The sequence below is a fragment of the Pseudomonas sp. BAV 4579 genome (assembly GCF_009765395.1).
In the GTDB taxonomy this organism is placed as follows: Bacteria; Pseudomonadota; Gammaproteobacteria; order Pseudomonadales; family Pseudomonadaceae; genus Chryseomonas; species Chryseomonas aestiva.
This window is the reverse complement of the sequence record NZ_WHOV01000050.1, coordinates 1-52,742: the sequence shown is the minus strand read 5'-3', so window position 1 is coordinate 52,742 and position 52,742 is coordinate 1. Positions and strand designations below refer to the sequence as shown.

Here is a 52,742-nt window from a genome sequence, read left to right as displayed (position 1 = left end):
CTGGCAGTGCGGCCTGGGCCTGCTGCAGGGCATCGTATTCGCGGCTGTAGCGATCGCGGATCCAGCGATAGAAACCGTCATGGTGGCCAGTCAGGGCCCGCAGGGTGGACAGGGCGTGCGTGCGCTCGCCGTCCTGGGCGCTGGACAGGTAATGCGCCTCGTCCGGGATGACCAGGTCCCAATCGCGCTTGGCCAACGCCCGGTTGGCGCCGAAGTTGGCGTAGGTGGTGACGATGGGGCCGGATCCGCCGTTGTCGTCGGTGCTGGCCAGCTGGGTCAGGTCCATGCCGAGCATGGCGCCGAACTTCACCCAATCGCTGGCGATCTTGTCCGAGGGGACGACCACCAGGATGTTGTCGCGGCCGGCATTGGCGAAGCGCTTGGCCACGCCCAGGCCGGACGCGGTCTTGCCGGTACCGGTGCCGTTGGTGAACAGCATCCCGTTGCCGTTCTGGAAACGGGTCTCGGCCTTGAGCACGTCGTCGCGCTGGGGCTCGAGCAGCAGGGGGAGGGCGCGGGCGATCTCGTCCGGATCGGCCTGGCGGGTGGTGGGGACGCTATCGTTGGCCTTGCGCTGGGCGGCCTTGCGGCGCTCTAGCTCGGCTCGAGCGGTGTCAGCATCTTGAGCAAGAGCTCGCTCTCGCTGTCGTTCAACGGGCGATCCTGCTGGGCGATCGCTACGGCTTCCTGCGCCGTCAGCACCTCGGGCAGTGCCTGGCGTAGGCTCGAGCTTCCCGTCTCGTTGATGAACCGGCTTATCGCTTCGTGCTCGGCCAGCAGCGGCGCCATCGTCATGTAGCTGGTTATCACGCTGTCTGGCACGCCGTTCGCCTCGAGCGCCTGCTCCATGCTCTGCATCTGCTTCAGCATTTCCGCCCGGGGCATCCGGAGCAGCATCGCCAGCGACGGGTTCAGCAGCTTCTGACCGCTGGCTATCTTGTTCCAGAGTTCGGGACTTACCTGGTACATCTACGCCCCCTGTTTCAGCTGCTGGGCGAGCTTGGCCAGGCTCGGATCCTTGTCGCGCGTCGCCGCGCGTGCGGACACCGCCGCCAACGCCAGAAGAACCGAAGAGTCCGCCTTGCTGGCCGGCTTGCTGTTCGCTGCGCTGTTCGTCTCGTTGGACCTTGTCACGGGTGGCTCCTGCTACCTGGGCGCCGGTGGGTTCCGGATCGCCGAACATGTTGTCGCCCGGCTGGGCGGCGCGTGCGGTGGTGACGTAGTCACGGAGTATATCCGCCACCTTGTCCCGGCCGCGCGCACGATTGAGGTTGTCGCCCCGATAGAACCAGCTGACCACCGTTTGAGTGATCGGATCCAGGTCGCCGGCGAAAATGTCGTTCTGGTTGACCAGCTCGGCGATCGGCCGACCGCTGGCGCGCGCCTTGCGTACCAGGTTGACCGCCTCGAGCACGTTGGGGGTGATGTCCATGCCGGCGGGGATCTGGCCGGCGCGGGCTTCCTGGCGCATCTGCGCCCAGCTGCCCGACACGTCCAGCAGCGCGCCGCCGATGGAGCGGATGTCGTTGTCGCTGTTCTCGAACAACTCGGCGACCACGCCCGGATCCTGGTAGGCGGCAGCCATCAGCGCGGCCTCCATGCGCCGGCGACCTTCCTGGGACAGCAGGCCATCGGCGTCCATCATGGCGCCCTGGTCGGCCTTGGCCACCACGTCGCGCATGAAGGCCCGGACGAAGCCCTGATTCTGCGCGGCGCCCACGTCACCGCCGCGGTACTGGTCAATGATGCCGTCCAGCTCGCGGGCGTCCTGCAGAGCGCGCTCGCTGGCCGATTGGGTCAGGGTGGTGCGCTCGTTGGCCTCGACCGTGAAGGCGCGGCGCTGCTCGTCGTCCAGCGGGGTGACGCGCTCGCGCACCAGCACCGGGGCGGTCATGCCGTCCACCTGGTGGCCCTGCTCCTTGAGCCAAGCGCGATACTCGGTGGCGCTCGGCAGGTTGCGGGCATAGGCGCGGCGGATCGCCATGGTGCGGCCGTTGCCCGATTCGACTACAGAATCGGGCCCTACGATGGGCGCGCCGTCGGTGGCGCTCGAGGTCATGCCCAGCAGGCGTGGATTCATGTTCGCGGCCAGGTCGTTGACCTGCATTTCGCTGGACGCGCGGGTGCGGTCGCGCGGCTGCAGATGCTGGGGATAGGCGGGATTGACCGCCCCGCCATCGTCGTTGCTGGCGACCAGGTCGGTGGCCTCGACCACCTTCGGCCGAACCAGGAGCTCGCGGCCGGCAGGGGTGACGATGGCCTGGGTGGCACCGATCGGCGCGGGCTCGTTGGTCAGCTTGGCCAGCTCGGCGCGGACCTGGTCCGGACTGTCCATGCCCTCGATCGACTCGCCGTGGTCCTCGAGCATGTCCCGGGCGCTGTTGTACCAGGAACGCAGGAACGGCCGGACCTTGTCCAGCGGCATGTCCAGGTCCTGGGCCATGGTGCGGGCGAAGGCGGCGAACGTGCGAACGCCCGCCTCGATGTGGAACACGGCCAGCTCGGCGCCGAGGGACAGAATCTCAGGATCCAGGCCGCTGTTCAGCTGCGAGCCATTGAGCTTGGCTTTCAGCTTCGCACGGATCTCGGCGGCGCGGTCCTTGCTCACCAGGCGGTTCGATTCGCCGTAGGCGGCCCCTGTGGGCTCGCTGGTGGGCTTTTCGACCGCGGGGCGGGTCTCGGCCTGGCTTTTGCCCTTGTCGGCCTCTACGGGGCTCAGCTTGTCGACGGTGGCGCCGTCGCGCAGGGCGGTGGTCAGCTCGAACCGGGACAGGGTGGTGCGCCCGTGCTCGGAGCGCACATGAGCGGTACCGCCGGTATCAATCTGCTCGATGGTGTAGGTGCGGCCGGCGCTGACATAGCCGATGTCCTTGGACACGGTGAAGCGATCGCCGACCTGGCCCAGCTGCTGGACGGTGCGCTGGATCCTTCCGCCCTGCTGCTGTGCCCGGACCTTCTCCCGGGTTGTGGTAGCGGCTGTGGGCTTATCGGTGTCGAGCTTGAGCAGTCGCTCGGCGTCGTCCGGGTGCAACTGCTTGAGGTCGTCCCGCTTCTGCTGGATCAGCTTTCCCTGGCCTGGCAGGCCGGCGCGGGTGTGCAGCCAGGCAATTTTGCGATCTTCCAGTTGATCCAGGGCCTGGTCGATCTTGGCGTGGCGCGCTTGCAGGCGCTGCTGCTCGTCTTCCGGCTTCGCCTCGGGCACCAGCGGCTTGAGCAAGGGCCGCGGCTGCGGTGCGATCGGCGAGGTACCAAACAGGTATTCCTCGGCAGAGTCCTTGTCGGCCTGCTGCGGCTTGTCCAGGTTCTGCTCAAACTGGCGCCGGGCGAAGTCGTCGCCCCGGGCCGCGGCCTCGTCGTGGGCGTTCTGCATCAGCCACCGGTCGACCGCCTTGCCGGTATTGATCGCCTTGCGCTTGGTATCCCACTTGAGAGCCGGGAACGGCGTGGTGCTGCGGCCAGTGGCGGTCGTGACCACTTCGCCGGCGGCGAGCTTGCCCCCGACTTCGCCGCGGCGGGGCGCAGCCGTAAGCTCTGCGGGCTTGGCCTGGCGCTTCTCGGCGCGCTTCTGCGAGATCCCCTCGCGGATCTCGCCCTTGGCCTTGGCCAGGCGGTCGTCGAAGGTGTCGGCGAACAGGCGGGCGACGGGCTCCTTGACCAGGTCGTCGTAGGCCGCCATGTGCTTGTCCCAATAGTCCGGCGAAACCGGGCTGTCTTCCCAGCGGGAACGGCCGGCTTTCACCTCCGCCTCATGGGCGCTGGTAGCGTCCACGATGCTCTGCAGATCGGCCTCGTTGGCCTGCAGGCCGCGGAGTTCGTCAGGGGTCACGTCGAGGCGGAAAGCTGGGTTGCCTTCTCCCCTCATTCCGGTGGTTACATAGGCCTGCAGGTTGCCCTGGCCGTCCTGCCGCAGGTGGACCTGGGGACGCGCGCCCTTTTCGATCCTCTTGCGGAATTGTGCCAGCTTGGCGCGGTTGGTCTGCGGATCCAGCACGTTCAGCGGAGCCAGTGGCGGGCGCTCGGTGGCCGCCGGCGTCGCCTCGGGTGCGGGCTTGGCCTCTTTCGTCTCGGGACCGGTGAGATAGCCACGGACGCGGGCGCGCTCGCGCAGCTCGGCCTGGTAGTCGATCGGCTCGGCCTCGTCCTGGATCTTCTCGCCACGCAGGGTAACGCTCTGATCGGGCACCTGGGCGGCCGGGTACAGATCCGCCGGGCGCTCGAAGTACTGGCCGACGCGGCCCATATCGCCCTGGGGCGTCTGGCGTTCCATGCCCTGGCCACCCAGCGGCCGAACCTGGTTCTGCGGATCCACCCATGTCTGGCCCTGGACGGACGGCTGCACGGTGCCGTCGACGTTGATGTTTGGGCCGACGGTCGAAGTTACGCCATCCGCGCCCGTGTAGAGGGTGTCGGGGGAGGGCAGTGCCAGGCGATCGGGAGCGGGCAGGGCGGCCGGCGCCGGCGCGACCTGAGCGGCCACGCGCGCCAGGGGGCCGTCCGGTACCGGCTCACGCACTCCGGCGATACGGGTGTAGCCGTGGCCGATCGTGTGCGCAGCACCACCGCCCAGGGCGCCGATGATGCCGGCGTCTACCATCTGGTGCAGGTTGTCGCCTTCGAACGCACGCTGATTGGGGGCCACGTCCTGGACGGCCAGGTTCTCCAGGGCGGTCTGGCCAACCTCGGTCGAGCCCTCGAGCGCCATCTGCTTGGCCAGGCCTGGCAAGAAACGCTCAGTCGCCTCGCCGGCGCCGCGGTTGAGCACCTTGCCGGCAAGGCGCAGCTCGGGCGCCACGTCGAGCAAACCAGCGCCCGCGCCGTACAGGGCGGCGGTGCCCGGGGCGTACTCGCCCGTCTTGTCGTGGATGTCGCCGTAGATGCTGCCTTGCTCGGTACCGATCGAGTTGGCCAGCGCCCCGACCTTGGCGCCGGTGGCAGCGGATGGCAGGCGGCCAGCGGCCGCGGCGACGCCCTGGGCAAGGCGCGATTCAGCGAAACGCTCAGCGGCCTTGCGTGCGCCGACCTTGGCGCCAGCAACCACCAGACCGCCGGTGCCACCACTGACCACCGAGGTAGCGGCGAAGGGCACCAGCGAACCCAGGCCACCGGCGGCGTACAGGCCGGCATCGTAGGGGCCTTTCACGTCGCGGTAGCTACCCACGGCCGGAGCGTTCTCAGCGGCTTCTTCCTGATTGCGCTTGTAGCCCGCCAGGCCCCAATCGCGGACGCTGTCCAGGCCCAGGGCATCGCCTGCCAGGCCTGCGAGTCCGTAGGCGGCGCCCTGGGCGGAATCGACGCCGGCGGACACGCCCTTGCCGAACTCGCGGGTAATGCTGTCCTGCTGGGCGGTGCTAGGATCGAACGTCTTGCCCGCCGGCGCAGCGGGGTCGGTGGGCTCGAGGGTTGCGGAGGTTGGATCGAATGCCATTACAGAGTCACCCATTGGCCATTGACGTAGCGCGCACGGTTTCCATCCTTGTCGGTGTAGGTCGCGCCTTCCTGGTACTGCTGAGCGGGTGCGGCTGGAGCGCCTGACGTGACGTCCTGGTCGACATAGCGGCCGGTGCGGGTGTCGAAGACCTTGCGCAGCACGATCGTTTTGCCGGTGCCTTCGTCGACGCCGCCGGTCACCTCCATCGACTGGTACCGGTCCTTGTCGCGGCCCTGCAGGTCGTTCAGGGACTGGATGGCCTGCTGGCGCTGCTCAGGGGTCGCGTTGGGATCCGCGGCCTGGCGCTGGAGCGTTGCCAGGCGCTGCGACTGCTCGAGCTGGAGGGCGCCCGCCTGGACGTCCAGCTGGCCCCGTTGCAGGGCGAGTCGATCGGCCGCGGCCTTGTTCGGGTCGAAGGCCTGGACCTGCTGCAGGCCTCGAGGCTGACCACCAGGTGCGGCGCTCGCCTGGCGCTGGGCATCCTCATCGCGCCGCGCCTCGCGCAGGGAGCGGGAGCGTTGCGCAGCCAGCGAGCCCTGAGTGCCATCGGCGACCACCGTGAGGCCGCCGCCGGCGTTCTCCGCGCGGGACTGCTGCATGATCTGGACGGCGCGCAGGTTGCGCTCCATGCCTTCCTGTCCGCCGCTGATGACGCTGAAACTGCCGCCGTTGCCGCCCACTGGCGCGGATCCACGAGAGCCGGCCACGGTGGCATCGTCATTGGTAAAGGACATCCGGCCACTGGCATCGCGGCGGCCGACGATCTTGCCGCCCTTGCCATCGCCCAGGCCGGTATCGGCATAGCCGTTGGCGGGCAGCTGGGGCGTAGGCTGGAAGTCGGGCACGGGTACCGGATCCACGCCCGGGGCGCGCGCTGGGGCAATCTGGATAGCCGCCAGCTGGGAATTGATAGGTTGGCCAGGGGCGGACGCCGGCGTTGCGGATCCTGCTGCAGGCGCGGCAGGCTGAGCGCCCAGGGCCTTTAAGGTGAGATCCGCGACCGATGGGCCGGACGTGCCCGGGGCCACCTCGGGCAGGCGCTTGGCGGCAGCGCCAGGACCGCCGGGAAGGGTGTTCACGTCACCGCCGGCCTTGCTGGTCAGCCACTCGCGGCCCAAGTCGTAGAGGCCTGCAGCGCGTGCCTCGCCGGAGTCCTGCATGAACCTGGAACCAACATGGGGCGATGTGGCAGGCGCCACGCCGGCGAGGCCGGCGCCGGCAGCAGGGAGATTGCCACCGGTTACAGGTTGGGCGAATTGGTCCGCCATGCGTTGCGCGCGGGCGGCGTCACCGCCCAGCTGTTGGCTTTTACGGCGCGCCAGCTCTACGTCGCTGGCACTGAGATCGGTGTTTGCCATGAGGCCCCCGGGTATGAGTTCGGGGGCGAGGGTATGAGGCTGGGTTAGGTCGTCAATGGGGCCCAACCCAGACAGGTGTTAGGTCGGAATGGTGACAGAAATGTCGTCGAAGAATGTGTTGCCGCCGGTGAAGGTAAAGGTCAGCCGGGTGAAGCCACCCACGATGTTCTCCAGCGCCTCGAAGTTGCCGTCGGCTGTGCCGCTCGCCGTCATCATCACGCCGCCCTTCTCGTCGGTTACCGTCATCACGCTGGAGCTGTCGCCCTGCGCCACGGGCACGCGCAGGGTGTAGATGAGGCTGGCGTCGAAGGTGGCATCCAGTTCGAAGCTGAGCGCGTTGCCGTTGGGCATGGCCAGTACGCAGACGCTGCCGTTGAACGACGTGCTGCCGGTCAGCAGGAAGGCGCTGGCGTCGGATAGGTTGACGACCTGGTCCACCCAGCTGCTGTCCTCGACCGTCAAGGTGAAGTTGGTCACCACCTCGCTCGAGTCGCCGCCGCCGCTAGTTTCACCGCCGCTCGATGTGCCCAGGGTCCCCCGGGTCTCGAAGGCGTAGACGAAGCCGGTCCAGAATGCCGGCGCGACGTTGGAGGCCGCGCCTAGGGCTTTGAATTGCAGCGCGCGCAGGGTATCCAGGCCGTCGTAGGTCCACGGCCAGGGCACGTCGGACCACGTCCCGGTCGTCAGGTCCAGCAGCTTACCGTCGTAGACCAGTGTGTTGGCCTCGAGCACGAAGTCCGGGTCGCCCCCCCAGTTGGAAGACCACATGCCGATGTGCGAGGACAGCTTGTAGGTCTCAAGATCCAGTGTCCAGATCGTCAGGTCGGACGTGATGTAGACCATCTGACTGCGATCGGCGGACAGGCGCGCGTAGTTTCCGCCGCCATTGAACGACTCGAGGGTCGCCTGCGAGGCAATGAGGTTACCACTGTAGTCGACCACGGTAAGGTAGCCGGCGCTGTCGATGTAGCCCAGGCGCTCGGTGTCGATGATGGTGAAGGGGGCAATGATCGAGTTCAACTGCACGACCAGCTCGGGTTCACCCGTGGTCAAGTCGACCTTCCACAAGCCGTTGCCGGAGCTCATGTACAAGGTCGAGTCAACGATGGTACCCATGGTGCCGGTGTAATCCTGGGCGATACCGAAGTCCCCCAGCCCGGTGGACGTCTGCTTGGTGAAGGCCAAGGTCGACGGGTCGAGCAGCGCGGTGCAGAACCCCAGCTGGTTATAGTCCGCATCCACCGGGATCCAGTAGATGTAGAGCTCATCGCCCTGGTTGAACTGCACGGCGGGTCCATTGAGGGCGTGGCTGACCTGCACGCGCGCGTCGCTCGCCACGTCGATCAGGTGGATGTCCTTGTTCCCCAGCGCGACGATCTTGGCACCTGTAGGACTGACCAGGCACTGGAAGCTGCCGCTGCCGAGTGTGTGGGTACCGTAGAGCGTGCCGTCCGAGCGCCCGTAGTAGAGGGTCGTAATTCTTGCCCCGGCGGTGGCGTCGTAGGCATTTCGGGTCCAGACAACAATTCTCACGATGGACCTCCTTACAGCGACTGAATTTGAGCGGTCAGGGTGCCGGCGGCGCTAGCTGCACTGGACGCGATTTGGGCGAAGCCCTGAACGGCAGCTCCCAGGCTCGAATTGCCCGACTGCAGGCCAGCATTCGCCACGCGATTGCGGTTGATTGCCACGCTGTTGTCCGCCCGGGCCTCAGCGGCGCGCAGCCGGACCTGCTCGATGCCGAGTTCGACGTTCCAATAGCTCGACATCGCGCCCATGTACGACCCGTAGGCACTGGCGCGCGCGCGGTCGCGCTCGATATCCGTGTTGTATAGGGCGTAGTAGGCGCGAAACATGTCGGCCGAGGCGGAGAGAATTCCCAGGCGTAGCTGAGCGGCCTGCTGTACGGCGAATTTCAGCAGCTCAAGCTTGATATCGGCGTCTTTGATCGTCTGCTCGCGATTCACGTCCAGGACGGCTGCCTGGCCACGCTGTTCGCTTTCGAGCAGAGCGGCCACCAGGGTGCCATCAGGCAGGGAGAAACCGCGCTTAGAACAGTTCGCCTCGAGCGTACGGCGATCGCTGTCTACGGTTCGGGCGGCGCGATCACGCGCCTGCTGCCAGACCAAGTCAAAAACGGTCGAGTCGATACCGAAAGGCCTAGTACCCGCGACAATGCCGGCGATCCAGTCCTCTGGTATACCCGCCAGGGTGCTAGAAATGTTTGGGAATTGGCTGTCGAGCCAGGCCTGTACCTGGCTGTTGAGCGCGGTGATGTCGCTATCCGCCTGGGCAACCCCGAATAGCTCACTGAAAGAAGGCGGTGCCTCCAGGGTGATGGCGCTGTCGCTGAAGCTGAAGCTTTTTTCGAGCAACGATGCATAGGTTCCGGACGGGATCCGGCCAGCAGCGCTCAGGGCATTGCTCTGGGCCTCGGAAACCACATCGAGCAGCTTCGCTGTGGATGCGTCATAACTGGAATCTGCCATGGGAATCTCCTGGACTTAAGAGAACTGAGTGCCCAGAAATGGGCGGGTGGCAAGTTGGTTGCCGGTGTAATACAGCCCGACGCCACTGCCGTAGTCGGCCATGACGTTCCAGGTCGCACCGGAGTCGTGGCTGATCCAGGTGGTACCGGTGGAGCCAGCGAACGCGGTGTCTTCTGGGACGGCCACGGAGCCATCGCTGTTGTAGACGCTAGCCCGGTAGCCGACCCCGCCGCGGGAGAGCACCAGTACGGCGTGCCGCGTGATGGTGCCGTCTGCGTCGCCCGCCTGGGTAACCAAGACGTCGAGGTTGCCCAGCGAATACACACCGTAGGCGTAGCCGTTGGCGCTCTCGCGGGTGCTGGTGGGCAGAAACGTCGCATCGACGATCCCGGTCTGCGTAAGCTCACCGGTGGCCTTGTCGAAGGTGTAGCAGCGCAGATCGCGCGCCCGTTGCACGGAGGTACTGCCGCTGATGGCGACGACCGTTCCGGAAGCAGCGATGATCACGAACTTGCCGTTGCCGATGTAGCGCACATGGCGCTCGCCGGCGCCGGTCGTAGGATCCTGCCCGGTGGCGAGGTAGGCGCCCTTGTGCGTAGTCACCTGGGTGGCGCTGCCGGTCTTGTCGAAGGCGTAGATCGCCAGCACCGCTTCGTCGTAAAGCACCTCCCCGCGCTGGGCTAGGTAGCCGCCGGCGCTGGATACCGCGGCGATGCCGTAGTCCTCGCCGTTGGTGTCCAGCCCCAGGGGATAGGCGAAGAGCTCATAGAGCGCGTAGAAGTCACCGGCGTTGTAGTCCACCGGCGTCTGCAACCATTCCCGGCTCACCTGGCCGATGGCGTTGAAGCACGACAGCAGGCAACCCAAGTGGTACTGGTAGGTCTGGTTGCCGTCGACGACCTCACCCGGGCGGTTGCGCTGGTACCGGCTGATGGCGACCGTCGTGCCGTCGTCGAAGCTGGCCATCTTGTTGACCAGCATCCGGTTGAGCATATAGACCGGCTGCGTCGACTGGCTGCTGTCGAGGTAGGGGGCGTAATCGCCCAGGGCGCTCGACAGCAACGCGGCGCTGTCGACGATGCTGACCGAGTCGGCGTACAGGCGCAGGCGCACGAACGCCAGGTTGTGCTGCGCGTAGCGATCGTAGATGTTCTGTTGATGGGTGTAGAAGCTCCAGGCGAGCACCACGTCCAGATAGGCACCGGTGTCGTCGGTCCCGCGCGGGCCGGCCACGCACTGCACACGCGGGATGTTGGAGACGGCGTAGGTGGTGTCCTCCCAGTAGCCCTCGTAGGCGACGCCCGACTGGCGAGTGACCGACAGGGCGGTGCTGTCGAAGGTCCGCAGGAAGCTTTCGCCGAGTAGCACGCGCCGGGCGCTGAGGCGGGCCTGATCGGAACCCTTCACCTCCGAGGTACCGTCGGTTGCGTAGGTAATCCGCGACACCAGCGGGTTGACGAGGTTGAGTTCGACGTCGCACGGCATCGCCGCGGTGACCTTGGTCCAGGGCGCCATGGTATCGCCCACCGCGCACTTCATGCTCACGGACAGCACGCCCAGGTTGGCAATGAAATCCGCCGACGAGAACGGAGTCACCGTACTCGAGTCGGCGATGGCCGCGTTATAGAGCGCGGTCTGGGTCAGCTGATTGATGAAGGTCCGGTCCGCCGGCAACGCAGCCAGGCGGCCACCGTCCACAAAATACTGCGCCGACAGCAAGGTGTCGCGCAGCGGCGCGGTGAGCACCAGCGAAGGCGACAAGGTTGAAAGGCCCAGGGCGCGGTACTGGTATCCGAGCAGTAGGATGCTTCCGGGGACATCGATCGCCTGCGCCAGGTAGGTACCGCTGGCCAGGGCCTGCGCCTGCAGGATGTACCCGTCGTAGACGCTTCGGCGCGCCCCTAGCGTGAACCCCAGCAGCATTGCTTGCAGGCGCTTTCGGAGGTGCTGGCCGGCGCCGGAGGCGATCCGGTAGACGACATTCATCGACGGGTTGTCCGTCGCGTACTGACGGGAGCGGTCCACTCGACACTTTCGAGATCAACGCCGGTGGCCTCGCTCACCTGCAGGCGCAGGTGCCAGAGCCGGGACTGTAGGCCGCGCCCCACTGGCGCTCGCATCGTCGGGGCATCGCCTTCCACCTGGTAGACATGCTCGCGACCCTCGTCATCCGTCAGTCGCAGCAGTACTACGCCATCGGTGGCCATCCCTAGATAGAACGTATCGAGGCGCTTGAGGGCGCTGGTACCAAAATCTTCGGCTGCGAAGTCGACTAGCGCGGCCAGGGTTTCGCCGTCGTCATTCTCTGCGCCGAGTTGGTAAAGCCCATCAGCCTTATACGCATAGCTGATCAGATCAACCTGAGCAAATCCAAGGAAGTCGAACCCCTCGTATCGCGTGACACCACCGGTGGCAAGGTTGGTGGCGTACTGCAGCGCCTGGCTTCGCGCATGGGTGGCATTGTCACTGAAACTCAACCTCTGCCGCAGTAGCGCCTGGAGCACCATGGTGGCCGTCGGCCTATCCTGCACCAGCAGGGTGTCGAATACGCTGGCGCTCACCACCACCATCAGGTCGAACGTATCGCCCAGGGCGAGTGTTTCCTGCAGGGTTGCGAATAGCACCGGATCGAAATGGCAGCTGTCGACTACACCGACCAGCTCGCCATAGAGGCCGACGAGCTCGCGCTCGGCGCCGTAGGACCAGGCGCTCATCTGCAGGGCCGGCAGGGTGCCGGCCAGCGCGGCGTAGGGCGCCATGGCGGCCAGCATCTGCAGCTGCAGGTTGCCAGCGATGTCGCCCTGGCGCACACGCTTGCCCTGGAGCGCGCCGTAGAGCTGGACCACCCCATTGATGCTGCTGGTCGCAACGCTGGGGGGCGTAGTGCTGGCGTTGCTGATCTTGCCGTAGGCACTACCAGCCAGGGCCAGGCGACCGGAGGCCTGGGCCACGGCGGCTTCCACGCCCAACAGGACGCCGCCCAGGGCCAGGCGGGGGTCAGCCAAGGTACCCTTCACCAGCGCGCCGATCGTGGGATTCTCGACGTAGTCGCCGCCGGCGTAGAGCGAAGCGGCCAGCACCTTGCTGCCGATGCTAGGGCGGTTGCTGTCATAGGTCTCGCTGTCTACCAGGTAGGTCACCTGGTTGCCTTCGCGCTGGATGCGCAGGTCGGGGGACTCGCTACCGCGAGCGGCGAAGGTATGGGCCAGCACGCCGGACTCGTAGGCCTTGACGTAGCTGCCGTCGCAATACAACCCGTGCTCAATGCCCGCGAAGGAGCCAACCGTCACCGTGGCCGGGGCCAGGCCACAGAGCACCGCAGCAGCGGGCGCCGCGGCGAAGTCGAAAGTGCAGGCGGCATCGTCCGGGATGGAATCCAGGCTCAGGGCGCCGGCGTTCCAGCCGGTCAGCAGGTCGACGGTAACCGAGGCCGCGCGGCCAGCGACGGCGGCGACGGCGGGGTAGCAGACCACCTTGGTGGTCGTGACCTTGACATACTCGCCGCTGACCCAGGTGGTACCCGAGCTGTAGCTGAGGGTGCTCACATCCACCAGGGCGTTGTCGTTGCTCGAGCTACTGGACACCGCGACGACGCCGTTGATGCGGTACTGGTACGAGGTCACCTGCTGCTCGGTGCAGTAGGCAGCCTGGGCCGCGACCGCCTGGACTGCCGGTGTGTAACTGACAACGGACTGTTTCGTCAGGCGGTTATGCACGGTCGTTCCCTAGCCAGCCACGAAGCCGAGCACACAGCTGTTAATCTTGAACTCTTCGCCGGACACCAGAGTGATGCTCGAGGCGTTCAGGTCGGCGCTGAGCAGTGCCACCGAACCCTGCAGCCGGATCAGGGCGGTGCTCGCCTCTCCGGTGTCGCTCGTACCGTGCAGGCGGAAGAACGTCGCCGTGCCGCTGGCGATGTTGGTACCCTTCCAAGTCTCGCTCGAGGACTTGCTGAGGGTGCCGCCGGACACGTCGCTGTCGAAGCTCATACCGGTGCCTGCGGCATCGACGGATACCAGGCACAGTGCGACGTTGGACGAGCTCAGGGCCGCGTCGGCGCTCGAGGGCGCGGTGCCGCTGTATAGGGTGCAGATCAAACCGGACAGGCCCGCTTTAAGCGAGCCGGTGCCCAGCAAATGCGCCACAAGGGCGGTGGAAATCTTCATCAGGCACCTCCTACGGTGAGTTCGCCTGCGGGGATAGTGAACACCCCATTGGCGGAGACGGATTGGCTGCTGGCCATGGGCAAGTACGCCACCAGGTTGCCGCCGAACTGCGCATCCCAGACGCCGACGTAGCTGACGGTGTAGCCACTGACGGCGGCTGACCAGTTCAGCGCCGCGCTGGTAGTGGCCAAGCCCGTAGACTGCTCCAGGGAGAAGGTGGCCGCCTGACGCGCATAGGCGCTGTCGGTCACCTCGTTTGCGCCGCTGTTGCCCGGAACGCCGCTGTGCAGGGAGACATAGCGCGTATCACTCAGGCCCAGGGCGGCCAGCACCAGGTTGCGGCCGGTGAGCGTCAAGGTCGTGGACATGGCGGCTCCTTACGAAGTGGCCAGGGTGATGCCAACACCCAGTTTGAAGGTCGAGCCGGCGGGGACGGTGTAGGGGGAGCTGAAACGGGCGATCGAAAGCAGTGTGCCGGCCGCGCTCCCTTTCTGGCTTTCAGATACCAGGAAGGCACCATATACCTTCACATCGGCCGTTAGCGTGCTTGGGAAAGCGAATTGGGCGTAGCTGTCCAGGTTGTCGATCGAGCTAGTACCGTCCCACTCACCGACCCATTGCGGCCGCGTTGTGGCGCTATAGCTGGCACCCTCGATGCTGGGCAGATTGGCCGCCTTATAGGTTTTGTCAGGTACCACATTGCTGACGATCAGGCCCAGGTACCAATTGCTTACCAGCGGGGTGGTGCCGATGAAGGCGGTACCGGCGATGTGTGCAAAGCCTACGATCGGGATCAGGTTGTGATCGCTGCGAGCCTCAAGGACCTGGCCGTCCGGACCGATCAATTCGCCAGCGTATTGGAAACCGAGTTTCTCGAGGCACTCGCGGGCCTCGGACTGCTGTTCACGCATCATTGGGGGTTATCTCCGCTCGGTAGTAATCGCGGGCGCAGAGCGGGTTATCCCTCGCGGCGCCGGCCATGGTGGTGACGATGAAGTGATTGCCGTCGCGCTCGAGCACGCCGCCGGCGCCGTGGCTGGCCAGGTCGGGGGCGAAGCGATCGGCGCTCAGCAGCTGGACCTGGCCGTCAGCGGTACCGACGATCTGGCCGTAATGGGTCATCCAGGTAACGCGCCCGTCCGGCAGGCGCTGCGCAGTGCCAGGAACGGCGCCGTAAGGAAGCACCTCGCGCTGGCTGTTCTGGTCCTCGAGGTCAGTCACGAAGTAGGTCTTGTCGGCGGCCACGAAAACGCCGGATACCGCGCCATCGTCGCCACTTTGGCCGGCGACGATGGCCATGCCGATGGTGTCGGCGTACTGGATGAAGCCCCGGGCCGCGTCACGCAGGTGCGGCCGCAGGGGCAGGGTTGACCAGAGCACATTGCCCACGGCGGTGAGCAGCACGCCGTTGTAGGCCAGCACCTGGCCGCCGCTGACCGGCTCGCGTAGCCGCTCGGTACCCATGCGGGCGCCGTCATCCGCCAGGCGAGACAGGGAAAGCGGGCCGATGCCGGCCGCCTGGTGATACAACACGTCGCCGCCGGCGGTGCTGACGTACAGATGCGCAGTACCGCCCTCGGGCGGGGCAGGCATCGTCAGCGCCAGGCTGGCGCCGTCCTGGTCGATGTTGAAGCGCAGGGGCAGGGTAGTGCCGCCTTCCTCGCCGTGGGCGTTCTCGAAGGTGACAGCCAGCTGGTACGCGCCAGCAGGGATGCCGCCGCCCTGGGCGATCGTGGGCACCGGCTGGGCCCCGCAATGGGTCACGCCCCATTTGCGCAGGCTGGTGCCGTCATAGCGCAGCGCCTCGGTGGCGGTGCAGATGAAGAGTTCGCCGTTGAAGACCGCGCCCGCGAAGGTGCCGGCGCTATCAATCTGGCCGATTACCTGGGCCGAACTGGTGTCGATGCTGTAGGCGACCAGGTCGGGCCCATCAGCCAGCAGCAGCTGGCGACCCAGGGCGAGCAAGCCACGCACCGACGTGCCCTGGTAGAGGCGGGTGAAGCCGGCGCGCAGCTTGAGCGTACCGTCGCTATGCGGATCCAAGTTGACCAGGTCGCGCACGGCGCCGTGCTGCTGCTTGCCGGCGACCACGCCGCCCCGGGGCAGGCGGCGGCCGTCGGCCTGGTTGTTGATGCCAAGGGACCAGTCATTGCGCAGGGTTGGCGTCATGGATCAGTCCCGGTACCGGATTCGGCCGGTGTTCACGCGACGCCGTGCCAGGTTGCGCTGGTAGACCTCGGCGCAACCGGCCAGGAATCGGGCCTCACCATCGGCGGACTTCTGCGGATTGATCGTCTCCGCGTCCTGGACGGCGTAGGCCTTGAAATTGAGGTAGTGGTGCAGCAGGTCGATGTCCTCGAGCGCGACATCACACAGCTCGCCGGCGAGATCCAGCGGTTTCAGCGGCAGGCGCACCACCAGCAGCTGCAGGACGGTGTCCATGGCCGGGGCGGGGTACAGCCGGATCTCGTTCGCATCGCTATTCACTTCCAGCTTGCAGGGGTGGCCAAGCACCTGCCGGCCCAGGATAGGCAGCGCACCAGCGCCCAGCAGCTCGAGGCGATCGGTGTGCGGGGTGCTGGCCTGCAGCACCTGGAGCACCCGCTTATCCAGCGGCAGGCGATCGACACCAGCCTCGAGGTTGTAGGTCGTGAAGGGCGCCGAGCTATCCAGCAGGTGCTGACCCTTGATCGCATACTGCCGGTAGGCCTCATTGAGCCAGCGCAGCAGCTGGCGATCGGACCAGAAGTAGGGCGCGCGGTCGTCTTTCTCGTCCTCACGCCAGTTGCGGATCAGCTCGGCGACCAGCACTTACTCGTTGCCTTCGTCGGCTTCGAACTCGACCCAGGCAGCGTCGTATTCGGTCTTGCTGACGTTGAAGCCGGCGTGCTTGCGGATGGCTTCGATCTTCGGGCGGCCGTTGCCGGTCAAGTCGTCCGGCTGATCGGCCAGGATGATGGCCTCGATGGCGGCGATGATCTGCGCCTGCTTGTCCAGGGTGCTATCGACCGGCTGCTCGTCTTCTTCCATGCCGGCGATCTCGCAACCGGCGACGACTGCGGCCTTGCGGTAGCGCTGGTGCAGCGGGGTACCGCGAAGGCCGTCGGTGGGATGCACCAGGTAGACGATGGCGGAATGGCCGCTATCCAGGCCAATGTGCTGTTCGCTTTTGCCGGCGGGCGGCAGGAATCGCATTTCTACGGTGGACATGGGTAGCCCCTATTCAATGGTGATGGTGGGCGGCCCGTCCCTGGGCCAGGTGGATCAGCCTTGTACGGACGTGCCGTAGCCGTTGATGGCGTACTGCAGCACCAGGCGCGCAGCGCCAGCGGTAGGCTTGACGTCCAGGGTCGCGACCAGCTTCTGGATCTGGTCCAGCTCAAGGCCGGTGCCGGTGATCGCCTTGAGGCCGGTGGTGGACAGGTCCAGGGCTACCGGGGTGTAGCGGTCGGTATCGGCGGCATCGCCCAGGATCAGGGTCTTGGCGCCGGCGAAGGCGGTCGTGACCAGGACGTGGCCGCTCAACACGATGGCGCCGCCGGGCAGCTCGGCGATGGCCTGGACCAGGCCGTCAGCGAAGTGCGCAGCGTTGAAGCTCTGGATCAGCGCCAGAGGGGAATGGCGGTCGGGGTTCAGTGGGATGCTCATGGCAGTACTCCAGTGCGCCCGCCAGCGGTGAGGCCGGCGGGCGGGCGATTAGCCGAGGTAGTGGTCGATGGCCAACACGCCGAAGTCCTCAACGGATTCGTCGTAGTTGCTGTAGAACTGCGGCTTGAGCAAACCGAACAGCTTGTCGATGTTGATGCCCTGGCGGCTCGAGTAGTTGAATTTCTTCTCGTCCCACTCGGGCGCGCCCAGGTCGGCGAAGCCCAGCGCCTGAGCGCCACAGATGAGGGTGCGGGTGCCATCCACGTTGCCGTCAGCGCCCCACTTCTGGTCCGCGGCGGCCTTCTTGGTGGAGTAGACGGTGCGCAGCTCATGCAGCACCAGGCCATCGACGGTCACGGTACCGCCGGTGAAGAACGGCGAGTTCTGGCCTTCCTTCGCGGCTACGCCGGTGATCGCACGCAGGAAATCCTGGTCCTTCTTGAGTTGGCCCAGGGCGCCCGGCTTGAGCAGCACGATGTAATACTCTTTGCCGCCCACGCGCAGCGGGGTGATGTAGTGGTCTTTCGCGTAGACACCCGCATCCACCAGCATGGAATAGCTGAGGGTGCAGTCCTTGGTGATGATGGAGGTGTCCGGCGCCACCAGCTCGGAGCCGTTCCACACGCGATGCCGCTTGGCGGTCGGCGCGCGCACGTCGGCGGCGAAAGACAGTTGCGGGAAGGCCGATTTGGAGTCACGGCGGGCGCCGTCCAGGGTGTAGCTGTAGCTGATGCCCGACAGGGTGAGCATCATCAGCTCGTCGATACGCGACGCCAGCCAATAGGACAGCTTGTCCCGGGCCTGCTCGCGGAAGTTGATGACGGTCTTCTGATCCGCCAGCTTGCCCTTGTTGATGACGCCGTGGGAAATCTGGTCGATCTGGATCTCGATGCTATAGGACTGCATCGATTCCTCGAAGCCTTCCCGCTCGTTATCGCCAATCACGCCATCGCCGGTCAGGTCGGCGACCAGCTGCATGATGACCTTTTCGCCCTTCTCGGTTTTGGTCAGCTCGGTGATCCGCTGGATCATGGCCGACTGGCCTTTGCCGAGGAACTTGTTCAGGGTCAGCTGGTTACGGGCGGCAATCCACAGTTCCCGGGACCAGACGACTTTGGCCTTGCCGGCGAGAGCGGCAAAGTTGGTTGCGGCCATGGGGCGCACTCCTAAGTCAATTGAGGTTGTGTCGGTTCGGGATGTGTCGCCAACCCAGAGCGGAAACGGCCTTTTGGCGTAGCCGGAACGCTGTAGAGCGGGGTCTTGCTGGGTGCCTTTAACGCCAGCGCTGGCGAAGCCGCCGACTCGGCGAGCGAGCAACCCGGGGGCTGCGAAGTAGGCGCGCACTCTGCGATGTAGCGAGGGGGAGGAGGTGCGCTTGGCCGGCAGGGTATGAGGCTCGACCCGTTCGTCAATGGGTCGCAGGCATAAAAAAACCGCCCGGTGAGGGGCGGTCTTTGCGATTCCGGTTCGAAGGGGAGCGCGGCGGCCGGCTAGGGCTTCTTGCCGGCGCCGAGCGCGCCACCCAGCGGGTTGTACAGCGCATTGCACGCCATCCGGATCATGCCCGCCCCGTTGCCGCTCAGGGTGTCCTTGGATTTCGCCAGAGCGCACTCGGCGCCGGAGTCGTAGCCCCACAGGCCGCGGCCTTCGCCCTGATTCACGCCCCGGTACCGCTCGGGGTACTGGGCATTGCACACCTGGAAGGCAGCGGCGGCGGCGCTGTCGTTCTGCACGCCGGGCATCTTGTCCAGGATGCACTCGGCGAAGTTGCCGGCGAATGCGGTGGCGGGCAGGGCGAGCAGGATGGGCAGGATCGACTTCATGGCAGCGGGGCAATGTGGACAGAGACGGCCGGAAGGTACCAGATAACCGCCCGGTGAGGGGCGGCTCTTCGGTACCGATCTGCCGTTACACGGAGTCGCCGCGCAGACGCCGGCGCTCGGCCTCGGGCAGGGCCTCGAACTCATCGTCGGACAGGCGCGAGACATCGACCTTGACGCGCTGGCCAGTGCCCTCAGTGGGCAGCGGCGGCTGGCGATTGGCACGGTCCAGGTTGCGCTGGATCTGCTCGCGGGTCATTTCGCCGGGCTTGCGAGGGGCGGTTGCCGGCTCAGCTGCCGCTGGCATGACCGCGCTGGCGGCCTTCTGCAAGGCCTCGGATCGGGTCATGCCACGACCGACGTAGACCTGGGTGAGGCCGACGACCTGGTCCAGGGCATCCTCGTCGAAGCCGGCGCCGTTGGCGTTGAGCTTGGGATACTTGCTCTCGATCTCGGCACACGTCGCCTGGTACTGCTGGGCCTCGGTCTGGCGGGTCTGCTCCAGCTGCTGTTGCTGCTGCTGGTTCTCCCAATCGCGACGGGCCTCGACGATACGGCGATCCATGTCAGCCTGGCGCGCTTGCTCGATCTCGTCACGCACGGCCAGGGCGCCGTCCTCATCGCCTTCCAGGAACAGGGCCTGGTAGCGGCGTTCGGCATCGCGGTAGTCAAACGCCTTCGGCGGCTCGGGCGGCGTCTCTGGTGCAGCTGCAGGACCCTGCTGGGCGGCGGCGGTCCCGCGTAGGCGGGCGTTCTCTTCTTCCAGCTCGAGCATACGGGCGCGAGCCACCTTGTAGTCGTTATTGACCTGGGCGAAGCGCGGGTAGGGAATGCGGCGGTCGGCGCCGGCGGCGGGGTCTTCCTCGGGATCGGCCTCTGGATCTTGCTCGGGCTCGGCCGCGGGCTCTTTAGGATCCGGGGTTGGCTGCTCGATCTCGTCGTCATCGTCCGGGGTGGGGGTGAAGTCGTCGCCGCGATCGGCGTCATCCACCTCGATCAAATCGGGGTCGGTTTCGATCTTGGTGCCGACATCATCGCCATCCAGCTCGGGTTCAATGTATTCGATGTCCAGTGCGTTGCTCATGGGTATACCTATCGGGGGCTAGGTTGGGATTGGGTTACAGGCGTTGAGCCAGGTCGGCGACACTCGCGGCCGGCAGGGCGGCCACAGTGCAGAGTTCAATCACGGCGTCTTCGTCTTCCTCGCCATCGGCGGTCAGCGCCGGCAGCTCGACCTGGTTCTGGAACAGCCACTGATCGCCCTCGGGCAGGCGCACCAGGTTGGCCGTGTCGGCGTTCAGCTCCAGGACATTGCCGTCCTGCAGCAGCACCTCATAGAAATGGGATCTCATCGGGCGGGGGCTCCTTCGATACGCGGGGTTTCAATGCCCGCGTTCAGGCCAACATCGGCATGAGCGGGGGTCAGGGGGTTGGTGTTGTGTGGCAGGGCGCCCTGGGCCGGGTTGGCGCCCGGTACCGGCGCACCTGGTTCGGGCAGCGGGGCGGCGTCCTGGTCGTCGAACCCTGCCGACTTGAGGATGGTGTCCGCCAGGGGCGCGACCGTGGGCATGGTGGCCACGGTGGCACCGGCCTGGATGGCGCTGTACTGCTGTTCCACGGCCTTGGCGGTGGCTTCGTTGCGGGTCTTCTGCGTCTGCGCCTCGGTGAGCGCGACCTTGGCCTGGGTGAGCGGGTCGACCTGCTGCTGGCCCTGCTGGTTGAGATCCTCGAGCACGGCCTGTTTGTCGGCCAGGTTGCTGTAGCGGATCAGGTACTTTGCCAGGCCCGGAACGCCTGCCTTGGTCATTTCCAGGACCTGCTGGAACTGGCTGTTCTGGAACGTCACCTGCATCGGTACCTCGGTGATCGCCACGTCGTACTTGCCGATCGTGAGGTCATTGAGCACCTTGCCGGTACCGTCGTCCCAATTCAGGTGCATCGGTACCGAGGTCTCTTGTCCGATGGGATCCGTCTCGGTGATCCGGATCAGGCGCGGCTCATCGTAGAAGGCTTGCACCAGCTCGAGGATCCGCGTCGCCAGCAGATTGCGGGAGTACTGCAGGTTGTCCAGCGGCACCGCCAAGGCCTGCTGGCCAGCGAACTGGACGGACTGGATGGCCACGCCGCTGACTTCGCGCTCGGTATCGCCCTGCATGGCGCCATGGATACCGGTGGTGTCGTCGATCAGCTGGCCAGAGCGCTCAACGATCCGATCCAGCCCGGGCGGTACCGGGTTGGGGGTGATCTTCTGCGGCCGCTCTTCCACCTTGGTCCCGGCCTTCAACTCGATGTGCAGGCCAGCCTCTGAACCACGTTCCTCCAGCTCGTTCGGCGCCATGTTGTTGATGGTGCCGGCGGTGGTGATCCATCCGCTGTTGGCGATGGTGTTGGTGACGTGCAGCATCTGCGACATCGTCTTGTTGAACAGCCGCTGCGGATCCACCGCGGCGTCGACCAGGCCTCGGGTGATGCCGCGCCGGAAGAACGGGAAGTAGGGCACCACGGTGAAGTGCTTGTAGATGCTCCAGTCGTCATAGAGCACCACGTCCTCGCTCGAGACCGTCCACCGCACTTTCTTCATGCGCCGCTCTGCCAGCACCACGCCGGTCAGCGCGTTCTGGTGCTCAGGCGTCAGGCTCGACACGTCGTAAATGTCGCCGGTCATGGTGATGGCCACGGTGCAGTCGGTCATCTGCCAATACTGGCGATCCACGATGCGATAGCGCCGGGTGGACTCGTCGCCCTCATCCAGGGCGGAGGTGGCATAGCCGCCCATGCTGTCATCGTTGCCGAAGCGATTGCGGGGGACGTTGTAGGTGTCGTACCCGAAATCCTCATCACCCCAGCCGCGCAGGTTCTTTAGCTTGGCCAGCGCCGCGCGGCCGTACTGCTGCTCGACATCCGCGCCGGTCATCCAGCGCATCACGGTGACGTCGGCCCAATCGTCCGGATCTGGCGACTTGGCATCGGGATCCGGTATCACGTCCATCGGATCGAGGACGGTGATGGCCACCTCGCCCAGCATCGAATTGGCGTAGCTGATACGGACGTCGTAATACCCGCGCTGCTGAATCACGCCGTCGGCGAAGACGTTCGTTTCCTTCCAGTGCAGCATCTGCTGGCCAGAGATCTGCATGACCAGCTTGGACAGGGTCGTGGCGGTGTCCTCATCGGCTGCGCCGCCCTGGGGCTTGTACTGGATGTCCATGCGGTTATGGATCTGGTGGGCGAGCGCCACGTTGATCTTGGGCAGCACCTGGTTGAACTCCAGCGCCGGGCGGCCCTGGCTTTCAACGTAGTCGCGATCCTCTTCGGACCACTGCAGGCCACCGCCCACATAGAAGCCCTCGAGCACCTTGGCGCGCTGGCAGTACTCGTCGTGGCCGCGCAGCATTCCGTAGAGGTAGCGACCCCAATTGGCACGGGCCGCCTGCAGCTGGTCGGCGCCCAGGAAGTCTTCCGGCTCATCCGCCGGCAGGGTGTTGTCGGTCGGCATGTCAGCCTCTCATTCCGGATTTGTTGCGGGCGCGGGCCAGGAGCTTGTCCCGGCGCCAGTTAGCGATATAGGCGTCATCGGCAGCGACCGGCTCGGCGAAGGTCAGCGCCAGGGCGTCGCCGGAGTCGGGAGACTTGCCGGTGTCTTTCTTGATCTTGTCCTTGGGGTCCAGCTGGATCTGGCCATTGCTGGTGTGGCTGTAGCTGGGCGCGGTGAGGTCGCCGTGCAGCAGTTCGTCATCCGGGATCAGCGGGGTGATCTCGTCGTGGATCCAGTCGGCCATCTCGCCCCACATCTCGGAGCGCTTGTTCTTGTACTTGCGGTCATCGCGTGGGCGGCTACCGAAGTTCACGGCGGTGACGCGATCGCCATAGCCCAGCTCTACCAGGCGGTCATAGACGCCGGCGCCGAGGCCGCCGATGTCGATGAACATGCGGCGGATGGTCGGATCGTCCACCAGCAGGCGCACGCACTCGCCCGTCACCTGCATGGTGTCGTAGCCGTGGATCCGATTGAGGCCCCAAGCGACTCGGCCATGGCGATGGATGAAGGCCGTGGAGTCATCGCCGAAGCGCGCAGGGTCCACGCCGACAACGTGGGCGCCGATGCGCTCGCGCTGCTCGATGATGCCGCGACGTGCTCGAGCAACGGCAAGGGTGTTGATGAGCGCCCGGTGGCCGACCTTGAGGAACGCCAGGTCCGGGGTGGCGGGGTACTCCTGGTTGAACCAGTCGACGTTGCCGGCGAACTCGCCATTGACCTTGGCCTGGCGCCAGGCCATTTGCTCCATGTCCAGGTCGAACGTATCCATGTACTCGACCTCATCCTCGCTCAGCTCGAAGCCGATCGGGACGGGGCGTCGGTACTCTTCCTGGACGAACCACGGAATGAAGATGGCCGCGAAGTCGGACTTGCCGGCGACGGCGAGGGTCCACATCCGGTGGAACAGGTTGTTGAGGCCGTTGGCGGTGGTCTCCAGGATCATTTCCGAGCCCGGGAGCAGCGGTACGGTCTGGCCTAGGCCCGCCATGATCTGCTCGGCGTTTGGCCAGAACGCGGCCTCGGAGCCGTGCAGAAACTGGATGGTGTCGCCCCGGCCGGCGTTCTTGGAGCCGGCGGTGGCCACCTTGTAGCCGCTGCGCATTTCGGCGAACGCCAGTTCATTGGCGTTGTTGGCGCGAATCCGCGGCGTCAGGATCGGGTCCGACAGCTCGTAATAGGTCTTGGCCATCCCGAACAGGTTCTGCGTGGCCACGTCCAGGTGCGTCAGGATCATGGTGCGCTTGCCGCTCTGGGTGGTGGTCTTCTTGAAGAACCGAGCGCCTACCCAGGTGCTGCAACCCTGCTGGCGGCCCTTGAGCACCAGGGCACGAACCCAGCCGCTGTGACTCAGCTGCGCCTCGACCTGCTGGTGCAGGATTCGCTGGGCGTTGTTCCAGATGAAGGGGCGGATAGAGCCGTTCTTGTCCCGGATCTTGAGGTTGCGCGCGCAGTACAGCTCGTCATCGGCGAGCAGCGAGCGAAACATCTGGTCGGGGGTCAGCTGGGACATGCGGGCCGGGCAGTGGGGTAAAGTGGCCCGGAGGGTATGAGGCTCGGTCGAATCGTCAAGCCTGCGGAATGGTGTCTATTGGGCGTCATATTGATTGCAATTTGATACCTAATCGCATGCAACACGACACCAATTAAGCCCTAGAACAGCATGATCCGGCCATCGTTGAGGGTAGCGACACCGAGCAAGCCCGTCAGCTCGCCCGATTGGGCCTTGGCCAGCAGGTTCTCCAGGGTACGGATCAGGTCGGGATTCGGTTTCAGCGGGACCGGACGCAGCGCGGTTACATTCATGCCACCGCCCCCCAGGTGCCGAGCATTTCCGGGGAGATCGTCAGCCGGCTGACCTCGCCATGCTCTGCGCTGTAGGTGATGACCTTGGCGTCGCGGCCAGACTGGTACCCGCCGCGGCTGGCATGGGCATCGGCGGCCGCCAGAGTGCGGTGCTGCTCGAGCGTCATCAGGTTGGTCTCCTTGGTCTCGTTGTGGTGCAGGTGGCCGGTGTGGGCGTAGCTGTGACGGGTGCGGCCGTAGACCGCGCGGAATTTGGCGGCGAACACATCATCCAGCTGCCCCATGCGGCGCTTGTGGCCATGGTGGAAGAACAGCGACGTGCGGCCGTGCTCGACGCAGTAGTAGGGGTCTGCGCTGGTGTCCACGGTGATGCGCGGCTCGTTCTCGTATAGGGCGGCGAGCCACTCGCGCAGCCAGACCGAGCTGGCTAGGTCGTGATTGCCCTCGGCCATCAGCAGGTGGACCCGGGCGTGCTTGGCCAGCAGCATGTCGACGATGCGGCGAATGACCCGGATGGCCACGCGCACCAGACGCTGAAAGCGGGTGTCGGCGTCCAGGACGTGCTTACTGGTGGGCGTGACCGCGTCCAGGCCATCCCAATGCAGGAAGTCGCCCAGCTGCGCGAATACCGCCTGCTCGGCGTCAGGTGCCAGGGCGATGGCCGTGGCGAACCAGGCCACCAGCTGGTTCTCGGCAATCTTCACGTCATAGGACGCGCCCCGGGTTTCCTCGCCCCAGGCCAACATGCCCAGGTGGTAGTCGGTGATGATGTAGGTGGCCAGCAGGTCGGGACGCGACATGGCCAGCGGCGCCGGCAGCGCCTCGAGGCGGGGGATGGTGTCGCACATGCCATCCAGGGCGGCCTGCATCAGCTCGGCCCAGCGCTCCCGATCGATGTCGCTCTTGACCCACTGCGCGGCGATCTCGCCCTTGCTGTTGTAGAGGGTGGACACGCCGCGGACCTTGTAGCCGTCTGGCACGGTACGGGTCATATCATGGTCTGGACTGAATCCCTTCTTGGCCAGTGTCTTCTTGCGGTAGAGGATCGCGCGCTGGGTGATGCCCAGGGCCTTGGCTGCCTTGCGGGTACTGCCGTGCTCCTTGAGCGCGGCTATCAGGTCGTCATCGCTGACTTTCTTGGCCATCAGTGGGTGTCTCCCAGGCGTAGCCAGGCGCGCACGCCGGGGAATGGGCGCTGCAGCAGGGCCTTGTGAGCTCTCACGCCGTAGCGGGCCATGTAGGACTGGCCAAGCTTGGTGATCAGGATGCGATCCAGGACCGCCAGGGCGAGCAGCACAGCGGCCCATAGGATCAGCACCAGGCCAATCAGCTGCAGGGTGAAGGTGAGCGGTGTGCAGCTCATGCGAAGAACCTCGGGCTATGGGCACGGGCCTGCAGCCGGCGGAAGCGCAGCCGTCGGGCCGCTCTGCGCACCAGGTAGGCCTGGAAGGGCGTCAGCTGTTGGCGCAGCGGAATGCCCGGGATGAAAGCCAGGATCGCCGCCGGCAGGAGCAGCAGCAGGATCAGGCCGATGGGGGGTAGGTGGTGCATAGCGGTGTCACTCGATAGGGATCATCTGCAGCGCCTGGCGCTCGCGCTGCTCGATCTGGTCGGCCTCGTGCTCGAGGCGAAGGGCGCCGGCGGTGAGGTCGCTGTTCTCTCTGCGCAGAGCGGCCAGCTGGTGCTCGAGGCGGACGATGCGCTCGCCCATCTGGTTGCTGGCGCTGGCCAGGCTCTTGGCTTCCTTGCGCAGCACGTCCGCCGGCGAGGGGATGAGGATGGGCACAGCGGCTGCTGTCATCGGGCGTTGTCCTGGAAAGCGCGGCGCTGCAGGGTGCGCAGGCGCAGCTTGCGCTGTGCTTTGCGGCCTGCCTTGGCGTTGGCGGCCTGGGCAGCGCGCACCAAGACAATAATGGAATCGGCGTCCAGGGGGCGTTTAAGGCTCATGCTTCGGTCTCCAGTCGGGTGAGGCGGTTGTGGTACTCGGTACGCTTGGCGCGGATCCGCTCGAGCAGGTCGGCCAGCTGCAGGCGCAGGTGCTGGGGTGTCTCGGCTACCTCGAGCAGCGGCGCGCGGTCGACCAAGTCCTGGTCCAGCTGCTCAATGGTTCGGCGCAGGTGCTGGATCTGATTGGCCAGCACGAAAGCGGCATCGCGCACCAGGTCGATACGCATACCGAAGATCCGGCCGTGGGGGTCGGCCACCGGGTCGCAGAAACCGCGCACCATCACGCTTCCCAGCTCCGCGACCAGGGCGTCATAGGCCTGGGCGGTCATCCGGATAAGCGTCGGGGTGCGACCGGTGTCCAGCAGCTGCTCGTCGCGATAGGCCTGGCAGGCAAGGGATACCTCGGCCGTGGCTGAAATGTGGGCGTCCTGGTGCTGGTGGATCGACTGGATTGAACGTACCGCTGCGCTGGCTGCGCGACTTCCGGTATTCATGGGGCTGGGTCTCCGTTGAACAGGCGGGTAATGCGTTCCTCGAACGTCTCCGTGGTGCTCACGTCGTCCAGGCTGAATGCCTGGCGCTCGAGGGGAATCAGGTTCTTGAGGGCGGTGGATAGGTCGCGCAGCACGGTGGCGTGCCCGGGCAGGGAGACGGCCTTGAGCATCTTCTGCCGGCGCTGCCCGTTCTCGTCGTCCTTGGTCTCTTCCTCGATGAGGTTCTCGATGTCCTCGCGGTCGCGGGCGGCCTCGCCCAGCTGCTGGAACAGGATCCCCACCAGGCCGCGGCCGGCGGCGATGTCGCGGCGGTGGCCGTGGATGATGGTCAGGTTGGTGGAAACAGCGGTGTCGATGTCTGCGCGCGTGGGGGCGTTTCCTTCGATGGAAACAGTGTTTCCACTGGCCGTTTCCGTGGGCTCTGGCGTGGTCAGCAGCGCGGCCCGGGTGCGCTCCCGCACCTCCTGGCTGGCGTCCTGTACCCAGGCCTTGGCCTTGGCCTTCTTGCTAATCGCCCCGGGCGACACCTGGTGCTTGGTGGCCAGGGCCCGCAGGGACATCTGACCGACGCGATAGTCTCGCTCGATCGCATCCCAATCGATCGTCTGCTTGGTGCTCATGTGCTGCTATTGCTCGCGGACGGGATAAGGGACAATTGGCGTCCCCCCAACACTGAGGCGCCAAAAATGTCCCAAGAAAACGAATTCGGTCTCCCTGACCAGGTGGTCAAGGATCTGTATCTGTCGATGGAAAACATCGGTCTGATCCAGGAGCAGCACGGCCAGGACGGCCTAGTGGTGCTCAACTTTTCAACCAATGGCCTGATCGCGGCCAGCGCCGGCGGCGTCATCACCAGCGAGCGTCTGGACACCATGGCCGCCCTGGTCGAGGATCTGCGCAGCCGGCTGACCGCCAGCAACGAGCACAACTCTGAGAGCCTGCTGGTGGCCCGCTTCGACGGCCAGACGGTGGATCCCAAGGCGCCCATGGTCGTCACCCACTAAGCCAGCAACACAGCCGGTCGCTGGGTCTTCCAGGTAGAACTCAGCGACCGCGCGTCCTGCTTGACCTTCGGGGCGAGCGCCTCCCTCCAGTTCTTCCCGCGATACCGGCGATTCCGCACGGTGTTCCATTTCAGCTTGCGCACCACTGCCCACTCCCAGGCGGTGCGAGTTACGCCGTCCAGGGTTACGAGCAGGTCCGGTGATACAACGATGGTAGTCGCCACAATGATTCCTCCCCAGGCAATCACGAATGCAGGCGGCCGCGCTTACTTCACGTCGCGATAGAAGCGGTGCGCGCCGATTTGAACGGTGAACTTGGCGCCAGCCACCCAGGCCGGGGCCTTGGGCATGGTTGTCGCGTAGTAGTGAGTAGCGCCGCCGGTAGGGTCCGGTACCTCGCCCCGGATGACGGTCATGGCCACCGCCTTGAGGCTGTTGAACAGGCGTTCGCCGATCGCCTTGGCGCCGGACAGGAACGGGAAGTTCGGGTCGTTGCGGTTCCAGCAACTGAACTGGTAGGCCTTGCGGCACACGTCGCTGTAACCCTCGCCCCACCAGTTCGGTTTGCCGTCGGTGCGCAGCTGGGCGTCGACGCGGTTGCGGATCACCCAGGCAACGGCCTGTTGGCCTTGAACGGTTTCGCCGCGTGCTTCGCCGAACAGCGTGCGCGCGACCACATCAACATCGGTTTCAAGCGACATCAGCGGGCTCCAGGTTCAGTTTTTTCATAGCGATACGGCGCAGCTGCATCACGCCGATGAAGCCGATAGCGCCACCTACCATCGTGGGCAGGGCCTCGGCTGGGACTTCTGCAGTCGGCGCCAGCCAGTGGATTGCCCAGGCGGTACCGGCAGTAGCGGGAGAGGTGAGGGCGCCGCACAGCAGGCCCTCGAGAGTGACGCGCAGTACGCGGCGCTCGCCGTCGTACAGGGAGCGCAGCACACCGGTGATGATTGCGGCCAGCACGCCCTGGGCGGTGCTGGTGCCGAACTGCGCATTGAGGGACTGCGCCAGCACTACGAGAGCGCCCCAACTGCTGGGGTCTTTGTCCATGGGGTGCTTTCCTGCAGGCAAAAAAAAACCCGCCGAGAGGGCGGGTTCAATGGTCATTCGAGGGTCGCTTGCTACCAGCTGGAGGCGGGGAACGCTGCGGGCGTGGTACCGAACGATGGCGAGATACTACGGCCAGCCGGACATAAGGGCAAGTGAAAACTGTATAGAGATACAGCAATCAGCTAGACGCTATTTTGCAATCAATTTGCACTCACCATCGCAGGTCCGGCTATTCGCTTCCAGCAGCGCCAGGCACAGCGCATAGGCCGTAGCATGGTTGATCGGGTCGTAGTGCTTCGCCGGCGCTCCGGGGCGGGTGACGCGGATCCGACCCTCGGTGCGCTCGATCGACCAGCCCGGGAGCAGTGAGCCGATTGGCGAGGCTATTCGGTTCATGCCGTGGGCCGATCCTGTTTGCCCTTGGCGCGCAAAACGACAACATTTCGGCGCACCGGCATCTCCTACGACCACGCCCGCTCACGGATAGCCAGGGCCATCAGGTCGTCAGTGGCTTGGTCATAGGCCTGCTCGGTATCCCGCGGCCTGGCCTGGATCACGTCGACCTCGCCATAGAATTGCTCGAGGCGCGCCACCAGGTCGGGCCGCACGGCGAACGCTCGGGTGAAACGCCACCGGGCGGCATCCACTGCGTCGTGCTTCGCGGCATTGGCCTCGCCCACCAGCATAGAGAACGTCGCCTCGGTGAGTTGCGCCAGCGGACCCTGGGCGCCGTGGTCGGCCCATTCGCCCTCGGCGATCATGCCGCACATGCGCTTGATGCTTTCCAGCTCCTGGAGCTTTTCCTGCAGGTGCCTGGCCAGAACAAGCGCCAGGACGCCGTCCAGCCGCTGGGTGAGGCTCTTGGGGCCCTGGTTCGTCGCGGTTGCGCGCTGGGTGGCCTCGGTAATCAGGTCGTCCAGGTCGCGGTTGAGGATCTCGATGGGTTCGTTGGTCATTTACACATTCTCGGGGGGAGGGTGTCAGGGAATAGATCGGTAGATAAAGGGGTGGTATTAACCCGGGCCAGGCTCAGTTGCTCGCCCAACCACTCGATGATCCGCGCTCGCTCATCCGAGGTTGCTCGGCGGGCCGCATGAACCATGTCGACCACGGCGTTCTCGAGCGCCGCAAGGCGGGTAGCTGCAGCAGGCCGATCGAATCGGGCATAGGGCCGCGAGCCCTCTCCGGATCCGTTGCGCGAGTTCAGGCAGTGGGACCACATCCCCCTGCCGTCCACGTCCTGAGCGACGTGCAGCTCCGCCAACGCCAGCTGACCGTCCACCTTGTTGGCGAATCGGTGGTAGCGCATGAGCACCAGCGAGTTGGGTTGAGCAGGATAGGCTGCGAACATATCGAGCTGGATGCCAGAGCGACGTGGTTGCATGGTGGCGCCCTCCTGGTCTTACAGCTGGATCAGCCACGGGTTAGCGATGTGCTCGGCGGTGCTCATCGCAGAATCGTCAGCATCCCAACAATCGTTGTCGGTGTCCCAGGCGCTGCGATCGAAGTCGAACCTGGTGTCCAGGTCCACGCGCAGGCCTTCGGCGGTCTCAGAGGCGGACGCACCAACCAGGTTGCCGTCCTGCAGCAGGGCGACGGAACCATCACCGATCACCAGGGCCTTGCCGGGGTTGGCTTCCAGGATCCGGCGGTATTCGGCCAGGGTGCCCTCATAGCCACGGACGCCAGACGGTTCGATGCAGGGTGCGACCAGGCGAACCCAGCGCGCCCGGCTGTTGCCCTGGACGTGGTAGTGCAGCCCCGCGGGTAGGAGGTCATCGGGCCGGTTACCGTAGAGACAGTCGACGTGGAAGACGAACGTGTCCTCACCAAGGAAGTGCTCAGCCGGGTAGACGCGCCGGGTGGTGAGGCGCAGCAGCCAGCCGTGGACGCTGACCAGGTCGCCGCTGGCCAGTTGGTCGGTGCTGACCCATTCGCTGTTGGCGTGCTCTAGAACGTGGCGACGGGCCCAGGTGGCGACGGGCAGGCTGTTGGCGTCAGCCAGGTTCATCGCCATGAGCACCTGGTCCACGGTCAAACCGGCATCCGCCAGCAGCGTGACGATGTCAGCGCCATCTTGTGGTTGATGCAGCTCGCCGTGCTCGACGGTGACCGCGATCGGCCAGGTATGGGCCAGGCCTACGACGGCCTCACTTACGATCAGCAGACGATCGCCCTTGCGTATGGACTCGTCGCATTGGATGGCGTCATAGGCTTCGCCGGTGGTGTCGAAGGCGTGAGCGCCGGTTTCAGGGTGTTGAAGCATCGGGGGCTACTCCAAAGGCCCGGCGGGGTGCCGGGTGAGGCCTGAATATACAAACTTAGTTTGCCATGAGCAATACTTTGTTTGTTTTTAGGCCGTCATGGCGCCCAATCTAGACGCAACCGGCGCCAGGGCCTCGGCATCCAGGTCGGCGCAGACATCCATGCAGGCCTGCAGGAAGGGCGCCCACTCTCGCGTCCATTGCATCGACTCGAGGCAGACGCCGCGCGTGGCCAGGATCCAGGCGCGCAGCGCTTCCGGGTTCGGCATTGGGTCGATGCCGGCGCCCTGGCCGCCCTGGTGCATCTGCCGGTAGCGGTGCAGCGCAGCCGCTGCGACGTGCGGGGCGTATTGCTTCTTGGGGTTGCGCATGGGCTTGTGGCGCGCCAGCGCCTGCTCCAGCACCAGCCGCTCGGCCTCGAGGCGATCCTGATCGCGGGCGAGTGGCGAATACAGATGGTCGCCGAACAGGCGCAGCGTCAGCGGCAGGCTGGCGACGGCGTCCTGCACATGCGCCGCCACCGTGCGCCCGATCGCGCTCCGGGTGCTCCTGGTCAGGCTGGCCGCCTCGAGCACCGCCCTTGCCATCGCATGACTACGGTTGCCGCTGTGGGAGTCGTGCCAGGCGTGGCGGGCGGTATAGCGTTCAGCCATGGGCGCGGGCTTTCTCTGCCAGGCGGGGCTCCAGGTACTTGGCGATCACCACCTTGGCGGCCTCGGCGCCCTTGCAGATCTCGCAGCGGTAGCCTTCTTCGGCCATCCAAGCGAGGGTCTCGCGCTGCTCTTTCTCGAGCGAGCCGCCCTTGGTGCGCTTCATTTCGATGATGAGGCCAGGGAAGGTGCCGGATCGCATCAACAGCTGGAGGTCCGGATAGCCTTTGCGCCGGCCTTCCTGGTTGAGCTTGTGGCCAACATACTTCGGCACGCGGCTGGCGTTGGGAACCGCGGCCAGGCGCCCGGCGAGGTCAGGGTAGGTGTCGTCGAACCAGCTGATGAGCACCACCTGTTCTTCGTGCTCGGTGGGGATACCGGGGCCGTCCTCATAGCAGGACTTGGGCCGCGTCGGCTTGGCTTTCTCGGGGCGGGGTCGCATATCGGCCGGCAGTTGTGCGGCCATGCGTGAGGGCAGGGACTCGGCTCTCCAACGAGTGCCTTTGCTCCGTTTTCGCGAGGGGTCCAGCTGGGTTACTTCGGTCACGCATTACCTCCGTTGCTCTGGTGGTCGTCACACAGATCCCTGGCTTCTTGGGCCGATCCTCGAGTGCCAAGCGGCGGGACAGCGGCCGCCTGGCGGGATGTGGATAGGGGTGGCCATGCGACGTATTGGGTGTCAGCGCCTGGGTGGCGCCAGCGGACGACGGCATACCCTTCCGGGCTTACCAGGCAGTCAGGCCCGGCATAGCTCCAGTCCATGCTCGATCTCATTGCTGCCATAGGCCAGGCGCCAGCCCACGAACTCGAACGGGCGCAGATGCTCGGAACGAACGCCCCAGTTCAGGCGAGACGGGTCCTTGAACTGCATCACTTCGCCGCTGCGATTGATGACGTCGACGTGCCTGCCCACGGCGTCAGCCGGGCAAGGGTCGCCCGGGGTGTGCTTGTGGAACAGGTGGTCGACATCATCGGCGCAGCGCTGGACATCGTTGTCCGCGCGAAGCCAGTGCTTAGGCTTGCGGTCGGCGTGCTGCAGCTGCAGACGGGCAACGTGGGGGGTGAGTTGCTCGAGCAGGTTGCGGAAGCCGGGGGCAGGGGAGAAAGAGCGATCGTCGGTCAGCTGGCCGTGTGCCTGGGCGTCGACCAGGATGGCCAGACAGCTCAGGGCCGCGGCTAGGTGAGGTACGCCATCATCAGGGTCGCATTCCTCGCCCTCGAACCAGGCGGCGACGTGGCGCTGCAGGGCATCGATGTAGACGGAAGCGCGGACGCCGGCGGCTCGCCAGTTGAGGTTGCCGTACTTTTCGTGACCGTTGAGAAGGCCAATGCAGCCCATGGCGGTGGCGGTCACCGGCCATAGGTGCATCGGAAGTTTCCCAGCTCCGATTAGGTCTTTCGGGTTGCTGGGCTTGGCGCTGCTTTGGGGGGTGGTCATGTTTGATTCAATCCAGTTGGCTCTGGGGTCATTTTGATTGCAAAGCGCACGCACTTTACCGCCAAAGTGAGAGCCATACACTATCAAAGTGCGGGCTCAGTCACTTTTTTATATTGCTGTATACCTGACCAGTGGTATAGCCATTTGCTGCCAGGCTTATCGTTTTTCCCGACAATCGGTAGGTAACTACGCTTCGAACACGAACGGCTGCTCTAGGTCGGGCCCATCCGTCGGGCCAGGCGCATCGATGCCGAGCGCCAGATAGACCTTGGCCAACAGCATCAGCTCGGTACCGAACACCGCCTCCCAGGCCACTCGCCCCGCGTGATACGCCACGCCATAGCCGCCTTGCCGATGGTGAACCGGGCAGAGCGGCAGGACGCGGAGGTTGCTCGAGCGCTGGCCACCGCCGGCGCCGGTCCGAATGTGGTGGATCTCCGCCGGGGTGTCCTGGAAGCCCAGGACGTGGCAGGCGATACAGCCGAGCGAGACCACCCGGTCCAGGAAGCGACGTTCTGCGGACGTGGCGCCGCCGCGCTTGCTGCTCATTCGTCGAACTCGTCGTAGAGGCTACGGGGCCGACTTCCGCCCCGGCCGCCCGATTGCTTGGGCGTGGGCCGCTCGTTGTCGTAGTCGGTGAAGGATCCTGGCGCCAGGTTATCGAAGCGAGAGATAGCGCCCTGGAATGCCAGCCGGGTGGTGGCCAGGGGACCGTTGCGCTGCTTGCCGATGATGATTTCGGCGATGCCCTTGTACTCGGTGTCCGGGTGATACACCTCATCGCGGTAGACGAACATGATCACGTCAGCGTCCTGCTCGATCGCGCCAGACTCACGCAGGTCGGAGTTGATCGGGCGCTTATTCGGGCGGCTTTCCAGGCCACGATTCAGCTGGGATAGCGCCACCACCGGGCAATTGAACTCCTTGGCCAGCGCCTTGAGGCCGCGGCTGATTGCCGATACTTCGCTGGTGCGGCCCTCACTCGCGTCGGGCATCTGCATGAGCTGCAGGTAGTCCACCATGATCAGCGCGATACCGTCGTGATCGCGCGCCACTCGCCGGCAAACGCTGCGCATGTAGGCCGGGCCGACGCCGGCAGTGTCATTGATGATCAGCCGGTGCTGGAAGCCGTTCATGGTGTTGGCTGCAGCCGTCAGCCGTGGCCAGTCGTCGTCCTCGAGGCGGCCAGTCCGAACCCGGGTCTGGTCCAGGCGGCCGAGGCTGGCCAACATTCGGTTGGCGATCGACGCCGCCGGCATTTCCAGGCTGAACACGACCACCGCCTTGCTGGTGATTTGCACGGCGTTCTCGACCAGGTTCATGGCGAACGTGGTTTTCCCCATGGACGGGCGCCCGGCCAGCACGATGAGGTCGGTGTCCTGCATCCCGCCGCCCAGGTGCTTGTCCAGGTCCGCATAGCCGGTGCGCAGGCCTGTGGCTTCGTCCGGGTTGTTGAACTTGTGATCGATGGTATCAATGACCCCCGGCAAGATCTCGGCCAGGGTGCGGCCAGCGTTGGCGCCGGCAGTGGTATTCCGGATGGCCAGGACACGTTGCTCTGCCTGGTCCAGGATCTGGTCGGCCGTGGCGCCTTGCGGAGCTAGCGCCTGGTTGGCGGTTTCGCGGCTGACCTCGAGCACCTGCCGCAACATGCTGCGCTCACGAACGATCTCGGCATAGGCGCGCACGTTGGCGATGCTGGGAGTGTTGTGCGCCAGCTGGGCGACGTAGGTCAGGCCTCCGGTGAAGCGGTCCTTGCCCAGCAGCTCGAGGCGCTCGCTGACGGTGACAGCATCGATGGGGCGCTGCTCGGCCACCAGCCCGGCGATGACACGGAAAATCTCTTGGTGCGCCGGCAGGTAGAAATCAGCGGCCGACACCAGGTCTTCGACCCGTGCCCAGGCCTCGGCACCTTGGGCGCCGGTCAGCATCAGACCACCCAGCACTGCCTGTTCTGCCTCGGTTGAGTGGGCGGGGCCACGAACCTCATGGTGGCGATATGGTGTCAGACGACCCGCGTATTCTTCTGGATAGGCGGGCGGCTCTTGGTCTTCAAATTCGTTGCGGTCTTGCATAGCATTCCCTTTGGGGAACTTTTCGTCTCGAAAAGTGTCCCATTTAATCGCAGGTACTGGTTGGCGCCGGTACCTGCGAGGCTAGAAGCCCACCGGGGGGTGGGTGTGTTAAGCGTTGGCCTGCATTGCAGACCGATGTTCTTGGCCAGTACCGGTGCCGTATTCGGCCCGGTACTGGTCCATCACGTCGTCGAAGATGTGCCGCGTTAGCAGCATCTCCAGATTTGGCTTGCGGCTCCGGTTGAGCCACTCCACGCGATAACCCTTGCGCGTAATCTCCGCGCAGTACTCGAAATATCGATTCCAGAACGCAATACGCTGCTTGCGCGGATCCTCAGTCCAGCGCTCGGCTATGCGTGCGCGCAATTTATCGTCCAGAACGTCAACCTGGGGCAGGTTCGTACAAACCGTGTGGTAGGCCTCGACGATGTCATCGTAAGGCGTCTCGACCGCGCCGGAACGAGCCAATTTCCCATCCAGATACCGCACTTCAACCGAGGTCCAGCCGGACGTCACAGCGAGCGCTACCGCGTCGTTTAGGTTGAAACCTGCTTGAGTAATCAAGGCGAAGCTGGCTTTGAGCCTTTCCCAAGACGTTTGGGTCAGGATTGCGCCCTTACGGGTTCTGACCTTGTGCCAGTCCCTGAAAGTGCGCTCCTGGAGTCCTTCGGGTAAATCCTTCAACGCTTCACGCAGACCAAAATTGTCACTTCCGCCCGATTCAGGCGCGTCCTGACGCGCGTGTTCTTGGTTGAGTGTTTTCTCTGTAGTTCTCTTTGTTGTTTTCTCTGAGACATTTGTGCAACTTGCATTAACGGGTTTTGGCAAATTGCCTAAATCTGATTCGGGCAACCTGCCACTTTCTGAATTGTGCAATTTGCCAGCATCGATTTCGGGCAACGCCAATAGCGTGTGATCCGCGACGATCGTGTAGTACTTGGTGTGATTGTGTTCCCGCTTCTTGAGCTTCTCACTCTGAACGACGCCCATTTCCTCGAGCTTTTTCAGGGTCCGCCGGATGGTGTCCGTGGACCAGAATGGGAACTGCTCGCCCCAGCTCTCGATGCTGTTGTAGATCCAGCGCTTGCCGTCGTGCTCGACGCCGTAGGTAGCTCCGCTGATCCAGAAATGCAGCTGCTGCAGCACGATCGCCTCGTTCAAGCCGATTCGGGTCGCGAGCTCCACGTTCACGGCGATCGGCCGCTTGGTCCAAAGTAGGTTGCTCATGGTGTCGACCCCTGAGCGATACGGTGTTGCATGTTGTTCCCCTCGATCGCACCTGCTCGGACAGCCGAGCCAAAAATCCGGCGCGAAGTCGCCCCGGGAGCAAGGCCGGTGCCAAACCAGTCACAGAACGACAAGTGGTAGTCCATTTGCTGTATATTCATACAGTCTTAGACTCGAGTTCCGCTAGTCGTTTTCGCGTCTCGGCGAGTTGCTCCCGATGACGGGCCTCCATGGCCAGCTCTACAAGGCGCTGCGAACCTGGCGGGACAAATTCGCCCCATTTGCCCAAGGCAACGGTGGAGATCCGGATGTAGGCCGCAGCCTCTTTCTTCGGGGCTCGGGTATCCGCGAACAGCGCCAGGTAATCCGCGGTGCGGATCCTGCCCTCGTTCGGGTCGGGCGATTTGTCGGACTCAGTGGACATACTGCTCTCCAGTTGGGTGGGCCACCGATAATACTTCGAGGTGATACGGTGTCAACCTGGTTTTATCATATGAAAACTAAGTTATTGACATAGTAAACCTAGAGGGTAGAGTTTGCAGGGCTGGCCAATCTCGGCCGGCGTCAAGGAGACAGACACATGACCACCCCCCAAGACCAGGATGAGCCGCGCCAACGGCCTCGCCTGAACCCGGACCGCAAGGTTTCGGTACTGCCCCAGCCGTCGATAACCGACCTGGTGAGCTGCCTCGAGGCGCTCGGTATTCGCACTGTCGCGGATCTGATGCGCGCACGGCGAACCCCTTGCCGGGAGCCTGACGGCCGCTGGCACGCCCAGCTGTAGCGCCATGCCCGGCCGGCGGATGACAATGCCGGCCGGGTCGACCCCCCACGACCTCGAGGTTGTTCATGTTCAAGAAAGCCCAGCGCAAACAGGCCCGCCTTCGCCTCGCCTTGCAGGCGGCCGCCGGTGGTGGCAAGACAGAGAGCGCCCTGCGCCTGGCGCGCGGTATCGTCGGGCCGCAGGGGCGGATCGCCGTGCTGGATACCGAGCACGGCAGTTCCGAGCTGTACTGCGACATCACCGATTTCGACGTTTGCCTGCTCAATCCCCCCTACACGCCAGAGCGGTACCAGGAAGTGATCGCCTTCGCTGAGCGCGACTACGACATCCTGATCATCGACTCGCTAAGCCATGAGTGGATCGGTACCGGCGGGATCCTGGAGATTCATGCCGCCGAAGCGAAGCGCCAGCGCGGAGGAAACAGTTTCGCCGCCTGGGCGAATGTCACCCCGCGGCACAACAAACTCATCAACGCCATGTTGCAGAGTCCGCTGCACATCATCGCGACGATGCGGCAGAAGACCGACTTTGTCCTCGAGGACGATCACAACGGCAAGAAGGTGCCTCGCAAGATCGGCATGGCTCCCATCCAGCGGGAAGGCCTCGAGTATGAGTTCACCGTGGTGCTGGACCTGGAGTCGCGCGACGGCGCCGGCGGCTGGGCGATCGCCACGAAGGACCGCACCAGGTTGTTCGCGGATCCGCGCCAGCTCAGTGAGGCCGATGGCCAGGCGCTGGCCAACTGGCTGGAGACAGGCGTATCCGTGGAAGACCAAATTCAGGCCGACAGCGACCAGCTGCTGGCCACCCTGACGCAGGCGGCCGAGCAAGGACTCGACCCGTTCCGCGAGGCCTGGCGCGCCAACGCCGGGCCCGTTCGTGACCGTATCGCGAACGACCACGACGCGATGGATCGCTTGCGATCCCTCACCAACCCCACCCCCCAGCAGTAGGAGCCATCCCAATGGCACGAGGCGTCAACAAAGTAATCCTGGTCGGCAATGCCGGCAGTGATCCAGAAACCCGGCACCTGAACGGCGGGCAGGTCACCAACGTGACGTTGGCCACCAGCGAGTCCTGGAAGGACAAGCAGACCGGCCAGCAGCAGGAGCGGACCGAGTGGCACCGGGTCGTCTTCTACGGGCGCCTGGCCGAGATCGCCGGCGAATACGTGCGCAAGGGCTCGCAGATCTACGTCGAGGGCAAGCTGCGCACCCGGAAATGGCAGGGACAGGATGGCCAGGACCGGTATACCACCGAGATCGTGGTCGACATCGGCGGCAGCCTGCAGCTACTCGGCGGCGGCCGCGGCCAGGGCGATGACCAGGGCCAGGGGCAGCCGCGCCAGCAGCGCGCACCCCAGCAGGGCCAGGGCACTCGTCAGCCCGGGCAGCAGCCGCAACCTGGTGGCCAGGATTACGGCGACTTCGATGACGATTTGCCGTTCTGAGGATGCCCCCATGTTCGAACGACTGATTGCCCGTTTCCGCAAGCGCCAGGCAACCGCCGAGCGCCTCGAGCCCTCGCTGGATCCGCAATGCCACCTGGTCTACAGCTCCAAGAGTGCCGCCAAGGCCCCCAGGGAGGCCGCCAGGCCACGCCAGGGCGTTATCCCGCGCGGAGGCCTGGAAATGCCGCTACAGCGCCGCCAGGGCGCCCAGGTGCGGCGTTTAAGCGATGACACCCCAGCGTGTGGGTCTGGACCCGATCGGCTCACCAACAGGCTCTGACGCAGCCGCCTATGCCTTGCTCGCTCAATACCACCCCTGTACAGACGTGGATCCTATCCCTGTCCGTTCCCCCTCTTGTGGGGAAGAGCGCAACCAAGTCATTGCCTGGGACAGGAGCAGCGGCTGCGACTGGAGCCCGGCCATCGACACCACATCGGGCGGTAGCGACAGCTCGAGCTACTCGAGCAGCGACAGCGGGACCCCCTCGAGCGACTGACCCATAGCACAACGCACCTGATAGGCCGTTGATCGGCCTATTGGGTCCGTGCATCCGTTTTGCGTGCTATTTGATTCCCATTTGAATGCCTAGTGATTGCAAATAGATGGCGTAATGAGAGCAAAGGACAGCCATGCGAACGACACAGCCAAAGCAGGCGTGGTCAGTGTATTACGACACCCAACAGTTTCCAGGCCTCTACGTGGTGCGGGTCTTCGACCTGGACGACGGCATAGCGATACCGGCCGGCGAGGCCTACGTGGAGTCGGACCTTACGACCGCGCGGCGCCTTGTACCGTCCGGTCTGAGGCGCACGGATCGGGCGCCAGGGGATGCCAGGGAGATCGTCGAGACCTGGTTCTAGTGGTGGCTGTTCCTGGGCGAACTGCGCAGCGACTTGGCGAGGTGGCTATCGGGATACCTGGGCGGCAGGTGGCCGGGATTCAGGGATGCCATGCCGAGCTTCTCGCGTAGCTTTCTGTTCTCTGCGATCAGCTGGTGGACCATGGTCAACAGGCCGTTGCTGTGCAGCTGGGCATCTTCCAGCTCGCGCTGCATCTTCGCCATCCGAGCCGACCTGTTCAGTAGCGCGATACGCAGCAGCTCGACCTCACCAGGCGGGCCGTAGCCGAGCATGTCGTTCTTGCCGTCGGGTAGATCCGGGCTGGTGTGGTCGATATACATAGCGCTTTCCTGTGCTATTACTGTCTTTATGTACAGTATAATAGTAGAAAGTTCCCTCTATATATAAGGACGGGCATGGGCAGGATCGCGACCGAGGCCGGGCGACACCGATCGGCGGCTTGGCAGGACGGGTACCTGGTTGCGATGGGCGGCCTGGGCGAGTCGTGCCCGTACCCAAAGGACAGCGTCCAGGCGATCGATTGGACGGATGGCCACCGCGAGGCTATGACGACCCTACGCCTGCTGCTCGATGCGTGATTGGCAAACTAGGCAGTTCTGCCTAATATGCCTACTAGGCAGAACTGCCTACTTGGAGACTTATGACCACCGCACGACAGGAAAAGCTGCGCCAGGACACGAACCGCGTCCGTTTCCGCCAGCTGCTGGACGCCCATTCGATCAAGCAGGGCCGCGCTGCCGAAATGATCGAGTTTCGGACCAAGAGCCCATGCTCAATACGGACCGTTCGCGCCTGGCTCGCAGATCCCGAAGCCAAGACCGCGCTTCCTTGTCCTGATCACGCCTTGGCGGCGCTGGAACACATGATCAGCACCATCCAGCGCTATAACGCCCAGCGCGAGATGGAAGAGCAAACCAAGCAAAACCACTCGATTACCAAGGTGTGATTTATGACGCTTAGAGAATTGCCACCGGCTGGAATGAACCCAAATCCCCGATTCAATCATCCCGTATTGCGCAAAGTGCTGATGGTGACTAACCAGGATATTGGGAGCGCAGAGACGCCAGACGCCGCCGACCAGATAGGCCTGCAGCTCAAGGGGTATCTAGAGGTGCTGCTTGATACCGAGTTTATTACTAGGGAAGAGTTCGAAGACTTCATGCCAGCGATCGACTATGCGGTGTCGCAATGGCTGCCAATTGAAGAGCGGCCTACTGGTCAGCCGCCTTCTGGTCGGTCGCGATAGCTTCTCCGGTACAAGCTCCAAGCGGCTGACCCACTGAACCCGCCCCCAGGGGCACCCCCGCCGGCGCCGCCGGCATCGAACCGAGGTGACACCATGCAGATTCACGATGTGCGGGAACTGAAAGAAGTTCAGGGCGTTGAAGCAGCTCAGCAGGCTCTAAACGAAGGCTGGACACTGCTATCGGTTTTTCCGGCCATTATCAATGTCGGCGCTACTGTCCATGGCAGCGTCTATGTCCTTGGTCGGACCAAAGCACCCCAAAAGCAGGAAATGCCCGACATATCCAAGGCATTGAAGGACCAAGCATCCGGCAATTACTGATCCGGAGCACGCGCCTTGACGTGAAATCTGCGTCCGGGGCGCCCTGCCCGGCCGTGGCTCGACTTCGCATAATACCGATTATGTTAAAGGAACCCATTCGTACCTGTCCCGCAAGGCTTTCGGGTCAGTTTTTCGGGGGGGCACGCGGATGGGTGAAGCAAGAGGTACAACAGAGGGGATGGAAACGATGACACAAGACACCACCGCACGCAACGCCGACACCCGATCGCCCGCCTGGGTCGTGCTGGGCTTTCTCGACGGCCAACCCATCGACGGCCTGCTGGTGGACGACCCTGTCCTGGCACGCGGCCTTGTCGAGCACGCCAATGCCTACGCGGCGACCATGCCGACCTTCGCCCCCTCGGCCACTCCCGGTGCCTCGAACGAGTGGGCATTGTGGGAGGCGGCGCACCCAATCAGTCGCCGGGCATCGGCCTGCACGGAGTTCAGGCTGATGGCCTTGCCCTGGCTCGACCCCGCTACCCTGGGCACGCCGGCATGAGCGGCGCAACTGACGATCTCACGCGAGAAATCTGGACCCACGTCGTATTGGGCTTCGATGACCAGCCGGCGCCGATCGACTCCCGCGCCCTAGCGTCGTTCGAGGACGAGGCCCTGGCCAAGCAGTTTCTGCACATCCTGACCGACTACCAGGCTCGCCAGCCTGATCCGAACAACCTGGAAGCCCTGCGCGAGTGGGTCGCGCGCCACCCCTGCGCGCCCGTGGCGGGCTTGTTCAATCGCTTCGAGCTGCACCGGGTGCCGCACCTGCAAGCCGCGCCCCCGGAGGCGACATGAGCACACCGCTCTCCCCCGTGCTGGCCAGCGCCTTTGTGGTGGTGGCCACCACCGACTATGAGCCGCCCGAGCTGCTGGCCGTGTACCTGGACGAGCAGCAGGCCAAGACCTGGTGCGCCGAGCTGCAGGCCTACCAGGAAACGCATCCGGGCTGGTGGCGCGATGACGCCACTGATGCCGAGCGCGATGATGCCTATGAACGGCTCGACGCCTGGCGTAAATCCCATCCCGCCGGCGAACTGGCGGCTGGCTGCATGGGCTTCGACGTGCTGCAGCTGCCCCTGGCTGACTCCCCTGCCCTGCTCGGCTATGCCAACGCTCGAGCACTGGCGCATTTCCAGGGTGGCCAGGCCAGCAGCGTGGATGTCGTGCGCGATCAGGAAACGCTCTGGCGCAGCCGTTCGCGCGATGGCGATCCGATACAGGTCTACTTAAAGACCTAGCTAAAGACCTGTTCAGAGTGCTATTATCAGCACTCTGTTTCACCCTCAAGGCGAACGCCATGCCCCAAGAAATCCACGCCCACTACGTCGCATCCGTGACCGAGTTGAAGAAAAACCCTGTAGGCACCGTCGCTTCGGCCGATGGCCAGGCGGTGGCCATCCTCAATCGCAACGTGCCGGCGTTCTACTGCGTTCCAGCCGATCGCTACGAGGCGATGCTCGAGCGCCTGGACGACCTGGAGCTGATCGAGGAAACCCGCGCGGCGCTGGCCGATGGTGAGGCCCCAGTGGCGATGTCCATTGCCGAGCTGCGCCGCGGCGTCGCCGGTAAGGGCATCCAGTGACCTATTCGCTCGAGTGGCACCCCAAGGCGCTGCGCGCCTTCCAGAAGCTCGGCGCCGACGTGCGCGGCCAGCTGCTGGACAAGCTCGAGCAGCGCCTCGCGGATCCGCGGGTACCGGCCGCCAAGCTGAGCGGCCTGCCCGACTGCTACAAGATCAAGCTACGCTCCGCCGGCTACCGCCTGGCCTACCAGGTGATCGATCAGCGCCTGGTGGTCCTGGTGCTTTCGGTCGGGCGGCGCGATGATGCCAAGACCTACGGCGCGGCCCACGATCGCGCCCAGGAGTGACACCCCTACCCTTCCAACTGGCGCGCCAACGCCATCACCACAAGGCAACCCCCCTATGCTGAGCAGTACCTCCCGCCACTTCCATCTGTGTGTCGACATCGAGCACGGTGTTCTCTCGCACGCCAATAACCCCCGCGCCCTCGACGGCCGCCTGACCAACACCGTGACCGGCGCCCCGGTACCGGGTGAGGTAGTCCTCGCCATGGCTTCGGCGCTCAAGGCCCAGGGCTATCGCATGTTGCCGGCTTGCAACCACCACGACGCCCAGGGCCTTTGCCTAGGCCACGAGATCCCCCAGGCCCTGCCGCCGGTCACCGACGAAAAGGCTCGGATGCTGCAGGCCTATGGCTGCTACATGCTCGAGGCCGTCCACGACTTCGACGAGACCTACCGAGCCCTGGCCCGCCTGCAGGCGGCTGACCTGGACGAACTGGCGATCGCAGCCGCCCGGGCCCGCTTCAACCAGGCCAAGCGCGCGCTCGCCCTGCCCTTCGACGAGTTCGCCGCGACGCACCTGGTTGCCGGCGAACCGGCTTCGGGTCTGCCGGTGATGGATCGCATCGCGCAAGCAAGCTGATTCACCTGGTCGCGCGCCCTCCCCCAGGCACGCGGCCGCACTTCCCTACCCCCCTAATGGAGTCTCACGATGACCGCGCCAACGATCATCCGGAGCCTGGACGAAATCACTTCGCTCGGCGATTACCAGTTCGGCCCCTATCTGCTCACCCGTGCCTTGCAAGGTAGCTACGACGACAACATGGACTTTGAGGTCCGCGTGCCCAGGTGGGAAGGCGGTACCGCTCTCGCCGGCGAATTGGCCTATCGCACCTCTCGGCTGGCCAGCATTGAGGCCAGATGGATCTATCGTCGACTGAGCGAAAACGGCGTGATGGAAGGCTGGGGCAACTTCGGGCCCCGCCGGGAGCTGGCCGCGGTGGCCGAGCTGTTCCCGATCCGTAAGCCGCCGGAAGAGGCCCCGCCTATCTACATCCGGGACAGCCCGCGTCTGCGATACATGCGCGGCTTCGATGCGTCCTACAACCCGAGATCCGGACGTGTACGGTAGGGTTTCCTGGATCCTGCTGGCCGGTGCCGCGGTAGCCTTGAGCTATACGGCACCGCCCCAAGCGGATGCGTATGAGCCGCACGGGCGGCGGGTGAAGCCCGTCCCGGCAGTCCACCGAAGTGGTGAGCCGCTGTTCACGCCGGCCCCTATCGAGAAACGGCAGCCGGCAGCGGCCGCCGGTAGTACCGAGGTGTTCTACTTCTAGCGGCCGTTGCGCTCGCGCTTCTCGCGGTCGTGACGGTCGACCCATTCGCGCATGGCCATCGAGATCCCGGCGTTGCGGCTGATGCCGCCTTTCTCTTCGCACACACGGTCAATCTCGTCGACCAGGTCGGGATCGATCACCGGCGATAGCTTCCGCTTCTTTCCGTGCAGCGCATACTCCGGCTTCGGCGGCTGCTGGGTTTTGTGGTCGGGAGCGCCCTGGATGAAGCCCTGGGCAGCGGAGCCCGGCTTAGGCGTCTTGTCGTCCCGTATCGGTTTGGTCAATGCCACGGCATAGCCCTCGAATTGCTATTAGTTTGCACTCAAATTGATCGCTTATTGGTTGCTAATGGCGCCAATTTGGTGGGTATTTCAAGGCCGTCCAGCTCTTCGACCAGCAGGCGCAGCTCGTTGCTTGCTTTGGCGTCGCGCATGGAGCGATGCAGCTCATCCACGCACAGACCAGCCGATGCAGCGGCAGCGAAGGCCTTGCGGCGCACGAATTGAGCCTCGAGCAGCTGCAAGCACGGGAAATCATCCACGCGCCGGCGAGCGGCCAGGTTGTCCTCGCGATTTAGACCGGGCTCTGCGCAATTCAGGAAGACCAGCGCGTTGATCGCGTCCTTCCCATCGCGGCCGCGGAAGTCGTTCGCCTCGTCCACCAGGGCGGCGGTCTGTTCCAGCGCCCAGGAGTCGAAGTTGCTCGGCAGCAGCGGGCTCAGCAAGCGATCGCAGACCTGGAGCGCACCACGCAGCGCGCTGGAGTCACGTGCGCCCGGATCGATGATGATCTCGTCGTAGTAGCGCGATTGCAGCAGCACCTGGTTGTACAGCTGGTCGCCGTCTGTGAAGTGGGCCAGGGCCACCAGCTCGTCGGCGTTGTGATGGCTGCGCAGACGCATAGCGTCGAGCGCGGTGTGTTGGGAGTCGCCGTCGACCAGCAGCACACGCTTGCCATTCAGGGCGAGGCGAACAGCCAGGTTCACGGACGTAGTCGTTTTACCGAGACCTCCCTTGGTCCCAGCTACAGCGGTAATTGCCATTATTTTGCCCTCGGATAACCCGCAGAATGATACCAAAATGGGTGCGTTTTAATTGTATTCACTATGGCAAGTGGAAGGTTAAGAAGTTCTTAAAAAGTTCAATTCATAAAATCAATCACAGGGCTTGCGCGACGGGTGGCAGTGTTCCGAGCCTCAGCGGCCGACCTCATCCGGAGCCTGCCGCGTGCAACCGCCGACCCCCTCGCCTGTCCCTGGCGCCTTCTACGAAGGCCGCGCCGTCATCACCTTCGACTATGCCGCCACCCGCGCCCTGGGCGCGCCCTACTGGCGGGTGCTCGAGCCTTTCACCCTCTTCCTGAACGCCTACCGTACCCAATGGGTGCAGGTCCCCGCCGGCTACCTCACCGACGGCGCCAGCGTCCCCCGTGCGTTCTGGTCGTTCGTTGATCGCTGGGATTGGTATGCGCCCGCGGTGATCGTGCACGACCTGCTGTGCGAGTACCTGCAGGTGACGACCAGCAGCGGGCCATTACGGATCTCGCGCGAGCGTTGTGACCAGATCCTGGACCTGGCCATGGGTGTGCTCGAGCCGGACATGGGATTCGCCGCTACCCCTTCTGCCGATCGGGAAACGATCTACAAGGCCGTTTGCCTGTACCGGCGCATGTCGGGCATCGACCACCCGACCAACACCCCGCAGAAAAGAGCCCTTGAAGCACAGGGCTCAGTGCAACTATAGCTATTAGGTCGCCAGCAAAGTGCAATCAATATGCACTCAAATGGAGACCAATAAACCATCAAAATGAGGACACCATGAATATCGCATCCGTTACCACCGGCATCACCGAAGGCATCCAGCTGATCAAAGCCCTGGCCAGTCTGCGCGACACCGTCCGCGACCTGCTTGGCTTGGACGAAGGCGAATCCGCGGTAGAGGCGATCAACAAGCTGACCGCCCAGGCCGCGGAAGCGGCGGCCGCTGTGACCGCTACCACCAGTACCGCCCATAAGGCCTAATCGACCTAGCATCATTTGGCCGGCAGGTTGCTCTTGTTATGAGAGCAACTTGCAATCAAAATGCGATCTCTTTCACACATCACCCCCCAACCTGAGAGAGGACACGCCAATGTCTCTGCTTTCCCTGTTCGGTAAGAACGCCGCGGCCGCCAAGGTCGAAGTTAAGAAAATCGAGAACCGCGACCTGATGCAGGCCTCGGCATGGTCCTTGCCATCGCCGCCACCCTGCTGATGGCCATGTTCGGCCACCTGCTGGCCATGGTGCGTGACCTGCTGCTGGTGGCGATGATCGCCGGGTTCCTGCTGTGGGCGCTTTGCTGGCCGCTGAACGGGAAAGGCAAAGGGAAGGGCACCTTCAAGGCCTGACGCGACCGCAACGAAATAGCCCGGCCATGTGCCGGGCTTTTTCTTGCCTGGACTACTTAACTCGCTGTCGACGCGGATTCGTCCACCTGGTCAGCCGAGGCCGCGTCCTTGGTGGGTTCCGAGGTGGACGTCTCCGGCCAGGTTAGCCGCGGCAGCTCGCCCAGGAAGGCATCCAGCTCGGGCGCTGGCCGCGTACCAGCCTGGACCTCTGCCAGCGTGTCGTAGCAGTAGCGCCAGCAGGCGTCACGGAAGTCGACCCCGGCCTGACCCTCGGCAGCAAACGTGGCATCCGTGCTGCTCACGTAGGTGCATAGGCTCAGGATGCTGTCATAGCGCCGCGTTCTTGCCGCTTGATCCATATAGGTGCCCACGGCATTGACGAATAGCGTCGTCAACGCAGCACGCGCCTCCACCTGCCGCGTTTCGGCTGTGACCAGTTGGGCCAGGTCAATGTTGCTCATCGGTCACCTCTTCGTCTGGCAGGTATTCAGGCTCCGGCAGAGCCAGCAGACCGTCGGGCGGACTGTCCAGCGGCGCCGGGTCGAATCTGTGGTTCGGCGACGTGACGTCATAGGGGAGCAGCAGGGTCAGCGACAACTCACCATCCACGCGGGTGATGTTGCCGCGGACGAACTCGCAGGCAACCGCAGAGCTTGGCAGCAGCGCGCCCTCCGGGATGACGGAGAAGTCGAAGGTCTCGCCGTTGATGGTCAGCACGTCGCCGGCTTTCAGCACTTCCAGCGTGGCCTGATAGCGGATGGGGTCGAACGAAATTCTCATCAGTACCACCTGCCGATAGCGATGTAGCTCGCCTGGGCCGAAAAGCTGTTTGAAGGGGACCAGACGTAGGTGTTGGGTGCCTGGGTCAGGGACCCGGCCTGGTCGTAGAAGCACGCCCCGTAATAGGACTGCGGAGAGACGGGGAAGGGGAGATAGGCTGGAAGATCCTCAACGAACGCGGCGGGGTAGGTGAGGTTGCCTACGCCCGTGTGATAGCCGGCCGAGCCCGCTTGAGTGCTCGCCGTCACCCTGCTGGTCGTGCCCCCCCAACAAATTTGGGTACCGTCCGCGAGACGGACATAGCGCCCATTCGAGTTGGAACCCCGTTCGATAATGGCGCCGCTCGCGCCCCCGCTGACCACTGTACCGATGGTGGCCATCAGCGCCGCCGAGCCAAGCCCCAGGTTGTTGCGGGCACCTTGAGCGGAGGTAGCCCCGGTGCCGCCGTTGGCCAAATCCAGGGCCTGCGCCAGCGTCACCAACCCCGAGTCATCAATGTTCAGCAGAACGCTGCTGTAGTCGTTGTTCAGAACTTGTAAGCTGCCGCCGCTGGCCCGGATGAACTTGCTTGGTTCGGAGCCGTTGCCGACTAGCTGGATATTTGCACCATTGCCGCCGGTATCGGTGATCGTCAGGGTCGTCGTGGCGCCGCTGGTCACCAAGTCCAAGGCGGTGCCGTTGCCCTCGGCGTCTATGATCGCGTACAGCAGGGCGCTCAGCTTGGTGATGTCGCCATTGGCCCCCACCGCGGCCGCGGCGATGTCTGCGCGGTACTGCGACGCACTAGCCCGCTGGAAGCTGGTGCAACGCCAATTACTTGAGCCCAGCGACACGAACGAGGCCACGTCCCCGGCCTGGGTCTGGATGTTGCCGCCGAAGGGCAGGATGAGGCTGGTCGCATTGTGGGTCAGCAGCGGTGTGTCGCTGAAAACCAGGCATCGCTCAGCGCCCGACACAGCGGCATCAAACGCCGTGATCGTCGTAGTACCGGTGACGGTCAGCGTGTTGGCGCCGGCGGCGCCGATGGCCGTCGTGGCAGCCGCCGCGATGGAGCCGACCGGGGCGAGGTTCAGCGCGCCGGTCAGTGTGCCGCCAGCCAGTGGCAGATAGCTCTGCGCCAAGCTCATCGTCACCGCGATATTGCCGGTGCCGTCGAAGCTATAGCTGCCGGTCACAGCGCCGTTGAAGGTGACCGTTCGTGCGGTGTCCAGCTTGGTCGCGCTCAGCACGGCCTTGGCGCTATCGGCGGTGTTGTCCACGCTGCCCAGGCCCACGTCAGCCTTGACCAGCTGTACCGCGCCAGTCTTTCCAGCGACGGAGTCCACCGCGCCGCTGGTGATGTAGATGTAGGAGCTGCCACCCCAGCGATAGGTCTTGTTGGTGTCCTGAGCAACGTAAATCTTGCCGCTCTCGCCGGTAGAGGGGAAAGCCGAGAGGGCGGAGTACTCGAGGACGTCACCGACATAGCTGGGCAGCTGCGCGGCTGGCACAAGACCGCTGCCGTCGAGGCTTGCATAGCCATTGGCCGCGCCCTTTTTGGCGGCGTTCTCTGGCGTAAAGCCCAGCGCCGCCTGAGCGCCGAGTAGGGTGAGCATTTCCGCCGCTGTGGCCTTGGCCAGCAGCGCGATCGCCTTTTCGGAAAGGGGGGCCAGGGCCGCCTGGGTGTCGCTGGTGAAATAGGGGAGTTTGCCGGCTGCCGGCGTCAGGGCCCCCAAGGCCTCGAGCGCAGCGACCAGGTTGTCCAAGGGAACGGTGTCATCGGTAGAGAATTGCACCAGCTTGCCGGTGCCATCCCCGTTGTCCACCAGCTTGAGCGGGATAGCATCAGCCATTGAGCAGCACCTGCACCTGCAGCGTCTTGCCGGCGCGATCGTCGACCGGTAGCGCGTAGAGGGTTGTGAGGGAGATCCGGAGGGACGTCCCGGCCTGGGTAAAGGCCGGGACGTAGAGCGGCAGGCCTAGCAGTGAATCGCCTGGCGGCAGCTGCTCATATCGGCCGTTCTTGCGGACGATTGGCCTGCGCGGGGTACCCATCAGAGCACCACGTAGTCGTAGTCGGCAGTGGCCAGTTCGGTGGCGCTGGTGGCCTTGCCCAGCTTCTGGTCGATCTTGCCGGCGTTGCCCGCGTCGGTCGAATCCAGGGGCGCGGACAGCACGCCGCCGGCGGTACCCAGGTAATAGGTCGTGCCGGTCTCCAGGCCACTCAGTTGGGCATTGGTCGAGTCGAGCGGCCACATGGTCGCCGTGGCGTCCTTGGCAGCTGCGGCCTTCACGAACCCATCCGCTGCACGGTTGTTGCTGTTGTCGGCCAGGCGCAGCGAGCGCACGCCGCCATTCGACCATTCGTTGACGAACACGCCGGCGGCAAGCGCCTCACTGGCGGTACCGGGACGGGTCGACGCACCGATGCCGTCGGGCATGACCGACTCGTCGAATTTGCCGTTGTTGCCCAGGGCAGGGATCTTGCCCGCGTCGGCGGCACCGGCGGACTGCTGGACGGGGGTGTACTGCTGGTTCCTGCCGTTCTTGCGTTGAAGCAGCTTGTCGACCATAGGGTCTCCTGTTAGAGCCAGAGCGGCTCATCGATGTCGAGGTTGAGACGCGTCGGAGCCGGCGCCGAGCCAAGGACGATTTCCCACCCGGTCGCGGGGGCTTCTTGTGTGAGGCGGCCGCCAGGGCCGACGAAGACCAGGCCCTCGGACCAGGTCCAGCCGTCGTCATCGATCGTGCCCAGGCGCTGGACATCGACGGATCCGCCGGCGGCCGCCGCGGTGGTGGTGATGCCGAGCAGCAGGAGGGCCTGGCCGGGGTTGGTCGGATCGAGTGGGAAGACCTGGCCGCCCCGCTCGTAAACCGCATACAGGGCGCTCAGAGCGACGCCAGCCGTGCGCGTGACCGCTGACCCGCCTGATGGGCCGATCGCGCCCTGGCGGCCCTGTGCGCCCCTTTGGCCATGGGTCAGGACGAAGGCGCCGTGTCGAGGACTGGCCACCTGGTTGCCACCGGGCGCCAGCTCGAGGGGTTGGGCGCTCGGTACCGGGGGCAGCTGCTGCAGGTCGTAGGCGATCGGCAGGGGGGCCACCGTCGGCACGACCACCGCGCTACCAGGATCAGGCGCGACGATGGCCAGCGCCTGGCGCTCAGGGCGAACGACCAGGTGCTGACGTGCGCCCGGGCGCAGGCTGACCACCTGGGGGCGTTCGCGCAGTACCTGGATCTGGCCAGCCATGCGTCAGGTACCTGCCGTGATACGGCCAGAGGCGATGCCGATGACGGTGGCCAGGTTCAACGGGTCGAACAGCTGCAGGTCATAGACGCCCTGGGTCCAGGTCAGCGCCGCGGTGGCTACCGCCGATAGGTTGATGGCCACGGTGGCGGTGGCCTTGTCCACGGACAGCTGGCCGTCGCCGCTCAGGAAGGTGTCCGCCACTGCGCCGCCGGCGCTCTTGCGCACGATCAGCCGCGCAGCCAGGCCGGTGAGATCCTCGGCGCCCAGGTAGCGGATGACCGCCGCGGTGCCGGCGAAGGCCTTGAAGCCCAGGCCGTTGACGTCGGCCAGGGTGAGGGTGTCCGGGTCCGCCACGCGCGCCAGGTAGGCCTGGGTGGGGTCGCTGGCGGGGCTGTTGAGATCCGCCGGCGCGGTGATGCCCTCGATCCGGAACGGCCAGGCGTCGGTCAGGCCATGGCCAGGTACGGTCAGGGTCGCCGGCGCGGTGCGGCCGATACTGGTGATGGGCTTGAGCACCGGCGTCGGGGTGGCGATCCGGAACGCATACTCGAAGGTCTCGCCCTTGGCGATGGCGAGGGGAATGCTGCAGGTCATAACGGGCCCCGGGGGGTGGGTGTGGCGGCCGAGGGTATGAGGCTCCCCCCGGCCGTCAATGGGCCTAGTTGAAGTCGGCCCGGGCGCGGGTGGCGACCCGCTCGGCGATCCGGTTTTCGCGGCGCTGCAGCTCATCCAGCCGGGCCCGCTTCTGCTCGCCGGACAGGCTGGTGCTGCGCGTCACCTGCTCCTTCTGTGCGCGGATGGTGCCCAGCTGCTGGCGTGCCAGGCCCAAGGCACCACGGTGGCGGAGCTTGTCCCGGTTGTCGGCGATCAGCTGCTGGGCGTCCTCAACGCGGCCCTCTTGGCGCCAGGCTCGAGCGGTGCGATAGATCTCGTCCGCTTCGTGGACCATGTCGTACAGGTCCGTCTGGTATTGCGTGCTACTCGGGCTGTCGCCTTTGTAGAGGACGGACACCAGGGGCACCTGGCGCGCGGTGAGGGCAGGGCGCTCGCCGTCCTGGAACTGACGAGCGACCAGGTCACTGGCGCCCAGGACGTAGGCGCCCAGGGTGCCGGTGTAGCCCTTGACCAGGTAGTCCAGCTGTTTGGGCGACAGGCCCAAGGTCGGGCCGGTCAGCTGGCCCACGGCCTTGGCCACCTCGCTGGTGCGCGAGTCGTAACGCGCCTCGGCAAGCTTGCCCTCGTCGGCCAGCGACTCGATCGGCGTGCCGAAGTACAGCGATTTGTTCGCCTGGATGTCCCGGATCGGCATGTAGAACTGCGGGATGGGGTTGAGCTCCAGGGTGGACACCACGCCCCGGGCGATCGCGCCCTGCAGCTGGGCGCCGTCCTGGTTGCCGGCGGCGACGTTGAGCAGCCGCTCGGGCAGCGTGCCGAACAGCAGGCCCAGCTCGAAGGGTTTCGGGATCCGGATGGGTTCGACCTGGTCGGCGCTGAACCAGATGTGCCAATTGGCGTCCTTGTCCCACTCGGGCAGTGCCTTGAAGCGATCGTCGTCGCCGTTGAGCGCGGCCAGGATCAGCGAGAAGGCTGCCAGCATCCCGGCTTTCATCACCACCTGACTCAGGAACTGGCCCTTGTCGTCGCGATAGCTGCGGCCGAGCTTGCCGAGGCCTTGCAGGCGCGCGTTCAGGAAGGGCACCACGTCGGTCAGCCACTGCAAGGCAACGAAGTTGCCGCGCATCGAGAAGTCCATCAGATCCTTGGCCTCGAACGCGGCTTGCCGGCGCGACTTGCCCGCCTGCAGCGCGAGCTTGTAGGTGGCCAGGCGGTTGGCATTCTCGATCCGCTCGCCGATCTCACGGTATTTCTCCCAGCCCTTGGCCAGGGCGTCGCCCAGCTTGCCGCTGGTGCTGGCCAGGCTGGCCAGATAGCTGTCCTGCTGCGCCTTGGTCAGGCCCTTGGCCTTGAGCGCCCGGCGGATAGACTCGGCCGCGGCGCCCGGATCCGCGGCATTGGCATAGCCGCCGGCGAAGCTGGCACCCCCGAACATCAGGTCGCGGTAATCCTCGTCCTGGGCGAACGCGGCGCGCAGGCCTTTGACCGAATCGACGCCGAGCTTGAACTTGTCCGGGTTGGTGAT

The 52,742-nt window shown here is 64.9% G+C and carries 68 protein-coding genes and 1 pseudogene (1 of these 69 running past the window's edge); 18 read left to right on the top strand and 51 right to left on the bottom strand.

Features of this window, described 5'->3' with window-relative positions; all coding sequences use genetic code 11:
* From GSQ95_RS12255 to GSQ95_RS12125, 27 genes are all read right to left on the bottom strand, one after another.
* Positions 1–5,425 carry part of the coding region annotated (locus GSQ95_RS12255) for a DEAD/DEAH box helicase family protein (protein WP_158973808.1) on the bottom strand (this coding region is incomplete at its 3' end). Its footprint begins 4,991 nt before the window's first position, so 5,425 of the 10,416 annotated nt are shown.
* Complete coding sequence (locus GSQ95_RS12250; protein WP_158892384.1) at positions 5,425–6,786, bottom strand: hypothetical protein; 1,362 nt, start codon at positions 6,784–6,786, stop codon at positions 5,425–5,427. The genes GSQ95_RS12255 and GSQ95_RS12250, both read right to left, overlap by 1 nt.
* 78 nt (positions 6,787–6,864) lie before the next feature.
* Entirely contained in the window at positions 6,865–8,319 is a 1,455-nt protein-coding gene (locus GSQ95_RS12245) for a hypothetical protein (protein WP_158892386.1), read from the bottom strand.
* An 11-nt stretch (positions 8,320–8,330) separates the two neighbouring features.
* Positions 8,331–9,275 carry a hypothetical protein gene (locus tag GSQ95_RS12240; RefSeq protein ID WP_158892388.1) on the bottom strand — a complete coding sequence of 315 codons (945 nt, stop codon included), beginning with the start codon at positions 9,273–9,275 and terminating at the stop codon, positions 8,331–8,333.
* 15 nt (positions 9,276–9,290) lie between these two features.
* Positions 9,291–11,261, bottom strand: a complete 1,971-nt coding sequence (locus tag GSQ95_RS12235; RefSeq protein WP_158892390.1) for a hypothetical protein — start codon at positions 11,259–11,261, stop codon at positions 9,291–9,293.
* The gene (locus tag GSQ95_RS12230; RefSeq protein WP_158892392.1) at positions 11,258–12,991 is read right to left on the bottom strand and encodes a hypothetical protein; all 1,734 of its coding nucleotides are present in this window, start codon (positions 12,989–12,991) and stop codon (positions 11,258–11,260) included. The genes GSQ95_RS12235 and GSQ95_RS12230 overlap by 4 nt, the downstream gene beginning before the upstream one ends.
* 9 nt (positions 12,992–13,000) lie before the next feature.
* On the bottom strand, positions 13,001–13,441 hold the full coding sequence (locus GSQ95_RS12225) for a hypothetical protein (protein WP_158892394.1): 441 nt from the start codon (positions 13,439–13,441) through the stop codon (positions 13,001–13,003).
* Positions 13,441–13,809, bottom strand: coding sequence for a hypothetical protein (locus GSQ95_RS12220; RefSeq protein ID WP_158892396.1), 369 nt, complete (start codon positions 13,807–13,809; stop codon positions 13,441–13,443). Before GSQ95_RS12220 ends, GSQ95_RS12225 begins: the two co-directional genes overlap by 1 nt.
* A 9-nt stretch (positions 13,810–13,818) precedes the next feature.
* Positions 13,819–14,355, bottom strand: a complete 537-nt coding sequence (locus GSQ95_RS12215) for a hypothetical protein (RefSeq protein ID WP_158892398.1) — start codon at positions 14,353–14,355, stop codon at positions 13,819–13,821.
* Entirely contained in the window at positions 14,345–15,610 is a 1,266-nt protein-coding gene (locus GSQ95_RS12210; protein ID WP_158892400.1) for a hypothetical protein, read from the bottom strand. The genes GSQ95_RS12215 and GSQ95_RS12210 overlap by 11 nt, the downstream gene beginning before the upstream one ends.
* A 3-nt stretch (positions 15,611–15,613) precedes the next feature.
* Positions 15,614–16,252 carry a hypothetical protein gene (locus GSQ95_RS12205; protein ID WP_158892402.1) on the bottom strand — a complete coding sequence of 213 codons (639 nt, stop codon included), beginning with the start codon at positions 16,250–16,252 and terminating at the stop codon, positions 15,614–15,616.
* Positions 16,253–16,651, bottom strand: a complete 399-nt coding sequence (locus GSQ95_RS12200) for a hypothetical protein (RefSeq protein ID WP_158892404.1) — start codon at positions 16,649–16,651, stop codon at positions 16,253–16,255.
* 54 nt (positions 16,652–16,705) lie between these two features.
* Positions 16,706–17,089 (bottom strand): hypothetical protein, encoded by a 384-nt coding sequence (locus GSQ95_RS12195; RefSeq protein WP_158892406.1) that lies wholly within the window; start codon positions 17,087–17,089, stop codon positions 16,706–16,708.
* A gap of 48 nt (positions 17,090–17,137) precedes the next feature.
* The gene (locus GSQ95_RS12190) at positions 17,138–18,244 is read right to left on the bottom strand and encodes a N4-gp56 family major capsid protein (protein WP_158892408.1); all 1,107 of its coding nucleotides are present in this window, start codon (positions 18,242–18,244) and stop codon (positions 17,138–17,140) included.
* Positions 18,245–18,579: 335 nt separating this feature from the next.
* Positions 18,580–18,912 (bottom strand): hypothetical protein, encoded by a 333-nt coding sequence (locus GSQ95_RS12185; RefSeq protein WP_158892410.1) that lies wholly within the window; start codon positions 18,910–18,912, stop codon positions 18,580–18,582.
* 85 nt (positions 18,913–18,997) lie between these two features.
* Positions 18,998–19,993, bottom strand: coding sequence for a hypothetical protein (locus GSQ95_RS12180; protein ID WP_158892412.1), 996 nt, complete (start codon positions 19,991–19,993; stop codon positions 18,998–19,000).
* A gap of 34 nt (positions 19,994–20,027) precedes the next feature.
* Positions 20,028–20,261, bottom strand: a complete 234-nt coding sequence (locus GSQ95_RS12175; protein ID WP_158892414.1) for a hypothetical protein — start codon at positions 20,259–20,261, stop codon at positions 20,028–20,030.
* Positions 20,258–22,405 (bottom strand): genomic island protein, encoded by a 2,148-nt coding sequence (locus GSQ95_RS12170; RefSeq protein ID WP_256664563.1) that lies wholly within the window; start codon positions 22,403–22,405, stop codon positions 20,258–20,260. Before GSQ95_RS12170 ends, GSQ95_RS12175 begins: the two co-directional genes overlap by 4 nt.
* 1 nt (position 22,406) lies before the next feature.
* Positions 22,407–23,957: a hypothetical protein gene (locus GSQ95_RS12165; protein WP_256664562.1), complete on the bottom strand. Its 1,551-nt coding sequence runs from the start codon at positions 23,955–23,957 to the stop codon at positions 22,407–22,409.
* A 140-nt stretch (positions 23,958–24,097) separates the two neighbouring features.
* A complete protein-coding gene (locus GSQ95_RS12160; protein WP_158892416.1) occupies positions 24,098–24,250 on the bottom strand; it encodes a hypothetical protein in 153 nt (50 codons plus the stop codon).
* Positions 24,247–25,395 carry a winged helix-turn-helix domain-containing protein gene (locus GSQ95_RS12155; protein WP_158892418.1) on the bottom strand — a complete coding sequence of 383 codons (1,149 nt, stop codon included), beginning with the start codon at positions 25,393–25,395 and terminating at the stop codon, positions 24,247–24,249. The genes GSQ95_RS12160 and GSQ95_RS12155 overlap by 4 nt, the downstream gene beginning before the upstream one ends.
* Positions 25,395–25,613, bottom strand: coding sequence for a hypothetical protein (locus tag GSQ95_RS12150; RefSeq protein ID WP_158892420.1), 219 nt, complete (start codon positions 25,611–25,613; stop codon positions 25,395–25,397). Before GSQ95_RS12150 ends, GSQ95_RS12155 begins: the two co-directional genes overlap by 1 nt.
* On the bottom strand, positions 25,610–25,801 hold the full coding sequence (locus GSQ95_RS12145) for a hypothetical protein (RefSeq protein WP_158892422.1): 192 nt from the start codon (positions 25,799–25,801) through the stop codon (positions 25,610–25,612). The genes GSQ95_RS12150 and GSQ95_RS12145 overlap by 4 nt, the downstream gene beginning before the upstream one ends.
* A 7-nt stretch (positions 25,802–25,808) precedes the next feature.
* Positions 25,809–26,051 carry a hypothetical protein gene (locus tag GSQ95_RS12140; RefSeq protein WP_158892424.1) on the bottom strand — a complete coding sequence of 81 codons (243 nt, stop codon included), beginning with the start codon at positions 26,049–26,051 and terminating at the stop codon, positions 25,809–25,811.
* Positions 26,048–26,197 carry a hypothetical protein gene (locus tag GSQ95_RS12135; RefSeq protein WP_158892426.1) on the bottom strand — a complete coding sequence of 50 codons (150 nt, stop codon included), beginning with the start codon at positions 26,195–26,197 and terminating at the stop codon, positions 26,048–26,050. The genes GSQ95_RS12140 and GSQ95_RS12135 overlap by 4 nt, the downstream gene beginning before the upstream one ends.
* Entirely contained in the window at positions 26,194–26,691 is a 498-nt protein-coding gene (locus GSQ95_RS12130; protein WP_158892428.1) for a hypothetical protein, read from the bottom strand. The genes GSQ95_RS12135 and GSQ95_RS12130 overlap by 4 nt, the downstream gene beginning before the upstream one ends.
* Positions 26,688–27,311 (bottom strand): hypothetical protein, encoded by a 624-nt coding sequence (locus GSQ95_RS12125; RefSeq protein WP_158892430.1) that lies wholly within the window; start codon positions 27,309–27,311, stop codon positions 26,688–26,690. Before GSQ95_RS12125 ends, GSQ95_RS12130 begins: the two co-directional genes overlap by 4 nt.
* A 66-nt stretch (positions 27,312–27,377) precedes the next feature.
* Between GSQ95_RS12125 and GSQ95_RS12120 the strand changes: the two genes are divergently transcribed.
* Positions 27,378–27,695 carry a hypothetical protein gene (locus GSQ95_RS12120; RefSeq protein ID WP_158892432.1) on the top strand — a complete coding sequence of 106 codons (318 nt, stop codon included), beginning with the start codon at positions 27,378–27,380 and terminating at the stop codon, positions 27,693–27,695.
* 266 nt (positions 27,696–27,961) lie between these two features.
* Here the strand turns inward: GSQ95_RS12120 and GSQ95_RS12115 are convergent, their stop codons facing one another.
* The 13 genes and pseudogenes from GSQ95_RS12115 to GSQ95_RS12055 all read right to left on the bottom strand — a co-directional run bounded on the left by GSQ95_RS12115 (position 27,962) and on the right by GSQ95_RS12055 (position 36,826).
* Complete coding sequence (locus GSQ95_RS12115) at positions 27,962–28,396, bottom strand: cell wall hydrolase (protein WP_372240055.1); 435 nt, start codon at positions 28,394–28,396, stop codon at positions 27,962–27,964.
* Positions 28,386–28,805 (bottom strand): phage holin family protein, encoded by a 420-nt coding sequence (locus GSQ95_RS12110; RefSeq protein WP_158892434.1) that lies wholly within the window; start codon positions 28,803–28,805, stop codon positions 28,386–28,388. Before GSQ95_RS12110 ends, GSQ95_RS12115 begins: the two co-directional genes overlap by 11 nt.
* Before the next feature lie 132 nt (positions 28,806–28,937).
* On the bottom strand, positions 28,938–29,144 hold the full coding sequence (locus tag GSQ95_RS12105) for a hypothetical protein (RefSeq protein WP_158892436.1): 207 nt from the start codon (positions 29,142–29,144) through the stop codon (positions 28,938–28,940).
* Positions 29,145–29,209: 65 nt separating this feature from the next.
* Entirely contained in the window at positions 29,210–29,704 is a 495-nt protein-coding gene (locus GSQ95_RS12100) for a hypothetical protein (protein WP_158892438.1), read from the bottom strand.
* Positions 29,701–30,132 (bottom strand): hypothetical protein, encoded by a 432-nt coding sequence (locus GSQ95_RS12095; RefSeq protein WP_158892440.1) that lies wholly within the window; start codon positions 30,130–30,132, stop codon positions 29,701–29,703. The genes GSQ95_RS12100 and GSQ95_RS12095 overlap by 4 nt, the downstream gene beginning before the upstream one ends.
* Before the next feature lie 18 nt (positions 30,133–30,150).
* Positions 30,151–31,014, bottom strand: a complete 864-nt coding sequence (locus tag GSQ95_RS12090) for a hypothetical protein (RefSeq protein WP_158892442.1) — start codon at positions 31,012–31,014, stop codon at positions 30,151–30,153.
* A gap of 87 nt (positions 31,015–31,101) precedes the next feature.
* Positions 31,102–31,665, bottom strand: a complete 564-nt coding sequence (locus tag GSQ95_RS12085) for a hypothetical protein (RefSeq protein WP_158892444.1) — start codon at positions 31,663–31,665, stop codon at positions 31,102–31,104.
* Entirely contained in the window at positions 31,658–32,128 is a 471-nt protein-coding gene (locus GSQ95_RS12080) for a VRR-NUC domain-containing protein (RefSeq protein WP_256664561.1), read from the bottom strand. The genes GSQ95_RS12085 and GSQ95_RS12080 overlap by 8 nt, the downstream gene beginning before the upstream one ends.
* A 270-nt stretch (positions 32,129–32,398) precedes the next feature.
* Positions 32,399–33,100, bottom strand: coding sequence for a dATP/dGTP diphosphohydrolase domain-containing protein (locus GSQ95_RS12075; protein WP_256664560.1), 702 nt, complete (start codon positions 33,098–33,100; stop codon positions 32,399–32,401).
* A gap of 186 nt (positions 33,101–33,286) precedes the next feature.
* Positions 33,287–33,649: a Ref family recombination enhancement nuclease gene (locus GSQ95_RS12070; protein ID WP_158892448.1), complete on the bottom strand. Its 363-nt coding sequence runs from the start codon at positions 33,647–33,649 to the stop codon at positions 33,287–33,289.
* A 74-nt stretch (positions 33,650–33,723) separates the two neighbouring features.
* A pseudogene (dnaB, locus tag GSQ95_RS12065) lies at positions 33,724–35,175 on the bottom strand (replicative DNA helicase); the annotation flags it as partial.
* A 108-nt stretch (positions 35,176–35,283) separates the two neighbouring features.
* Entirely contained in the window at positions 35,284–36,402 is a 1,119-nt protein-coding gene (locus tag GSQ95_RS12060) for a hypothetical protein (RefSeq protein WP_158892452.1), read from the bottom strand.
* 157 nt (positions 36,403–36,559) lie between these two features.
* Entirely contained in the window at positions 36,560–36,826 is a 267-nt protein-coding gene (locus tag GSQ95_RS12055) for a hypothetical protein (protein ID WP_158892454.1), read from the bottom strand.
* 156 nt (positions 36,827–36,982) lie between these two features.
* Between GSQ95_RS12055 and GSQ95_RS12050 the strand changes: the two genes are divergently transcribed.
* The 4 genes from GSQ95_RS12050 (at position 36,983) to GSQ95_RS12035 (ending at position 38,916) form a co-directional block, all read left to right on the top strand.
* Entirely contained in the window at positions 36,983–37,186 is a 204-nt protein-coding gene (locus GSQ95_RS12050; RefSeq protein WP_158892456.1) for a hypothetical protein, read from the top strand.
* A gap of 65 nt (positions 37,187–37,251) precedes the next feature.
* Complete coding sequence (locus tag GSQ95_RS12045) at positions 37,252–38,139, top strand: AAA family ATPase (protein WP_158892458.1); 888 nt, start codon at positions 37,252–37,254, stop codon at positions 38,137–38,139.
* Positions 38,140–38,150: 11 nt separating this feature from the next.
* Complete coding sequence (ssb, locus tag GSQ95_RS12040) at positions 38,151–38,636, top strand: single-stranded DNA-binding protein (protein WP_158892460.1); 486 nt, start codon at positions 38,151–38,153, stop codon at positions 38,634–38,636.
* 10 nt (positions 38,637–38,646) lie between these two features.
* On the top strand, positions 38,647–38,916 hold the full coding sequence (locus GSQ95_RS12035) for a hypothetical protein (RefSeq protein ID WP_158892462.1): 270 nt from the start codon (positions 38,647–38,649) through the stop codon (positions 38,914–38,916).
* A gap of 577 nt (positions 38,917–39,493) precedes the next feature.
* Here the strand turns inward: GSQ95_RS12035 and GSQ95_RS12030 are convergent.
* Positions 39,494–39,817 carry a hypothetical protein gene (locus GSQ95_RS12030; protein WP_158892464.1) on the bottom strand — a complete coding sequence of 108 codons (324 nt, stop codon included), beginning with the start codon at positions 39,815–39,817 and terminating at the stop codon, positions 39,494–39,496.
* 320 nt (positions 39,818–40,137) lie between these two features.
* On the opposite strand from GSQ95_RS12030, the gene GSQ95_RS12025 reads away from it, so the two are divergent.
* The 10 genes from GSQ95_RS12025 (at position 40,138) to GSQ95_RS11980 (ending at position 44,002) form a co-directional block, all read left to right on the top strand.
* On the top strand, positions 40,138–40,443 hold the full coding sequence (locus GSQ95_RS12025) for a hypothetical protein (RefSeq protein ID WP_158892466.1): 306 nt from the start codon (positions 40,138–40,140) through the stop codon (positions 40,441–40,443).
* A gap of 3 nt (positions 40,444–40,446) precedes the next feature.
* Positions 40,447–40,743 carry a hypothetical protein gene (locus tag GSQ95_RS12020; protein ID WP_158892468.1) on the top strand — a complete coding sequence of 99 codons (297 nt, stop codon included), beginning with the start codon at positions 40,447–40,449 and terminating at the stop codon, positions 40,741–40,743.
* Positions 40,744–40,836: 93 nt separating this feature from the next.
* Entirely contained in the window at positions 40,837–41,064 is a 228-nt protein-coding gene (locus tag GSQ95_RS12015; RefSeq protein WP_158892470.1) for a hypothetical protein, read from the top strand.
* Positions 41,065–41,251: 187 nt separating this feature from the next.
* Positions 41,252–41,566 carry a hypothetical protein gene (locus GSQ95_RS12010; protein ID WP_158892472.1) on the top strand — a complete coding sequence of 105 codons (315 nt, stop codon included), beginning with the start codon at positions 41,252–41,254 and terminating at the stop codon, positions 41,564–41,566.
* Entirely contained in the window at positions 41,563–41,862 is a 300-nt protein-coding gene (locus GSQ95_RS12005) for a hypothetical protein (RefSeq protein ID WP_158892474.1), read from the top strand. Before GSQ95_RS12010 ends, GSQ95_RS12005 begins: the two co-directional genes overlap by 4 nt.
* Positions 41,859–42,305: a hypothetical protein gene (locus GSQ95_RS12000; protein WP_158892476.1), complete on the top strand. Its 447-nt coding sequence runs from the start codon at positions 41,859–41,861 to the stop codon at positions 42,303–42,305. Before GSQ95_RS12005 ends, GSQ95_RS12000 begins: the two co-directional genes overlap by 4 nt.
* A 59-nt stretch (positions 42,306–42,364) precedes the next feature.
* Positions 42,365–42,649, top strand: coding sequence for a type II toxin-antitoxin system Phd/YefM family antitoxin (locus GSQ95_RS11995; protein WP_158892478.1), 285 nt, complete (start codon positions 42,365–42,367; stop codon positions 42,647–42,649).
* Positions 42,646–42,936 carry a type II toxin-antitoxin system RelE/ParE family toxin gene (locus GSQ95_RS11990; RefSeq protein WP_158892480.1) on the top strand — a complete coding sequence of 97 codons (291 nt, stop codon included), beginning with the start codon at positions 42,646–42,648 and terminating at the stop codon, positions 42,934–42,936. Before GSQ95_RS11995 ends, GSQ95_RS11990 begins: the two co-directional genes overlap by 4 nt.
* Before the next feature lie 55 nt (positions 42,937–42,991).
* On the top strand, positions 42,992–43,513 hold the full coding sequence (locus GSQ95_RS26135) for a hypothetical protein (protein ID WP_178118411.1): 522 nt from the start codon (positions 42,992–42,994) through the stop codon (positions 43,511–43,513).
* A gap of 69 nt (positions 43,514–43,582) precedes the next feature.
* Positions 43,583–44,002: a hypothetical protein gene (locus GSQ95_RS11980; protein WP_158892482.1), complete on the top strand. Its 420-nt coding sequence runs from the start codon at positions 43,583–43,585 to the stop codon at positions 44,000–44,002.
* Positions 44,003–44,203: 201 nt separating this feature from the next.
* Here the strand turns inward: GSQ95_RS11980 and GSQ95_RS11975 are convergent, their stop codons facing one another.
* A complete protein-coding gene (locus GSQ95_RS11975; RefSeq protein ID WP_158892484.1) occupies positions 44,204–44,497 on the bottom strand; it encodes a ribbon-helix-helix domain-containing protein in 294 nt (97 codons plus the stop codon).
* Positions 44,498–44,529: 32 nt separating this feature from the next.
* The gene (locus tag GSQ95_RS11970; RefSeq protein WP_158892486.1) at positions 44,530–45,249 is read right to left on the bottom strand and encodes an AAA family ATPase; all 720 of its coding nucleotides are present in this window, start codon (positions 45,247–45,249) and stop codon (positions 44,530–44,532) included.
* Between the two features lie 184 nt (positions 45,250–45,433).
* Between GSQ95_RS11970 and GSQ95_RS11965 the strand changes: the two genes are divergently transcribed.
* From GSQ95_RS11965 to GSQ95_RS11955, 3 genes are all read left to right on the top strand, one after another.
* Positions 45,434–45,949 (top strand): DUF1353 domain-containing protein, encoded by a 516-nt coding sequence (locus tag GSQ95_RS11965; protein ID WP_158892488.1) that lies wholly within the window; start codon positions 45,434–45,436, stop codon positions 45,947–45,949.
* A gap of 74 nt (positions 45,950–46,023) precedes the next feature.
* Entirely contained in the window at positions 46,024–46,227 is a 204-nt protein-coding gene (locus GSQ95_RS11960; protein ID WP_158892490.1) for a hypothetical protein, read from the top strand.
* 201 nt (positions 46,228–46,428) lie between these two features.
* Complete coding sequence (locus tag GSQ95_RS11955) at positions 46,429–46,593, top strand: hypothetical protein (protein ID WP_158892493.1); 165 nt, start codon at positions 46,429–46,431, stop codon at positions 46,591–46,593.
* 56 nt (positions 46,594–46,649) lie between these two features.
* On the opposite strand, the gene GSQ95_RS11950 is transcribed toward GSQ95_RS11955, so the two are convergent.
* From GSQ95_RS11950 to GSQ95_RS11915, 8 genes are all read right to left on the bottom strand, one after another.
* Positions 46,650–47,054 (bottom strand): hypothetical protein, encoded by a 405-nt coding sequence (locus GSQ95_RS11950; protein WP_158892495.1) that lies wholly within the window; start codon positions 47,052–47,054, stop codon positions 46,650–46,652.
* A complete protein-coding gene (locus GSQ95_RS11945; RefSeq protein ID WP_158892497.1) occupies positions 47,041–47,373 on the bottom strand; it encodes a hypothetical protein in 333 nt (110 codons plus the stop codon). Before GSQ95_RS11945 ends, GSQ95_RS11950 begins: the two co-directional genes overlap by 14 nt.
* Positions 47,373–49,205: a hypothetical protein gene (locus tag GSQ95_RS11940; RefSeq protein WP_158892499.1), complete on the bottom strand. Its 1,833-nt coding sequence runs from the start codon at positions 49,203–49,205 to the stop codon at positions 47,373–47,375. The genes GSQ95_RS11945 and GSQ95_RS11940 overlap by 1 nt, the downstream gene beginning before the upstream one ends.
* Positions 49,198–49,407 carry a hypothetical protein gene (locus GSQ95_RS11935; protein ID WP_158892501.1) on the bottom strand — a complete coding sequence of 70 codons (210 nt, stop codon included), beginning with the start codon at positions 49,405–49,407 and terminating at the stop codon, positions 49,198–49,200. Before GSQ95_RS11935 ends, GSQ95_RS11940 begins: the two co-directional genes overlap by 8 nt.
* On the bottom strand, positions 49,407–49,925 hold the full coding sequence (locus GSQ95_RS11930; protein ID WP_158892503.1) for a hypothetical protein: 519 nt from the start codon (positions 49,923–49,925) through the stop codon (positions 49,407–49,409). Before GSQ95_RS11930 ends, GSQ95_RS11935 begins: the two co-directional genes overlap by 1 nt.
* Positions 49,926–49,936: 11 nt before the next feature.
* A complete protein-coding gene (locus tag GSQ95_RS11925) occupies positions 49,937–50,602 on the bottom strand; it encodes a hypothetical protein (RefSeq protein ID WP_158892505.1) in 666 nt (221 codons plus the stop codon).
* 3 nt (positions 50,603–50,605) lie between these two features.
* Positions 50,606–51,196: a hypothetical protein gene (locus GSQ95_RS11920; protein WP_158892507.1), complete on the bottom strand. Its 591-nt coding sequence runs from the start codon at positions 51,194–51,196 to the stop codon at positions 50,606–50,608.
* A gap of 64 nt (positions 51,197–51,260) precedes the next feature.
* Positions 51,261–52,742, bottom strand: a 1,482-nt coding sequence (locus GSQ95_RS11915) for an LPD38 domain-containing protein (protein ID WP_158973806.1), incomplete at its 5' end; no start/stop codon positions are given.

Excerpts from the sequence above, each read along its gene's own strand:
- GSQ95_RS12250 (WP_158892384.1), bottom strand. The coding sequence starts at position 6,786 with ATGGCAAACACCGATCTCAGTGCCAGCGACGTAGAGCTGGCGCGCCGT.
- GSQ95_RS12240 (WP_158892388.1), bottom strand. The coding sequence starts at position 9,275 with ATGGCAGATTCCAGTTATGACGCATCCACAGCGAAGCTGCTCGATGTG.
- GSQ95_RS12235 (WP_158892390.1), bottom strand. The coding sequence starts at position 11,261 with ATGAATGTCGTCTACCGGATCGCCTCCGGCGCCGGCCAGCACCTCCGA.
- GSQ95_RS12225 (WP_158892394.1), bottom strand. The coding sequence starts at position 13,441 with ATGAAGATTTCCACCGCCCTTGTGGCGCATTTGCTGGGCACCGGCTCG.
- GSQ95_RS12220 (WP_158892396.1), bottom strand. The coding sequence starts at position 13,809 with ATGTCCACGACCTTGACGCTCACCGGCCGCAACCTGGTGCTGGCCGCC.
- GSQ95_RS12215 (WP_158892398.1), bottom strand. The coding sequence starts at position 14,355 with ATGATGCGTGAACAGCAGTCCGAGGCCCGCGAGTGCCTCGAGAAACTC.
- GSQ95_RS12210 (WP_158892400.1), bottom strand. The coding sequence starts at position 15,610 with ATGACGCCAACCCTGCGCAATGACTGGTCCCTTGGCATCAACAACCAG.
- GSQ95_RS12200 (WP_158892404.1), bottom strand. The coding sequence starts at position 16,651 with ATGTCCACCGTAGAAATGCGATTCCTGCCGCCCGCCGGCAAAAGCGAA.
- GSQ95_RS12195 (WP_158892406.1), bottom strand. The coding sequence starts at position 17,089 with ATGAGCATCCCACTGAACCCCGACCGCCATTCCCCTCTGGCGCTGATC.
- GSQ95_RS12190 (WP_158892408.1), bottom strand. The coding sequence starts at position 18,244 with ATGGCCGCAACCAACTTTGCCGCTCTCGCCGGCAAGGCCAAAGTCGTC.
- GSQ95_RS12185 (WP_158892410.1), bottom strand. The coding sequence starts at position 18,912 with ATGAAGTCGATCCTGCCCATCCTGCTCGCCCTGCCCGCCACCGCATTC.
- GSQ95_RS12180 (WP_158892412.1), bottom strand. The coding sequence starts at position 19,993 with ATGAGCAACGCACTGGACATCGAATACATTGAACCCGAGCTGGATGGC.
- GSQ95_RS12175 (WP_158892414.1), bottom strand. The coding sequence starts at position 20,261 with ATGAGATCCCATTTCTATGAGGTGCTGCTGCAGGACGGCAATGTCCTG.
- GSQ95_RS12170 (WP_256664563.1), bottom strand. The coding sequence starts at position 22,405 with ATGCCGACCGACAACACCCTGCCGGCGGATGAGCCGGAAGACTTCCTG.
- GSQ95_RS12165 (WP_256664562.1), bottom strand. The coding sequence starts at position 23,957 with ATGTCCCAGCTGACCCCCGACCAGATGTTTCGCTCGCTGCTCGCCGAT.
- GSQ95_RS12160 (WP_158892416.1), bottom strand. The coding sequence starts at position 24,250 with ATGAATGTAACCGCGCTGCGTCCGGTCCCGCTGAAACCGAATCCCGAC.
- GSQ95_RS12155 (WP_158892418.1), bottom strand. The coding sequence starts at position 25,395 with ATGGCCAAGAAAGTCAGCGATGACGACCTGATAGCCGCGCTCAAGGAG.
- GSQ95_RS12150 (WP_158892420.1), bottom strand. The coding sequence starts at position 25,613 with ATGAGCTGCACACCGCTCACCTTCACCCTGCAGCTGATTGGCCTGGTG.
- GSQ95_RS12145 (WP_158892422.1), bottom strand. The coding sequence starts at position 25,801 with ATGCACCACCTACCCCCCATCGGCCTGATCCTGCTGCTGCTCCTGCCG.
- GSQ95_RS12140 (WP_158892424.1), bottom strand. The coding sequence starts at position 26,051 with ATGACAGCAGCCGCTGTGCCCATCCTCATCCCCTCGCCGGCGGACGTG.
- GSQ95_RS12135 (WP_158892426.1), bottom strand. The coding sequence starts at position 26,197 with ATGAGCCTTAAACGCCCCCTGGACGCCGATTCCATTATTGTCTTGGTG.
- GSQ95_RS12130 (WP_158892428.1), bottom strand. The coding sequence starts at position 26,691 with ATGAATACCGGAAGTCGCGCAGCCAGCGCAGCGGTACGTTCAATCCAG.
- GSQ95_RS12125 (WP_158892430.1), bottom strand. The coding sequence starts at position 27,311 with ATGAGCACCAAGCAGACGATCGATTGGGATGCGATCGAGCGAGACTAT.
- GSQ95_RS12120 (WP_158892432.1), top strand. The coding sequence starts at position 27,378 with ATGTCCCAAGAAAACGAATTCGGTCTCCCTGACCAGGTGGTCAAGGAT.
- GSQ95_RS12115 (WP_372240055.1), bottom strand. The coding sequence starts at position 28,396 with ATGTCGCTTGAAACCGATGTTGATGTGGTCGCGCGCACGCTGTTCGGC.
- GSQ95_RS12110 (WP_158892434.1), bottom strand. The coding sequence starts at position 28,805 with ATGACCATTGAACCCGCCCTCTCGGCGGGTTTTTTTTTGCCTGCAGGA.
- GSQ95_RS12105 (WP_158892436.1), bottom strand. The coding sequence starts at position 29,144 with ATGAACCGAATAGCCTCGCCAATCGGCTCACTGCTCCCGGGCTGGTCG.
- GSQ95_RS12100 (WP_158892438.1), bottom strand. The coding sequence starts at position 29,704 with ATGACCAACGAACCCATCGAGATCCTCAACCGCGACCTGGACGACCTG.
- GSQ95_RS12095 (WP_158892440.1), bottom strand. The coding sequence starts at position 30,132 with ATGCAACCACGTCGCTCTGGCATCCAGCTCGATATGTTCGCAGCCTAT.
- GSQ95_RS12090 (WP_158892442.1), bottom strand. The coding sequence starts at position 31,014 with ATGCTTCAACACCCTGAAACCGGCGCTCACGCCTTCGACACCACCGGC.
- GSQ95_RS12085 (WP_158892444.1), bottom strand. The coding sequence starts at position 31,665 with ATGGCTGAACGCTATACCGCCCGCCACGCCTGGCACGACTCCCACAGC.
- GSQ95_RS12080 (WP_256664561.1), bottom strand. The coding sequence starts at position 32,128 with ATGGCCGCACAACTGCCGGCCGATATGCGACCCCGCCCCGAGAAAGCC.
- GSQ95_RS12075 (WP_256664560.1), bottom strand. The coding sequence starts at position 33,100 with ATGACCACCCCCCAAAGCAGCGCCAAGCCCAGCAACCCGAAAGACCTA.
- GSQ95_RS12070 (WP_158892448.1), bottom strand. The coding sequence starts at position 33,649 with ATGAGCAGCAAGCGCGGCGGCGCCACGTCCGCAGAACGTCGCTTCCTG.
- GSQ95_RS12060 (WP_158892452.1), bottom strand. The coding sequence starts at position 36,402 with ATGAGCAACCTACTTTGGACCAAGCGGCCGATCGCCGTGAACGTGGAG.
- GSQ95_RS12055 (WP_158892454.1), bottom strand. The coding sequence starts at position 36,826 with ATGTCCACTGAGTCCGACAAATCGCCCGACCCGAACGAGGGCAGGATC.
- GSQ95_RS12050 (WP_158892456.1), top strand. The coding sequence starts at position 36,983 with ATGACCACCCCCCAAGACCAGGATGAGCCGCGCCAACGGCCTCGCCTG.
- GSQ95_RS12045 (WP_158892458.1), top strand. The coding sequence starts at position 37,252 with ATGTTCAAGAAAGCCCAGCGCAAACAGGCCCGCCTTCGCCTCGCCTTG.
- ssb (WP_158892460.1), top strand. The coding sequence starts at position 38,151 with ATGGCACGAGGCGTCAACAAAGTAATCCTGGTCGGCAATGCCGGCAGT.
- GSQ95_RS12035 (WP_158892462.1), top strand. The coding sequence starts at position 38,647 with ATGTTCGAACGACTGATTGCCCGTTTCCGCAAGCGCCAGGCAACCGCC.
- GSQ95_RS12030 (WP_158892464.1), bottom strand. The coding sequence starts at position 39,817 with ATGTATATCGACCACACCAGCCCGGATCTACCCGACGGCAAGAACGAC.
- GSQ95_RS12025 (WP_158892466.1), top strand. The coding sequence starts at position 40,138 with ATGACCACCGCACGACAGGAAAAGCTGCGCCAGGACACGAACCGCGTC.
- GSQ95_RS12020 (WP_158892468.1), top strand. The coding sequence starts at position 40,447 with ATGACGCTTAGAGAATTGCCACCGGCTGGAATGAACCCAAATCCCCGA.
- GSQ95_RS12015 (WP_158892470.1), top strand. The coding sequence starts at position 40,837 with ATGCAGATTCACGATGTGCGGGAACTGAAAGAAGTTCAGGGCGTTGAA.
- GSQ95_RS12010 (WP_158892472.1), top strand. The coding sequence starts at position 41,252 with ATGACACAAGACACCACCGCACGCAACGCCGACACCCGATCGCCCGCC.
- GSQ95_RS12005 (WP_158892474.1), top strand. The coding sequence starts at position 41,563 with ATGAGCGGCGCAACTGACGATCTCACGCGAGAAATCTGGACCCACGTC.
- GSQ95_RS12000 (WP_158892476.1), top strand. The coding sequence starts at position 41,859 with ATGAGCACACCGCTCTCCCCCGTGCTGGCCAGCGCCTTTGTGGTGGTG.
- GSQ95_RS11995 (WP_158892478.1), top strand. The coding sequence starts at position 42,365 with ATGCCCCAAGAAATCCACGCCCACTACGTCGCATCCGTGACCGAGTTG.
- GSQ95_RS26135 (WP_178118411.1), top strand. The coding sequence starts at position 42,992 with ATGCTGAGCAGTACCTCCCGCCACTTCCATCTGTGTGTCGACATCGAG.
- GSQ95_RS11980 (WP_158892482.1), top strand. The coding sequence starts at position 43,583 with ATGACCGCGCCAACGATCATCCGGAGCCTGGACGAAATCACTTCGCTC.
- GSQ95_RS11970 (WP_158892486.1), bottom strand. The coding sequence starts at position 45,249 with ATGGCAATTACCGCTGTAGCTGGGACCAAGGGAGGTCTCGGTAAAACG.
- GSQ95_RS11960 (WP_158892490.1), top strand. The coding sequence starts at position 46,024 with ATGAATATCGCATCCGTTACCACCGGCATCACCGAAGGCATCCAGCTG.
- GSQ95_RS11955 (WP_158892493.1), top strand. The coding sequence starts at position 46,429 with ATGGTCCTTGCCATCGCCGCCACCCTGCTGATGGCCATGTTCGGCCAC.
- GSQ95_RS11950 (WP_158892495.1), bottom strand. The coding sequence starts at position 47,054 with ATGAGCAACATTGACCTGGCCCAACTGGTCACAGCCGAAACGCGGCAG.
- GSQ95_RS11945 (WP_158892497.1), bottom strand. The coding sequence starts at position 47,373 with ATGAGAATTTCGTTCGACCCCATCCGCTATCAGGCCACGCTGGAAGTG.
- GSQ95_RS11940 (WP_158892499.1), bottom strand. The coding sequence starts at position 49,205 with ATGGCTGATGCTATCCCGCTCAAGCTGGTGGACAACGGGGATGGCACC.
- GSQ95_RS11935 (WP_158892501.1), bottom strand. The coding sequence starts at position 49,407 with ATGGGTACCCCGCGCAGGCCAATCGTCCGCAAGAACGGCCGATATGAG.
- GSQ95_RS11930 (WP_158892503.1), bottom strand. The coding sequence starts at position 49,925 with ATGGTCGACAAGCTGCTTCAACGCAAGAACGGCAGGAACCAGCAGTAC.
- GSQ95_RS11925 (WP_158892505.1), bottom strand. The coding sequence starts at position 50,602 with ATGGCTGGCCAGATCCAGGTACTGCGCGAACGCCCCCAGGTGGTCAGC.
- GSQ95_RS11920 (WP_158892507.1), bottom strand. The coding sequence starts at position 51,196 with ATGACCTGCAGCATTCCCCTCGCCATCGCCAAGGGCGAGACCTTCGAG.